Genomic DNA, 57,671 nt, shown 5'->3' on the forward strand with positions numbered 1-57,671 from the left:
CTGGCCGATCAGCAGCCGCACCGGCATTTGCAGCCGCGGCAGTTCGGCGGCGACCGGCTGGGTCTGGATCATGTCGGACAGCCGCGCCTGCGCATCGCGGACGAGATCGCCATCTGCACCGGCATATTGCCCCGCCAGCATCGCGACCCATCGGTCATAGGCCGGGCGCCACTGGCCGTGATAGTAGTTGCGCAGCTGATACGCCTTGATCGAGGCGGCGTCGGTGCGCGCCTCCTCAGCGCGCAGCGTCCCGAGATCGGCATAGGGCACCCCCTCGGCGAGCGTGTCGTTCAGCCCGAGCGGATTGACCAGCACGAGCGTCGAGACGCGTTCGGGATGCAGCAACGCAAAGCGCGCCGCGAGGATGCCGCCGGTGGAATGGCCGACGAGCACGACCTTCCCGGCTCCCGCCTCGTCCAACAGCGCGCCGGTGAGCGCCGCCATCGCGTGGAAGCTGTACTGATAGCCCGGTGGCTTCGACGATTTGCAGAAGCCGATCTGGTCGAGCGCGATCACCCGATACCCGCTCGCCGCCAGCCCGCGCGCGGTCTCGCCCCAGGTCGCGGCGCAGAAATTCTTGCCATGGAGCAGGACGATGGTCGTGCCGTTGGGCGCCGCGGTCGGCGGCCAGTCGAGATAGGCCATGCGAACCGAATGCCCCTGCGACGTCGCGGCGAACCAGCGGACGGGCGCGGGATAGTCGAACCGCTCGAGGTTGGCGCCGAGCGGCACCGACTGCGCAATGCTCGGGACGGGCGACAAGGCGATCCCGCAAAGCGCGGCGGCGAGGGTCCAGCGTGGCATAAGGCGGGAACGGTCGAAGCGGCTTGCCGTATCCCGGCCCGTCCGAATCACCGCGCAGCCGGTCAGCGGAAACGCAGGAATTCAGGCAGTGGTGGAGTTGAGGGGAGTCGAACCCCTTCTTGCCCCCGCATTTCACACTTCGATGCCCTCTCGGGCTTAGCAAAGCTGTCCACTGAACGAGGGACCATCAGACATCGGACACTGGCCGCGTCGATCGGTCCAGCGTCCGATCAGAACGGCAGTTCAGCGCGCTCGATCGCCCGGCTACCCGAGCCCGACGCGCGCGGACGTGGGATCCGAATGATGTCCCCGCGGCTAGGCATCAGCCCCGGCGTGACGCGCCGCGCGACCGAGAAGTTCGGGGTCACTTCCTCGACCTCGAAATCGCCGATCGGAGTCTCGGTTTGGCCAAGATGCTGGTTGGTTGTGGGATCGATCAAGGGCTCGCCCAGCGACATTACCCGGACGCGCTGGCCCGGCGAAAGGAAGCCGCTGCCATAGTTGACGAACATCCGCTCGCCATCGACCTTGATCACGCGCATCGGATAGCCGGCGAACACCAACTCGGCAGCGATCGCGTCGGCCACGCGGCGTTCGATCTGGCCATAGACCTGCCCGGCGTCCATCCCCGAAGCGGACCCGCCGCTTCGAGTCAGCAAGCCACCCGAGGTCTGGAGTTCTTCACGGACGCTGTTCGCCGACACAATCTGTCCGGTGCGGACGTTGACGATCTTCAGGTCGAGCGCCATCGCCGCAGTGTTGACCTCGACTGCGTAGCGTGGGTCGGTGACATTGGACGACGCGGTACCGAACTCGGTGATCTTGCCGTAGATCAGGAAGTCGACGCCCTTCAACTTGGCGCGATGCGCCGTGCCGTCGGTCAGCCCGATCGCCGAAAGCGCGCGTTCGTCAAGCAGCGTCGACAGGCGGCTGCGCTCGAACACCGAGAATTTGTTCGTCTTGACGATCGCGGTCTCGATCATTTCGCGCAGGGCGTGGAAACGATTGCGGCATTCGACCACAAGCAGCTGGCCGCCGAAGCTCGCCCAATAGGAACAGTCCCGCTCGCTATCGATGTCGACGATCGCGACGCTTTGACATCCGACGCACTGCGCCTGGGCCACCGGAACCGCGGCAGCGGAGAACAGCGCGACCGCAGCCGCCAGCACTGAAAAACCAGGAACGCCAAGGCGCATGGGAAAAGTCTCCGGTTTGCCGCGATACAAGGCGATGGGCGGGGGTCAGGACCTGGTCTTGCGGGCCTTGGCCTGGCGCTTGTTCTCGTTCTGGATCCAGGAAAGCGTCTTTTTCCTCTCCGCATCGGGGACAACATAGGCCACGATGCCCTGGGCCACTGCCTCGCCATCCGCCGTGTAGGACATGCGCGCGAGCGACATTTTCGCGAGCACTTCGGAGACGGTTGCGTAGCCGACGTCGCTTTCCTGGGAACCGAGCACCTCGCCGTTATACACGACGGCCTTGCCGCTCCGCTTCAGCTTGAGCAGATCGCCGACCTGGAGCGCGCCCTCGCCATAATTGAGGATCAGCTGACCATCGGGCTGCACCATGGCGACTACGATCGGATAAATCGCGGTGACGAGGCCGCCGGCGATATTGTCTGCCGCCGAGCGAAGCAGGCGCGGCGTGTCGACGCTCGCGGCGCCGCCGTCGCAGCGGGCCGCGGATTTTTGCTGTTCGTCGATCCGCTTCACCAGCTTGATCTCACCGGTCTTCATGTCGGTGATCTGGATGTCCACCGACAGCGTGGCGACCATGTTCGAACAAGGAGGGGCGTCCTTGGAAAGCAGGCCGAGGAGGTTGATCGACTTCTCCTCCTTCACCCCCACCGAGGTGATCGTGCCGTAGATCAGATAGTCGACCTCCTGGAGGCCGCCGATCCGCTTAGGCGCGGTGGTGATGGTGCCGCCGAGCCCCTGCTCCCGCAACACGCGATCGAGGCGCTGGCGCTCCATCACGCGAAACTTCGACGTCGACGCCACCGCGGTGGAGATCATCTGCGAAAAGCTATCGCCCTGACCTGTCTTGGCAATGTCCTCGATCGGCATCACCGCAATGACCGGCTTTATGTTCGCCTGAGTCTGGCCTTGCGCCAAAGCACCCGTCAGCGGAAAAATAGTACAGGCAATAGAAAGGATTACCGCGAGAGCTTTATTCATGGCTTCCCCCCTGGAAACGCGCAAAACCCCGAATCGATGGCCCACTTAACCTTCTCCGACCCGGTTTGGGTAGTCAAAATGTGATGCGTCGCCACATAGCGATCTCTAGCTGTCTTAATCTTGTCATGCTTGGTCAATTGCCGTGCAGACATCGCCGGCTAACGAGCCGCTAATGTGTTGCAGCTGCTCCGAATCTGTTTAGACAGGCTGTAGAACCAGGTGTCGGGTGCCGGGGGGCGCTGATGGTAGAGATTTCCAAGCTTCCGCTTTCGAAGTCTATGGTATTGTTATTCAAGGATAATATTTCATATATTGCAGGAGGATTACTTGTAGTCTTCGGCGGGGGGCTGCTCTATTGGGCGCAGACGATCCTGCCAGATGGTGGCCAGATCCGCTCTGACGCGGATCAGCCAGTGTCCGCGGGAAACAGCGCCGTCGTTGCCGCAACCGACCCTGCGACCCGCTCCGACGGGCATGTCGGCGAGGAGGTTGTGCTCTCCAATGCAACGATCGATGCGCTGCTGAACCAGTCCGACGCCGCCGCCACCGATGCTGCTGCCGATCCCCCACCGCTGCTTCAGGGCACGGACACCAGAGCCGACCCCGCATTTCGCCAAACCGCGCCGCCCGCAAGGATCGCCGACGTCACGGCCACACCGAGTTCCCGGGGGCGTCCCGATCCGGTCGCGCGATCGGCAAAGTCCCCGCCCGATGCCGGCACTAGACTTGCTGCCCCCCAGTTGCGGCTCGCGTCAGACAAGAAGGGGGCCGTGCCGGGGCGATCGCCGGGTCCCGGTGCAGCCACGACACTTCCGCGCAATGGTCTGGTGTCACACGGTCATGGTCTGGCGGTCGCAAGCGGCGCCATCCGAGGCTTGTACCGCGGCGACCTCATCATGCGGCGCTGCGGGAATAGTTCGGCCGAGCGGCGCGAGGCGCTCCTGGTGCTCCTGCAGCAAGCCCGCGACAGCGGCTATCCCGTCTGTGTCGATGTCGTGCGCAACAACGAGATCGTCGAGCGCGTAAGTGTTCGCGTCGATCCCGACGCTCGCCTCTGACCGCCGAGCGAGACAGCCATGCCGGCGACCCCGCCCCGTTCCGGAAACCTCGGCCGCTCGGCACCGCGAGGCCCGTCCTCGGGCCGCGCGCACGGATCGAAGGTCAAGCCAGCCGGGTCGGCCAGCTGGTCGATGCCGGCGCGTTTCGCGTTCGCGCCAAGCATCCCCGGCGGAAGCGCAGGCGCACCACGGCCTCCGAGCGGGGGGCGCCTGCCCGGCAATACCCGCCGCAATCCGGCAGCGCCGACCGACTGGGCATCGCGCATCTTCTTTGCCGCCGGGGCATTCATCCTGCTGACCGTTGCGGCGGCGATGGCGGGGCTTTTTTACCTGGGCCTCCACCCGCTCGATCCCGCTCCAGTGATCGCATTGGAGCGCCAGCCCACGATCGTCTTCCTCGACGCCGACGGCAGGAAGCTCGCAAGCGAACTTGCCCCCGGCCCGCACGTCCGCGACCTGATGCGCCGGGCCGAGAACGGCCAGCCGAATGCCCGCCATGTTCTGGATGCTGTGGTGGCGATCGAGGACCAGGATTTCTGGGAACGCGACGGCGTCGCGCTGCTGCCGCTGGCCAAAGCGATGCTGCTCGAAGGACGGGGCGGATCGACGCTGACGATGCAGCTTATCAAGAACGTCTACTGGCGCCCGGACCGCCAGCTCCGCAACACGGACGATGGCGAAGCGCGCGTGCGGGCAGAACGCTGGCCCGACCGCTTCATCCGCAAGTTCCAGGAGATATTCGGCGCCCCCACGATAGAAAGGCAGCTCGACAAACCGGCCATCCTTGGCGCCTATCTCCGCCGCGCTCCCGACTATGATTCGCAAGGGCGCGGGATCGAGCCGGTCGCGCAGCTCTTCTACGGCAAATATCCGGAGGAGCTGACGGCGGCGGAGGCCGCGACGCTCGCGGCCACGCTGAAGGGGCCGTCCGGCTATGATCCTCGCAACGTGGGAATCCCGGGTCGGCAGCCGCCCCGGACGAAGGGCCGGGACGGCCGGCAGATCTATGCCCCCAACACGCCGCTATCGTCCCCGGACGGCTGCGATTCCGGCGGTCGGCGGCTGCTCAACAATCGCTGCCGCGCCTTGTTGGTGCTGGCCAAGATGCGCACGCGCCACCTTCCCGGTAGCCAGTCGCCGATGCTGTCCGAGGCCGACTATGCGGCGGCCCGGCAAGAGGTGCTGACGCTGGGCACCTGCGACGATTCGCCCCGCATGGCGAAGCAGCGCGCATTGGGGCTGCGGACTCCCGACGAGCAGCGATGTCGACGCACGCCCAACGGGTTTCTGGCGATAGCAATGGAGGAACTCGACGGGCTCGGGATCAAGGCGTCAGAGGGCGAGACGCTGGAGGTCGCGACGAGCTTCGAGCGGGCGTCGCACACGCGCGCGGTCAGCGTGATCGAAGCATTGAAGCAATGTGCGTTTCCCCCGACCGAGATGGGGGTTGCAGACCTGCGCTTCGACGGCGGCGTCCGCAGCATCATCGAATTGCCGCCGCAGGGCGCCGACTTCTCGCGCGATCCGGAGGCAACCAAAAGCTATTTCGGCATCCCGCCGGGATCGACGCTGAAGCCGTTCATCTATGCCGCCTATCTGGCCGCGGACCCGACGCGCACGGAAGCGACGCCGATCGCGGATGACAACGCGCTTCCCGAGCGCGCGCGCGATCGGGCGCAATGGCCAGTCCAGCAAAACATGCCCTGGTGGACCAATCGCGACGCCCCCGCCGCGACGATGTCGCTCGCAGAGGCATTTGCGCGATCGCGCAATCGGCCCGTGCTGCGCATGGCGGCAGAGATGGGGCCGGAGCCGATCCGTGCGATGATGGACCGGGCCGGCATGCGCTTCTACGGCGTGCGCGATTCGCTGGAGGCTGGCCCGGCACACGGCTTCCCCACGACGCTGGCGCAGAAATGGCCGATGGCGCTGCTGGGCGAAGGCGGCGCCGCCCGCGTCCGGCCGGTGGAGCTTGCCGCAGCCTATGCTGCCTTCGCCAACGCGGGACATGTCGTGCGCGCGCATGCCATAATCGAGGTGGTGGCGATCGGCAGCGACGGGCGGCGGCGCGTGCTCTATCGCCGCCCGCCGCCCACCGGTGCGGCGGCGATCGATCCCGGGATTGCGCAGAAAGTCGACACGCTGCTGGCCGGCGTGGTCCGGTCCGGGACTGCCGCCGATACCGCGATGGCCGCGCTCGGCACGCGCGGCAAGACCGGCACGATCAGCGGCAGCCGCTATGGCTGGTTCATCGGTTACGTGCCGGGCACCGACCGGATCGTCGGTGTGTGGATCCATTCGCCGGTGGTACGCACGCGCGACGAATCCTCCCACGAGGGCAATCGCCAGCTCGAGGTGAACGGCGCCGATGCCGCAAAGATCGCCTATGCGGTGCTCGGTGCCGCCACCGGCGACACAGCGGGCGGCCCGATCCCCGAAGTCTGTCCCAAGGCATCACGCGTGCTGGGCGAAGGGCTGAAACGCCTTTCTGCGCGTCGCGCGGAGGCCGAGGGAGCCTAGCCGGTGACACACCGAACCCCCTGTCGGACTTGCGACACCGTGCCCGGGCGGGGCGACCGGTTCTGCGGCCAATGTGGCGCGGCCATGGACTTTCCGGTGCCCTGCGTCCCGGCAATCGGGACCGAGGATGCGGCGCGCTGGCGCAACCCCTTCCCGGCGCCCGAGGGACCGTTCATCCTCAATGTGTCCGCGATACCGCTGGCCTGGGCGTGTACCGCCGCGTCGGTGGTGATCGCGAGCGAGGCCTCTGCGCCGGGTGCCACTGCATATTCCCGGGCAAGCATCGACGACCCGGCCCGGGTCGAGCGGCTCGGCATTGCGAAGGGTGCCTCACCCGACCTCGCGATCGCGCCCCTGATTGGTGGGCCACTCGCCGCCTTTGCCGTATATCCCGGTCACGTCGATGTGCTCGCAGATGGCGCGCCCATGGCGCGCTGGATTCCGCCGGACGGCTTGCGCATCCATGGTGCAACCCTGTCCGCCACCGGCGAGCTATGGCTGGCCGCGAGCGATGGAGCCTCGCTCCGGCTGCTGGCGGGAAGCGGCCGGCCAATAGCCTTCGAGGAGCGAGCCAGCTTTGCCCAGTTCGCCCAGGTGGGGAAGAGTTGGCTGGCGCTGGCCGTCGATGCGCCCGCCGAGGGGCCGGTCACGGTGCTGATATGGGGCGCAGGGCGATTCGCGGCCTGCCGGGATGGCGCCTGGATCGCGCATCGCGCTGCGCCGGAGGCACCGTACCTGCCCCTCGAGCACGAGGCACGCCATGCGCACTGGCGCGAGGACCCGCGGGTGGGGGCCTGTGCGCCGCTATTCCAGCCATGCTGGACGGCGATCGCACCGTTCGTCGTCCATTGCGTGGGAGGACTGGCTTCGCTTTCGGTCGCGTCGGCACCGGAAGAGGCAACGCCACGGATCGAGTGGACGATGCTGGAGCAGGCGCATGACGCGAGGCTCGTCGCGGTATCCGGACGCGGGCATCTCTTCGCGCAAGGACCGCGCCAAGGCTTCTGGCTACCGCTGGCGACGCCAGCAGGCATGCGGCACATCGAGCCTCCGGAGGACGGCCCCAACTGTATCAGCGCGATCGCACTCGCCGACGGCGCAGCCTTCCTCTGGTCCGGCCGGAGCGCCATGATCGAGCTATTCCCGGCCGGAGAGTTCGGCGGCGTGCCCGAGGCCCAGCGCATCGTGCAGCAGCCCGGCGCGGACGACGGCTATTTCCTGTCCTCCCGGTTTCCACCGCAGCTTTGCGACGGACACCTCTGGATCGCGGGGGTGGCGGGCGCGCGGATGAAGCTTTGGCGGTTCCCGGTGCGCGCAGAATGAGCGCCTCGCCCTTCCCTCGTGCGCGGGCATTGCTTGCGATGTGCTTGGCCGCGGGGGCGATCCGGGCGGCGGCGACGCCGCGCGCGGATTGCTCGGTAATGCTCGACGCCTCGGGATCGATGAAAGGCTTTGCGACCGCGCAGGATCCGGCGTTCGTCGCCATGCTGGAAGCGCTGGACCGGAAATGCGCCGAGCGCTTCGCCTTTTCGGGAGCCGATCTGCGCGACCTGCCCTCGCTCGCGCGCTATCAGCGCTTCGCAGGCGACACGGCGATCGCCGCAGCGATGCGCGCGTGGCTGCGCCGATCGAAGGCCGACCGCCTGGTGATCGTCACCGACAATGTCGCGGACGAGCGCACGCGCAGCGATGGCCAGGCGGCCTTCTATCGCCTCCTTGCCGCTTCGCCACGCGCCTTCGATCGGATCGGGCTGATCCTTCGCCGGTTTGACTTCGACGGCAGTGTATATGCGCGCGGGCCCGACGGGCGCGAAATCGGCAATCGCTATTCCGGCGCGCGGGCGCTCGCCCTCTATGTGCTCCAGCGGCACAGCGGCGCTGCCGCGCCGACCGACAATCCCTGGCTCGCCCGAGTGGCGGAGATGACGGGCGCTGCCGGCAGCGGTCAGGCCGCGGTCCTCTCCGTGGTTCCCTTCCTGCCGGAGGGGCTGCTCGTCCACGTGCCCGAGGAAGGCGGCAAGGGCGCCGGCGTGGCGTTCCATGACAATCGCTACGAAATCGATCTGGCGGGCAGCAGTGGGCGGATGATCGAGTTCCGCGAGAGCCTGCGCATCCGTCCGCCACGGGACTGGTCGTTCGGGCGCGGCGGCCTCGCCTCTGCCGTTTCGGTGCAACTCGTCCTCGCCCCGGACGAGATCGTGCGCGCCGGTGAGCGATCGCCCTGCCCGGTCACGCCGACGGACCGGCAGCCCGAGCCGGGGGAATTGCGAGTGGATATCCGTTGCAGCATCCCGGAGCATTGGTCGACGCTGACCGAAGCGCAGCGCGTGGCAATGTCCCGCCAGCAGCGCACGCAGCGCTCGGGCATGTTGGTCGTCACCCTTCGCGCCGAGCGCGATCACCTCGCCACCGCGGGCACCCTGCGGCGCGACTGGGACTGGTCCGGCAGCGACGCCGCGCGCCGGCTCGCCGAGCCGGACCCGAAAATCCAGGGCCGCATCTACGCGCTTGATCAACTGGTCCGAGGCCTCATCGCTCCGGGCGCGGGCGGCGCTGGCATAACGATGGAGCAGCGGTTTCCGGTAACCTTGCGGCTGGATCACTGGGGATTGCCCTATCTCCTCGCCTGGATGCGCGAGCATCAATCCGAGCTCGGCCTGCTGGGCGCGATGCTGGCGATCGGCAGCGTGTTCGGCTGGTGGGCGGTATCTCGGCTGGTCTACCGGGTCCAGGGCGGGGCGGGCGGAACGCGCACGACCGAGTTCAGGTTGTTGCGCCCCGTCCACATCCGGCATGCGGACAATCGGGCCGAGATCGTCGTCACCTCGCTGGGCGCGGTGCTGCGCGTAAGCGGACGGGGCGCAAGGACGAACCGGAGCTTTCTGCCATTGTCGGGCGGCATCGTCTTGCTAGTGTTCGGCGAGGGCGGGCGAACCCCCTCCAGTTTCCGATTCGAGCGGGTCGCGGGCGTAAGGCAGAAGCAGCGACAACCAGGAGGCGCGGCGCCATCGTCGCGCCGCCGCTGAAATGCTGAAGGGGAGCCAAGGACTATGGGGGGCATTCTAAGCCTGCTGGTGCAGAGCCCATCGACGACGGCGAACGGCCTCGTCGTGCTGGGAGCGGCGCTGCTCGCCAGCGTGGGAGCCTATATGATCTACTTCCGCGCTCGGCTGAAGCCGGACATGCGCGAAGGTGCCGACCCATGGGACATTCGCCGCACGGCGCTGGCAGTGGCGATCATGGTCTTCTCGGTGATCTCGGCCTCCCAGGGCGGGCTACAGCCGCTCCTCGCCTTCTTCCTGGCGCTGTTCCTGCTCCTCGTCAGCCATCGTAAGCCCTGGGTGTTCGGGATGATCGTGGCGCTGCTGGCCTTCGGGCTGGTCCTCCAACAAATCATTTCGTGAGGGAATTTCGCCATCATGCCTGATCCCATTCTCTTCATTGGCCTCGGCGGTACCGGCAAGCAGACCCTGCTCTCGCTGCGTCGGCAGATGCTCGATCACTACGGCACGGCCACGCTTCCGCACATGTCGTTCCTGTGTGTCGATACCGACAAGAACATGGTCGATCTCGATGGCGAGGCATTCGACGAATTCATGATGGAGGCACAGTTCAGCAACACCGAGTGGGTGAACGCGCCCGTCGACAATGGCAGGCTCGCGGAATTCTACCGCCAGCCCACGCAATATCCGCACTACACTGCCTGGTTCGACATGGCACTCGAGCGGCACGGTTTCATCGTCGATGGCGCGGCTCAGGTCCGCAGCTTTGGCCGCATGGCCTTCTTTCAGAACTATGAGACCATTCGATCGAGCGTACTCGCGCGGCTTCAGGCGTTCCGCGATCCGCGGCTCGTCGCGCGCGCGCATGAGCTTTATGGCGAGCCGCTTGGCGCGTTGCCGCTCGTCTATGTCATCTTCTCGGTGGCCGGGGGTACCGGATCCGGCATGTTCCTCGACATGGCGTTCCTGCTGAAGGACATTGCCGAGCGCGACCAGCTGCCGAGCCGATCGAGCGGCGTCTGCGTCCTGCCATCGGTCTTCTCGACCGACCTTCGCTCGCGCGCCTATGCCAACGGCTATGCCGCGATGCTCGAGCTGGAATATTATAATTACGAGCGGCGCAAGGAACAGGATCTCAACGCGCCGCCCGCAAGCCGCGACGAAGCGCTGTTCCGAGTGATGTGGACGCGTGAGGATATCGCCGCGAAGCCGATCCGCACGCTTCGCGGACCGGTGTTCAACGAGACTTGGCTGATCGACTCGCGACCGCGACCGCTCAAGGCCGATCCCCCCGCCTTCCAGATCGGCGCGGCGCAGCGCTGGGCACTGACCGAGATGATCGCGGAGTGGCTGTTCGTCCGGCACGGCCGGCGGGCGCCGGCGCTGGCAGGCATGATCAGCCAGGAGGGGTCGAACCTGCTCGCGCCGCTTCAAAACACCGTCGACCTGCCGGTGACCGGGCGCGATAATCGGCGTCTGTCGCAGACGCTGAGCTGCCGCTACGGGTCGTTCGGCCTCTCCAAGATCTATGTCCCGGTCGCGGCTATGGCCAAGGCCGCCTCGCACCAGCTCGCCGCCGACATCGTCGCCCGCTGGCTGCGCAAGCTCGACATGGCGCCCCAGTCGCGCGCCGAATACCGGACGCTCACCTATCCTCGCCTGCTTCTCCAGGACGACGAGCCTGCGTCGGCCGTCGTCCCGCTTTATGAGCGGCTGCAGCGATTCGACGAGACCAGTTCGGTGTTCGACCGCATCTCCTCGATCGTCACGCAACGCTGCCAAGAGGCGCTTGCCTCCGGCGCGACGCACGACTTCATCGCCGCGACCGAAGCCTGGCGCAGCGATGCCGAGCGCAAACAGCTCTCGCCGGAGAATGGCGGCGCCCTGGTTCAGGTCATCCGCTACAACGCCAGCGAGGCACAGGAGGAAATACGCGCGGCGCTGGACATCATCTTGCAGGAATCGCTGGCCGACGAGCGGCGGCGGTTCCCCTTCGCGCGCGCGCTGCTGGAAGACCTGTCGGACACCTTCCGTCAGCTGGCCGCCTATGCCCGCGATCAGATCGAATCTTTCCGCAGCGAGGCGCAGAAGCTCAACCGCGAGAAGGATCGCGTGGCGAGCTATACCAATGCGAGGATGCCTGCAGTGCGCATTGCGGCGACCGAGGTGGCGTTCGAATTCATCGACAGTTCGTTCCGGGCGTCCCTCGACCGAACCATCTATTCGGCCATGGCGGACGTCTATGGGGCGATGGCGGCGCACATCGGCGAAGGCACCACGATCCGCCGGGCCGACGGCAGCGAGGAGCGAGTCACCAGCGGCGAGCTCAAGCGCATCGACGGGCTGCAATACGGGCTGGAGCGAATCCACCGCCGGCTGGGCGAACGCCGCGATTCGATCGTCGCGCGTCGAACCTCGCTGCTCAATTTTCGGGTCGGGCACGAAGCAGTCGGCGACTTCTACAAGACCGCCGACGGGCTTCCCTTTGACGATACCGCCGTCGCTGAGGTGGAGAAGCAGGTCTACGATTCCGGGCTGTTCGACGGACGTAAGCGGTCGCCTTGGGGCCTGGTCGAGGCGCTCGCCTCGTCCGGCGAAGATGATTCGCTCAAAAAGCTGCTGCTCTTTACCGACCACAAAACCGCGCATGTCCGCGATCAGAATGTAAACGCGATCCAGCAGTTCGACCGCACGTTCGGAGGAGGCGAGGGCGAGGTCCGATATCGCGCGCAGGTTTTGCACCAGGCGCAGATGGGCTCGCCCTGGCTCGCGGAGGGCAGCACCGCCTTCAGCCACTTGTGGAGCCGCGAGCAGCGGCTCGCCCGCCGCGTGGCCCGCAACGCCAATCCAGGGGAGGGCAGCGCGCGCGCGACCTTCGACCGGGCAGCGCTCAACCGCTTCGACGACATGCTTTCGAACGAGATCGACCATCTGTCGCGAAGCGACGGGCAGCCGCACGTTGTCTATTTCGAGGCGGAGATGGCCGGGTTCCCGCTCGCCGCGGTGCCCCATATCGAGCAATATCGGAACCTCGCCTATCTGCCCCATCTGCGCGGCGACGACACCACCGAACGCGCCCCGGCGAAACGCGTGCTGCACACCGAGCTCGACATCGAGAAATATACCGATGTGGCTCCCTTCAGCGAGGAGGAAGTCTATCGCCGCCTCACCGCAGTGGAGTTGCTCGCCAAAACGCTGGTGCTTGGCATCGTCACGCCGCGAGCCACCCCGGACGGGCTCGGCTATGAGTTCAGCTACGTGCATGTGGAGCGTTTCGAACAACAGGAACGCCAGCTCGGTCGGTTCAATCGCGCGATCACCACTCTGGCGGGCGGGGGGCCGATCGTCGCTCAGCTTCAGGACCGCACCTCCCAGCGCCTGACCGAGCAGCCCGGCACCGGCGACCTGGCGCGCATAGCGCTACTGCTCGAGTTGATGGCGCGAGAGTCGAGCAGCCCGATTCGCGGCAGCAACTGGCGGGCAACGCTTCGCTCGCTGGTCGCGGGCTGGGAAGACAAGGACCCCGGGCTCGCCGCGGCGATGCAGGACGCCCATGCGACGCTCTCCGAATGGACGGAAGAAATGCCGGCGGGTAGCGGCTTCTTCCGGCTGCGCGGCTAGCGGTAGGAGCCATGGCGCCCTGCCATCATTGCGGGTGGAGCGATAGCCCGGCCGGACTGTACTGCACGGCCTGCGGCACGCCGTTTCGACCGCGCCACGTGACGCTGGAACGAGACGGCGACGGGCGGTTCCTGCTGCGGGTGCCGCCTGGGGACCCGGATGCCGACGTCGTCGGAGCGGTGCTCGCATTGCGGGACGGCGACGACAGCCTGCTCGATGCGCTGCCGCTGGCCGGCCTGCTCGACTGCAACGCGCTTTCCGAGCTCGACATGCGGGACGCGTTAGGTGCGCCGACCGCCGTCGCGGTTACCGTCGAACCGCCTGGGTTGCGGCACGGGTCCGGCGCGGCCGCTCTGGCCCGCCAGCATTTTCATCAGCCGCCCCCGCTACTGTCCGTGCTCGATCCTTTGTTGGCCGACGCGATGGAAATCAGGGGCGACGCGGCATGGGTGCGCCTGCGGCTGCGCAACGACGGCGGCGCATTGTGGATCGATCACGCGCAGCTGGCGCCGCCGCGCGTGACGCGGGAGCGCACCGTGATGTTCGCAGGGGGGCGCCAGAGCGCAGCAGCCACCCAGGCCGCGCAGTTCGTTCCCGCGCGCGCCACCGTCACCGTGGAGGCACGCGCCACTCAGACGCATCATGCCGAATGGTTGCAGCTGAACGGCTTTCATCCGGCAGCGCTCGAACTTGGTGGCAGGAATGGAGCGATCGACAGCGTCCCCTGCCGGGTCGGGCGGGTGAGCCCACCCGATCTCACGCTCGAGTTCGCGCGCCCGTTGAAGGGCATGGCCGGTCGCCGCTCGCGCATCGGCATGGCGCTGCGCAACGCGGGCAGCACGACGCTTCGAATAAAGGCGCTGCGCGCGAGACCGACCCGGCACGCGGAATGGATGGAACTGCCCGTGCCTCGCGGCTGGGCGGACCCGCTGCCCCCCGGCCCGACCGCCATGGCGGGCGAGTTGCGGATATGGCTTACCGACACTGGCGTCGCCACCGGCGTAGCGTTGAGCCCGGGTCCGTTGACGCTCGAGGTTGAAGTGGTCGCATCGGCCGAAGGAACCCCGGTGCGCCGTAGCTTCTCAGCCAACGTGACGGTGGTAGCCGAAGAGCCGTTCCGCGGCCGGATTTGCGTCGATGTCGGGACGACGGAAACCGCTGCGTCGGCAGGTGACTATGGGGTCGAAGTCCGCCGCGAACTGAAGCTGGTGCCGGCCGTGATCGAATTGCGCACGATCGGGCTGGCCAGCGCTGCGAGCGCATCGAGCACCGGCGCTCCCTTTCTGGCGACGGCGCTCGTACTGGATCGTGCGGGCTGCTGGCATGTGGGCGACGACGCCGATGCGGTCCTGGCCGCGGGCGACGCCCTTTGCTTCGATGATTTCAAATGGGTCAGTCGCGACGAGCAGGACTATCCTTTGGCGAGCCGGGAGGCGATTCTGGAGGCTTGGCACCGCACCGGCGCGGTACGTGCGGAAGACGTCGATCCGCGCCTGCTACAGCGCGTCTTCCTGTCGCAGGTCCGCCTGCTGATCGAAGAACACCCGGTCGTCTGCGCAAAGATCGGACCGCGTACCGAGCTGCGCGCAACACGCCCGGTGCATTTTTCCGATTCCTCCGTCCGCGCGCTCACCGCAGCCTTTGAGGCAGCCGGCTTCCCCGAGCCGAAGTCGAGCGTCCGGGCTAGCGGCGGCACGGCGGGATTGCGGCGTGACTTCGTGCGGGAGAGCTGGCCCCCCGTGCTGTTCGTCATCGAGAAATCGAACAGCGTGTTCCGGGGCTTGCCCGGCGCGAGCGCAGACAGGGTGGACGCCGAGCCCTATACGCTCAGCGCGCGCTTCGCGGGGAGCGGCGAGCCGGTGCACGTGCTGATCTATGACGTGGGCGGCGGCAGCGCCGACCTGTCCCTCATCCGCGTTGATTCTGTCGAGTTCGGCAAGGAGATCGTCGAGGTTGCGTCCGACATATCGCGGGATTTCGCGGGCCGGCCCTTTGCCAGGATGATCGCGGACGTGCTGCGCGAGGAGATCCAGCGCGATACCCGCCAGACCCCGCAGGAGGATCATCGCTTCTCCGCCTGGATCCGCGCCTTTCAATATGACGACGGACTGCTCTACCCGATCCTGCCCCAGCTCGTCCGCGAGTTCGAACGCGACGCCCCCACGCGCGCCGCGGTGGAGCAGCGGCTCCGCCAGGCGTTCGGAGAGGCTGAACTGGCTGTGAAAACACGCATTCCGCCGGCGGTTGGGCTCGCCAAGGGCGGGGAGTATCCGCTGGACCTGACAGCGATCGGCGTGATCGCGGCGGCGCTGGTTTGCCGCATGTACGCCGAACACCGCAGCGCCATCCGCGCCAAGACCGAGGAGATGTTGGCCCGCGAGCCTGGTGGCCCGGTGGCGCACCCGGTCGTGATCCTTTCGGGCCGCGGCGCGGCGTTCCCACTCGCCGAAGCGCTGCTGCGCAGCCGCTGGGACGATCTGTCCGAACCTGCCGTCCAGATATTGGCGCCGCCCGACTCGAAGTCGATCACCAGTTGGGGCGGGCTGCGGCTGAGCGACCTCGCCGAAAGCAAAAGTGGCATCCACTTCCGCTCCGCCCCGCCCCGCTATGCCGTGCGAGTGACCGCAGAACATTCGGTCGAGATGCTGGTGCCGGACCTGGCGGGACCAACCTGTGCCTACCTAAAGGCCGATCGACTTCCCGCTGAGGTGTGGGAGGACCCGCTTGAAATCTACACCGGCCCGAGCGCTTGGGAGGATCACGACTATGTCCCTGGTGAGCCAAGGCTGATCGAGGGCGTGGACTGGCGCGAGCAATGGCTGGTCGTTCGTGACGATGGCGAGGGCGGTGTCGTCGCCTCGGTGGTCAGGGCGACGAGCGCCGAAGGCGCGCTGGGGCTCCCTGCGCAGGGAGGGGGGGAGTGACTCGCCCGTCGTTCGGCGCCGCGATCAGCGTCATCTTGGCCGGAGCGACTGCGGCCCAGGCCGAGCCGGCATGCGTCGCGGGCGAGCATTTCGATCGAAACGCCGCATCGACGCGCGTCTCCTGCACGCGGATCCGGTCGCCCGCTGAGCGGCTGGGCACGACGGCGAGGCGTGCCGGGTCGATCGCGCGCACGTGCGTGCGCCGCGGGACAATGGCGCCTGCGTGCCGCACGGCGATCCGGCGGTCAATGCCGGTCTGGAGGGTAAATCGAACATGACACCGACCCAGATTGCAGCCGCAATCGCAGTGATAGGGGCGCTGCTTGGCGCGGCGTTGGCGTGGATTCTGTGGGACAGGCGACGTCGCCGCCGTGCCGCGCCGGCCGTTGCCATGCCAGACGCAGGCCATGCCTCGACCGAGGCAATAGAGCGGCTCGCCATGGAAGTGCGCGGGTTGCGTGCGGAACTCGACGGACTGCGAAACGCGGTTCTTTGCGAGGCGCAGCGCCCGCCCCCGCCCCGCGCCGAGCCAGCCTACACGAAGCCTGAGCCGCCATCGCCCAGCGCAGCATCCGCCCCGCCGCGGCAACCGCCCGAATCGGAAGCCCGATTGCTCGCCGCGTTGAACGTGACGCCAGCACAATCGGCCTTGCTCGACCAGCGTCGCGAAGAGCGGCTTGCGCACGGGTTTCTGGCCGAGGAGACCGAGGCGACTCGCCGTGTCGGCGCGCTATTCGTCGAAATCTCACGGATAGATGCCCACCCCGAGCAGCCCGCCGAAGTAATCCGCGGGTATTTTGATGACGTACTGCGCGCGAGCGCCACGGACGCGACCGTGATCTGGGCCGAGCCGGGCGGTGTCGCCACAGGCGCCCGCTATGCCTATGTGCTGAGCGGCGGGCGAGCGACGGGGGGCGGGCGGCGAATTGCCGGTCTGGTTCATCCGGGGATCGAGGTACAGGGCCGTGTGGTCCTGCCTGCATCGGTGGTGGTGGAAGACTGAGGGGCTCCGGAAAGAGCATGGGAAGTGCCATTCTATATGCGCTCGGCGTGCTCACCATCGTCGCGGGTCTGACACTCATCCTGCGCGGCAGGAACGCGGCGGAACGCAAGCGCGCGGAGCCAGCGCTTCCGATCGAAGCGCTGCGCGCCGGATTCCAGCCAACTGCCGCGCCCGTCGTCGAAGCCCCCCGGTCACGCCGGAGCCGAGCGGGGCCCGCTTGGCGCCGGAGCGCGTTGATCCCATCGTTCCGCCGACCGCCCCTGAGCCCTCGCAAGCCCCCCCGCCAGCGCCGACTATGCCCCCCGTCGTCGCCGAGAACCCGCCACCGCTTCCCACGGTCGAGGCGCGGCTTGCGGCGTTGCTGGCCGACATGGAGGTCCCCGCAGGGCGGGCAGCGGAAGTCGTTCGGCAAAGCCGAGCGCAGCTTGGCAGCAGCAGGCTTGCCCATCTTGCCGACCCTGAGCTGCGCTTGCTGGCCGGCGCGCTCGATCTTGGTTGGCGGGATTGCTTCGGGGGAGAGGCGCCGGCAGCGGCCGCCACCCTGCTTGGGGAAGCGATGGAGCGCCACGGATGGGGTCGCGCGACTCCGGTGTTTCCAGAGCCGAACGCGCCCTTCGACGCACGCCGTCATCGCGCACCTTTCTCTGTTCCCCCCGGGGCACCGATCGAGATTTGGCGACCGGGCTTCGTCTGCGGCGACGCTATTTTCCCGGCGATCGTCCGCCCGCCAGCAAGCAGTCGCGCATCTCGCGGCGGTGATGGTCCCCCGTTTTCGCGGACAGGGGTTTAGGCCATGCCGTTCGGCCTGTTCCGGGGTCCTGTATCCGAGGGCGTGGCGGACGAACGCGCCGCGGCGGCCGATTTCTGGTGTATCCGTGCCTGCCTCACTGCTTTCCCGCCGCGGGAACGGGGCCGCAGCCATGATCGCTTGGGCAGACTTCGGATCCGATCGTCCACTTGAAGTTCAGGCTTTCATCCCTGAGCGTCGAATCATCGCTCTCGGGCGCGGTGTCGGCGGCAAAGCCGTCGCGTGCGACACTGCTGCCGAGACCGGACGGCGGCGCAACCTGCGGGGTGGGCGGCGTACTGCCACCGACGTCGGGCACCGCCGCGGTTAGGGCGAACGTGCCCGGCGTATAGTCGATCGCATAATTGGGCGACGCGGCGAGGGTCCCCTGCACGATCGCATAGAGCCCGGGAGCGCTGGTCGAAGTAGCGCTCGTCGCGAGCGCGCCGGTTAGCGAATCGCCGTTGACCAGCCCGCGCGCGCCGATCCGGTAGGTCAGGGCCGGATCGGTGGCACCGAATGGTCGCGTCTTATCGTCCGCGACGATCGCGAGCGCGCGCGGCGTGATCGTGAGTATCGCGCCGACATAGCGCACGGCATAATTGTCCGATGCGGCGACGCTACCCTGCCCGATCGCATAGCCTCCGATGCCGCTCGCGACCGTCGCGCCGGTGGCGAGCGCTCCGGTGAGCATGTCGCCATTGACCAGGCCGTCGATCGCATAGGTCAGCGCCGGGTTGGCATCGCCATAGAGGCGCGACAGGGCGTCGGCGGTCACCGTCACCGGCCGCTGCCCCACGCTCAGGTCGGCACCGACATAGGTCAGCGCATAATTGGCATTGGCGGCATCGCTCAGCGTGCCGCGGGTGATCGCATAGCTGCCGACATTGCTGGTCGCGACCGCGTTCGTAGCAAGGCTGCCGCTCAGCGCGATGCCAGCGCCGAGCGAAGTGCTGGCGTAGCTCAGCGCCGGGTTGGCGTCGCCATAGAGGCGCGACAGGGCGTCGGCGGTCACCGTCACCGGGCGCTGCGCCACGCTCAGGTCGGCGCCGACATAGGTCAGCGCATAATTGGCATTGGCGGCATCGCTCAGCGTGCCGCGGGTGATCGCATAGCCGCCGACATTGCTGGTCGCGACCGCCACCGTGCCGAGGCTGCCGCTCAGCGCGATGCCGGCGCCGAGCGAAGTGCTGGCGTAGCTCAGCGCCGGGTTGGCGTCGCCATAGAGGCGCGACAGGGCGTCGGCGGTCACCGTCACCGGGCGCTGCCCCACGCTCAGGTCGGCGCCGACATAGGTCAGCGCATAATTGCCATTGGCGGCATCGCTCAGCGTACCGCGGGTGATCGCATAGCCACCGACATTGCTGGTCGCGACTGCCGCCGTGCCGAGGCTGCCGCTCAGCGCGATGCCGGCGCCGAGCGAAGTGCTGGCGTAGCTCAGCGCCGGGTTGGCGTCGCCATAGAGGCGCGACAGGGCGTCGGCGGTCACCGTCACCGGGCGCTGCGCTACGGTCATATCGGCACCGACATAGGTCAGCGCATAATTGCCATTGGCGGCATCGCTCAGCGTACCGCGGGTGATCGCATAGCCGCCGACATTGCTGGTCGCGACCGCGTTCGTAGCAAGGCTGCCGCTCAGCGCGATGCCGGCGCCGAGCGCCGTGCTGGCATAGCTCAGCGCCGGGTTGGCGTCGCCATAGAGGCGCGACAGGGCATCGGCAGTGACCGTCACCGGGCGCTGCGCCACGCTCAGATCAGCACCGACATAGGTCAGCGCATAATTGCCATTGGCGGCATCGCTCAGCGTGCCGCGGGTGATCGCATAGCCGCCGACATTGCTTGTCGCGACCGCGTTCGTAGCAAGGCTGCCGCTCAGCGCGATGCCGGCGCCGAGCGAAGTGCTGGCATAGCTCAGCGCCGGGTTGGCGTCGCCATAGAGGCGCGACAGGGCGTCGGCAGTCACCGTCACCGGGCGCTGCCCCACGCTCAGATCAGCGCCGACATAGGTCAGCGCATAATTGGCATTGGCGGCATCGCTCAGCGTGCCGCGGGTGATCGCATAGCCGCCGACATTGCTGGTCGCGACCGCCGCCGTGCCAAGGCTGCCGCTCAGCGCGATGCCAGCGCCGAGCGCAGTGCTGGCATAGGTCAGCGCCGGGTTGGCGTCGCCATAGAGGCGCGACAGGGCGTCGGCAGTCACCGTCACCGGGCGCTGCGCCACGCTCAGGTCGGCGCCGACATAGGTCAGCGCATAGTTGGTATTGGCGGCATCGCTCAGCGTGCGGCGGGTGATCGCATAGCCGCCGACATTGCTGGTTGCGACTGCCGCCGTGCCAAGGCTGCCGCTCAGCGCGATGCCGGCGCCGAGCGAAGTGCTGGCGTAGGTCAGCGCCGGGTTGGCGTCGCCATAGAGGCGCGACAGGGCATCGGCGGTCACCGTCACCGGGCGCTGCGCCACGCTCAGGTCGGCGCCGACATAGGTCAGCGCATAATTGCCATTGGCGGCATCGCTCAGCGTGCCGCGAGTGATCGCATAGCCGCCGACATTGCTGGTCGCGACCGCGTTCGTAGCAAGGCTGCCGCTCAGCGCGATGCCAGCGCCGAGCGCAGTGCTGGCGTAGCTCAGCGCCGGGTTGGCGTCGCCATAGAGGCGCGACAGGGCGTCGGCAGTCACCGTCACCGGGCGCTGCGCCACGCTCAGGTCGGCGCCGACATAGGTCAGCGCATAGTTGGTATTGGCGGCATCGCTCAGCGTGCGGCGGGTGATCGCATAGCCGCCGACATTGCTGGTTGCGACTGCCGCCGTGCCAAGGCTGCCGCTCAGCGCGATGCCGGCGCCGAGCGAAGTGCTGGCATAGGTCAGCGCCGGGTTGGCGTCGCCATAGAGGCGCGACAGGGCATCGGCGGTCACCGTCACCGGGCGCTGCGCCACGCTCAGGTCGGCGCCGACATAGGTCAGCGCATAATTGCCATTGGCGGCATCGCTCAGCGTGCCGCGGGTGATCGCATAGCCGCCGACATTGCTGGTCGCGACCGCCGCCGTGCCAAGGCTGCCGCTCAGCGCGATGCCGGCGCCGAGCGAAGTGCTGGCGTAGGTCAGCGCCGGGTTGGCGTCGCCATAGAGGCGCGACAGGGCATCGGCGGTCACCGTCACCGGGCGCTGCGCCACGCTCAGGTCGGCGCCGACATAGGTCAGCGCATAATTGGCATTGGCGGCATCGCTCAGCGTGCCGCGGGTGATCGCATAGCCGCCGACATTGCTGGTCGCGACCGCCGCCGTGCCGAGGCTGCCGCTCAGCGCGATGCCGGCGCCGAGCGAAGTGCTGGCATAGGTCAGCGCCGGGTTGGCGTCGCCATAGAGGCGCGACAGGGCATCGGCAGTCACCGTCACCGGGCGCTGCGCCACGCTCAGATCGGCGCCGACATAGGTCAGCGCATAATTGCCATTGGCGGCATCGCTCAGCGTGCCGCGGGTGATCGCATAGCCGCCGACATTGCTGGTCGCGACCGCCGCCGTGCCGAGGCTGCCGCTCAGCGCGATGCCGGCGCCGAGCGCAGTGCTGGCATAGCTCAGCGCCGGGTTGGCGTCGCCATAGAGGCGCGACAGGGCATCGGCAGTGACCGTCACCGGGCGCTGCGCCACGCTCAGATCAGCACCGACATAGGTCAGCGCATAATTGCCATTGGCGGCATCGCTCAGCGTGCCGCGGGTGATCGCATAGCCGCCGACATTGCTGGTCGCGACCGCGTTGGTAGCAAGGCTGCCGCTCAGCGCGATGCCGGCGCCGAGCGCAGTGCTGGCGTAGCTCAGCGCCGGGTTGGCGTCGCCATAGAGGCGCGACAGGGCGTCGGCAGTGACCGTCACCGGGCGCTGCGCCACGCTCAGGTCGGCGCCGACATAGGTCAGCGCATAATTGCCATTGGCGGCATCGCTCAGCGTGCCGCGGGTGATCGCATAGCCGCCGACATTGCTGGTCGCGACTGCCGCCGTGCCAAGGCTGCCGCTCAGCGCGATGCCGGCGCCGAGCGCAGTGCTGGCATAGCTCAGCGCCGGGTTGGCGTCGCCATAGAGGCGCGACAGGGCATCGGCGGTCACCGTCACCGGGCGCTGCGCCACGCTCAGATCAGCACCGACATAGGTCAGCGCATAATTGCCATTGGCGGCATCGCTCAGCGTACCGCGGGTGATCGCATAGCCGCCGACATTGCTGGTCGCGACCGCGTTGGTAGCAAGGCTGCCGCTCAGCGCGATGCCGGCGCCGAGCGCCGTGCTGGCATAGCTCAGCGCCGGGTTGGCGTCGCCATAGAGGCGCGACAGGGCATCGGCAGTGACCGTCACCGGGCGCTGCGCCACGCTCAGATCAGCACCGACATAGGTCAGCGCATAATTGCCATTGGCGGCATCGCTCAGCGTACCGCGGGTGATCGCATAGCCGCCGACATTGCTGGTCGCGACCGCGTTGGTAGCAAGGCTGCCGCTCAGCGCGATGCCGGCGCCGAGCGCCGTGCTGGCATAGCTCAGCGCCGGGTTGGCGTCGCCATAGAGGCGCGACAGGGCATCGGCAGTGACCGTCACCGGGCGCTGCGCCACGCTCAGATCAGCACCGACATAGGTCAGCGCATAATTGCCATTGGCGGCATCGCTCAGCGTACCGCGGGTGATCGCATAGCCGCCGACATTGCTGGTCGCGACCGCGTTGGTAGCAAGGCTGCCGCTCAGCGCGATGCCGGCGCCGAGCGCCGTGCTGGCATAGCTCAGCGCCGGGTTGGCGTCGCCATAGAGGCGCGACAGGGCATCGGCGGTCACCGTCACGGGCCGCTGGTCGATTGTCAGTACGCCGGTGGCCGAAGCATCGACGGTGTAGCCGTTGATCCCGCTCACGCCCGACAGGGTGATGGCATAGCCGCCCGGCTTGACGACCGCAGCTGCCGCGCTGCCGGTCGAGGCCAGCACCGGCGTGCCACTCCACGCGCTGGCGGCGCTGTCGGCGCGATAGGCGCCCGCCACGCCCGGCCGGTAGCCGGCAACGGTGAAATTCGCCCCTTCGACCGTTCCGATCGTCAGGGCATTGCCGTAGGTCTTGTTCGTCGCGCTCGGGGTAAAGGTCAGCGCGCCCGCCGCTTCGGCGAAGACATAGCGGTTGCCCGACGCGCTGAGCGTTGCACCCGCGGCGGTGCCCCAGATCGCAAGGTTGCCGCTGTCGAGCGCGCCGAACATGTTGCCGCCGGAGGTCGCCGAGTAGATCGTCCATTGCGACGCGGCAATCGCGTCCGAGCCGCGCGTGTTCACGAACGCGTCGGTCGTCGCCAGCGTGACCGCACCTTGCGCGGTGATCACGCCGCTGAGCGTCAGCGCGACGCTGTCGGTCAGCGCAAAGCTTCCGGCCGCGGTAAAGCCGTCGAGCGTGGCAATCGCGTTGCCCGCATTGGTCAGCGCGACGCTCCCGGCACTGCCCGTCAGCGTACCGGCGGTGATCGCGGTTCCGGCCGCCTGCGTGATGGCGCCGCTGCCCGTGGTGAGCGACAAGGCATTCGCGCCGAGGTCGATCGATGCATCCAGCGTCAGCGCCCCATTGCTGGCAATCGCCAGGTCCACGAGCGACGCTATCGCCCGATCGATCGCGAACCCGCCGCCAGCGGTGATCGTCGTCGGCGTGGACGCGAGCGTGCTGGCGAGGTTGGCATAGGACGCGCCGAAGGGCGCCGCCGCGCTGGCCGACAGGGCCGTCAGCGTCGTGAGACCGGTGGTGAAGCTCTGGCGGCCCCCGACCACGGAAAGCCCGGAGAGATTGCCGTTGGCGTCGCGCGTCAGCCCGTCGGCATAGGCGATTCCACTCGCGGTCGACGTACCCGCCAGCGTCAGCGTCGTGCCGAGGACGGTGGTGGCGCCGGTGAGGGTGCCGGTGGGCACGATCGTGTAATAATAGCCGTTGGCGCCGGTCGAGATTGTGCCGCTCCCCAGCGCCGCGCCGGCCGCATAGAGCCCAACCTGCGCGGCGGACGCGGCCGCGCCGCTGGCGGTGGTCGCGGTGCCGGAGATCGCCTGCACCCCGTTGGGGAAGAAGCTGCTGAGGTACGGATAGAGCCCAGCCGACCCGCCGGAAAACGCGCCACCCAGCGCGGACGCGTCGCCGTTCTGGAATTGTTGCGTGGTGAGCGACGTGACCGCTTGGCTGTTCGAATCGCGGCCGATTCCGGCGGTTTGTCCGGTCGTCTGGCTGTCCCAATAGCCATTGGCAATCCTGGCCGAATTGGCGCCCAGGATCCCGCCGATCTGGTTGTTCGTGCCGCTGACCGCGCCGGTTGCGTAAACGTTGCTCAAAAGGCCGTACGCCTCGCCCGCGACACCGCCGACGCGGCCGCCGGTGCCGCGCACCGCGCCGGTGGCGTAGACATTGCTCAGCGTGCCATAGACATAGCCCGCCAGGCCGCCGACATGATTGACGCCGCTGGCCGCACCGGTGGCATACGCGTTGCTCACCGTGCCGGCGTTGAATCCGACCAGGCCGCCAACGTAATTCGCCGTGCTGGTGACCGCGCCGACGGCATAGACGTTGGACACGGTGCCAAAGTTGTTGTCGCCCAACAGCCCACCGATCCTGTCACCACCGCCGCTGACCGCGCCCGTTGCATGGGAATTGCTGATCGTTCCGCCGGCATCATTCATTCCGACGAGACCGCCGGTCGCACCGCCCGAGCCGCTGACCGCACCAGTCGCATAGGCGTTGTTGACGCTTCCACGGTAATTGAGTCCGACGAGCCCACCGACATATATCGGGCCGGAGACAGTGCCGGTCGCGTAAGCGTCGCCCACCGTGCCGGAATTGTTATAGCCGACCAGACCACCGGCATAGGTCGCGCCGGAGACGGTGCCGGTTGCGTAGGCGTCGCGCACCGTGCCGGAATTGTTGTAGCCGACCAGGCCACCGAGATATCCAAGTGCGCTGACCGCCCCGGTGGCGTGGACACTGCTTACCGTGCCGCTTGAGTTGAACCCCACCAGCCCGCCGACATAAAAGGTGCCGCCGACCGTTCCGGTGGCATAGGCGTTGCGCACCGTCCCGGAGCGATTGTACCCGACCAGCCCGCCGACCTGGTATCGGCCGCTGACAGTGCCGCCGACCATGCCGATGTCGCGCACCGTGCCGCTGAGCGCCCCGATCAACCCTGCAAAGTCCCCGGTCGATGCAATCGTGAGGTTGGAAAGGGTGTGACCAAGTCCCTCCAGCGTGCCGGTAAACGGGCTCGTGTCCGCGGTTGCGACCAGCGCCTGGGTGTAGCTCGTCCCGCTCGCGTCGAGATCCCGCGCCAGCGCATAGTTGCCGGCCAGACCGGTCGTGTCGATCGCATCGACCTCGGCCATGCTGTAGAGCAACGTATACGCGCTGCCGTTGACGCTCAGGCTCCCCCCGCTGCCGGTAAAGCTCAGGCTCGCGCCCTGCGCGAAGGTGAGATCGCCGCTGGCGGTGTTCCAATTGAGCATGACGCCGCCCGCACCACCTGCCGTGATATCAGCGTTGACCGCGATCGAGTTCGCCGCGCTGAGCGTCAGCGTGCTGCCGCTGCTCCAGCTGATCGGCGCCGCCACGGTGATGGTGCCGTCCTGGGTGCCGCTGCTGCCGGTGGAGACGGTGACGTTTGCGGTGGCGAGCGCGGTCGACAGCGTTGTGGCGTTGAGGATGCTGTCATTGCCATTGGCGGTAAAACCGCCGCCGGTCGTGCTCGTACCGTTCGAGATCGTAAGGTTGTACGGATCGAGCAGCAGCGTGCCGAACGTCGCGCCGGTGAGATCGGTGGTGCCGGTGTAATCGAGCCGGCCCTTCGATGAGACCTCGGCATCGCCGCCGGTGCGGCCGGTCGCCGAGATCGTGCCGGCGAACGCGGTGTGGCTATCGGACCACAGCACGATCGTGCCGCCATCGCCGCCGGCGGTGGCGTCGGCGCGGATCGTGCTGGCGGCATCGACACGCAGCGTATCGGCATGCGCGAGCGTGCCGCCGCCTGTCGCATCGCCGCCGATCCGGACGCTGCCGCCGCCGGCGGTGCCCGAGACGTCGATCGATGCCCCGGCGAGCGTGATATCGCCGCCGGTGAGCACCACCGTGCCGCCGACCGTGCCGACCCCGGTCGCCGCGATGCTGCCGCTGAGGTTGACGATGCTGCGCGCCGCATCCACCGCCTGCGCCGCGCTCAGCACGATCGCGCCGCCATCGGCGACGATCCGACCCGACATGAGGATGCCGCCGTTCGCCGCCGGCAGCGCCACCTGGAGGAAGCCGTTGCCCTCCAGATCGAGCGTAACGCGCGTTCCCGCACCTAGCGCGACCGTGCCGAGCGGCGCCAGGATCAGCCCGCTATTCTCGACGCGACCGCCCAGCAACGCCGCATAGCCGCCCTTGAGGATAGTGATCGTGCCGCGATTCACGACCGAACCGCCGACGCCGGTGACGACGATCTCGCCCTTCATGAACGCATCGTCGGACAGGCCGAGCGTCGACGCGACGAAGCCCGCGGCGTTGACGCTGCCGGTTTCAGTGATGAGGATGCCGTTAGGATTGACGAGATAGACCAGGCCGTTGGCGGTGATCTGGCCGGCGATGGTGGAGGTGGCGCTGCCGGTCACCCGGTTGAGCAGCGCCGCATGCGAGCCCGGCTGGCTGATATCGACGCGTCCGCCCGCGCCGACCGAAAAATCCTGCCAGTTGATCACCGCGCGATCGCTCGTCTGCGTGATCGTCATCGCCCCCGGTGCCGGCGCGTTGATCACAGCGGCGCCAGCCGCGACCTGGCCGCCGGTCGGCAGCGCTTGCGCGCGCAGCTCGGCGGGCATCAGCGCGGTCGAGGCAAGGAGCGCAACAGCGAGTGGGCGGGACATGGGTGCGATCCTTAGAAGTAAACGGCGGTGGTGAAGGCGATACGGCTGGCGTGGCCAGGGCGGCCGTCGACCTGCGCGCGGCCATATTCGATCGAGGCTCTGAGCCCGGGATGGCCGTCGCGCGCCGCCGCATAGAGCCGCAGCCCCGCGCCGAATGCCGACGCTGCAGTGATCGACCGCTCTAACGTGGTCGGTTCGCTGAAGCGGACCTGGCCGTACGCGCCGAAGCCGTAAGGCGCGATCTGGCCGAACCCGCCGCGGAACCGCAGCGCGAACGGCGCCTTGAGTTCGGCGCGGCCGATGAAGCCAGCGTCGCCCTGAAGCGAGCCCGAGCCGAGCGGCGAGAGCCCGTCGAGCGTCGCGATGCCGATCTGCTCGCTGTTGCCCAACACCTCGCCGAACGCGGTCTGGGCGCGCGCGCGCAGCGCGATCACGGCATGCGACGCGATCGGCTGCTCCAACGTGGCGTCCGCCTCGATCTTGTGGAAGGCGGCACGTACGCCGCTGCGCGACAGCGGCAGCAAGGCGGTCGCGTCGGCGGCGTCGCGCGCACCGAGCGCATTCAGCCCGACCGAGCCCTGCGCATGGACGGTGGCGATGCCGCCACCGGGCAAGGCGACGCTCGCCGTGGCGCCGGCACGCACGATCCGCAGCCGATCGAGCGACAGTGGCAGCATCACCGGATCGATGATCCGCACGCGTTCGTCCTGTGCATCGAACGCCAGCTCGCCCATCAGCGTGACGGCGCGAGTAAGCACGAGCGGGTAGCGCACGCGCGCCGACAATCGCTGGAAGCGGCTCCCGAAGCCGGGCTGGCGGCTATCGTGGCGCGGCGCGGTGCGCGCGTCGGTGCCCTCGATGTTGAGCATGAGGCCGTCATGACCGAGCGGCAGGATCACGCCGCCAGCGAGCGCGCGATTGCGCGGGGTCGCGTCGAGCACCGCGGTGCCGCTGCCGCCATTGGGCAGCCCGTTCGCGCGCAGGTAGATCAACTCGCCCGCGCCGAGCACCGAATTGAAGTCGACACCGACCCCGAAGGCATAGCGCCCGAGTGCCGACGGCAGCGTGTTGTCGAGCGTCACGAAGCCCGACACGGGCCGCTGGGTCCCCTCGATCACCAGCACGACTGCGCCGGGCTTGGTGCCCGCCGCGAGCGTCGAGCGCAGCACGACCCCGGGCAGATCGGCGGCGAGCAGCAGACGGCGCTCGAGAGCGGCGAGCGTGAGCCCCGGCACCCCCGCGAGCGGCGCGAGCGTCGCCTCCACCGCATGCCGCACATTGGCGGGCACGTTGCCGACGTCGATCCGCTCGATATAACCGTCGACGATCACCAGCCGCAGCGTCGCACCATCGGCCAGGGTCTGCGGCGGCACGGTGACGCGCGTCAGGACATGGCCGGCGCGCGCATAGCTGACCTCGAGTTCGCGCGCGGCGGCGAAGATTTCCGAGACCTTGATCGTGCGCCCGACGAGCCGGGCCTTGAGCGCGGCAAGGGCATCCGGCCTCGGCACGGCGCCTTCGATCGCGACATCCCCGACCCGGACGTCGATCGCTTCGGACCCGGCCGGTGCCACCGCACCCGCCCCCGAAGGAATGACGACCGACCCTGCTGCGGTTGCGCCCGGCGGAGCGAATGTCGGCGGGGTGATCTGGCTCGCAGTCTGCGCCAGCGCCGGAACGGGCAACAGAATTATGACCTGCAGCATACAGCGCTGCAGCATCCGCGCGTCGCGAGCAGTCACGAAAATTCCCCCGAATTGTGCCGATTATTCACAGCGAATGGCTGCCACCACCTGGTGGCGGTAGCTGGTGGCGTGGGTTAGACGATCATCGCAACCGGGCGGCCGCGCGCTCTGAAAATGGTCGCGTCGATATAAGAGTGCGTCGATATGCAATCGTCAGGTCGGGCCAACCGTGCGGCTGCTCGGCCCCATAGACTTAGCCCCAGCTATGCGAGTTTACCAAAGCGCGAGCCTGTATTTCCTTACAAAAGCGCATCTTCGAGCAATTCCAATCACCTTGCGTGTGCTGAGACACATCGGTAAGCCCCCGCGCACACCATCGGGACGGGATAGAAATTGGCCGGCAGGACATTCCGCTGATCCTCAGCGGCAGCCACACGCCCGGCGTGCAGGCTGCGGACTTTTGCCTGCCCCCCGGAACGGCGCTCCGCTACGAGCTGGCCGCCGATCCGTTGCGGCCGGTGTTGTCTAGCTATAGCGTGCTCGATTCCGATCCGGCCGTTCAATCGGGCGCGGTCAATTGGGTATTGCCTGGGTGGGCAAGGCTGTGGATCATATTGGCGCCCGATCCGCTTCAGATCACGATCCGCAATCGACATTATCCCGCGCTCCGGGCTGCCATGCTGTTCGGCGTGACCAGCAGGGCGATGCCGGTCTCGGCCTATGGCGGGGTCACCGTCGCCATCGATATCGGGCCGCTAGCCTGGGCGCGGCTGTTCCAGCCGTCGGCGGAATTGCTGCGGGATCGCATTACCCCACTCGACGAGCTTCTGCCGCCGGGCTGGAGCGAGGACCTTATCACGGGGATCGAACGATCCGATCGCGGTGCGCAGGTCAAAGGCGTGCTCGACGATTTTTTCCTCAACCGCATGCCGCCACCCCATCCGCAGGAGAAACTGATTGCCGCAATTGCCGCGCTGCTCGGCGACGAACGCACGCATGATCTGGCCGGCGCAGCAGCCCGGGTCGGGATCGGAAAGCGGGCGCTGCTTGGGCTGACGAAACGCTATTTCGGTTTCCCGCCCAAGATCCTCTCGATGCGGACGCGCTTCCTGCGCGCGCTGACGGGCATGCTGCTCCAGCCGGACGTTCCGGATTTCTCGGCGATAGCACCCGGCTATCACGACGCCTCGCATTTCATCCGCGATGCCAATCGCTTCCTTGGGATGACGCCGCGCCGATTTCTGGCAATCGACATGCCTTACACCCGCGCCGCCCTGCGCGCGCGCAGGCTGGTGACGGGCGCGGCCCTGTCCGCGCTGGACATCGTCGACGTCGCGCGTTGAGGAATCGGACGGATTGGATGGGGTCCCCCGAAGGGGTTGGATTTCCGTGCATTTTTTGCTGGCGTGGTGGAGCTGAGGGGAATCGAACCCCTGACCTCTGCAGTGCGATTGCAGCGCTCTCCCATCTGAGCTACAGCCCCGCCGCCGGACCCCAGTTGCGCTGGGAGGCGCACCCCTTAACCCCAGCGGATGCGCGATGCAACCGGCTTAAATCGCCTCGCCGGGCCGGTCCCGCGATGCGCCGAACCGCCGCGTGCCGCGTCCGATCGCGGGAACCGGATCGGCCTCTCGCTCGCTTGAATCGCCGGACGCGCGGTCGCCATGTCGATGGCCGCGACGCCTTGTCCCGAAGACAAGCAGGAGAGCGAAGATGAACGACCGCAACAATCGCTATGGTCCGCGCGACGGCTATGGCAGCCGCGATACGCAGGATTACGGCTCGGGCCGCGACAATTATTATTCGAGCGCGCGCGATTACGCCGCCGCCGGCGAACTGGGCGGTCGCCGCGACCGATCCGATTACGGCGCCGGTGCGCATCGCGATGACTCGCGCTGGCAGGGCGGCGAACCGCGCTATGCCAGCCAGACGCGCGACTGGGGCGGCGGCTCGCCGGCCTATCGCGATCAGGAATCGCGCAATCGCGGCTATGGCTCGCAAAGCCGCCGCGACGGCTATGGCCCCCAGGAGCAGCGCGGGCAGGATCGCTATGGCGACGATCGCGGCTTTTTCGAGCGCGCGGGCGACGAAGTCCGCTCGTGGTTCGGCGACGAGGACGCCGAACGCCGCCGCGAGCGCGACCAGCGCTATGACGACTATACCGCGCGCACCGAAGGCGGGCGCGACAGCTCGGGCCGCGACGACCATTATCATACGTGGCGCCGCCAGCGGATCGCCGAGCTCGACAAGGATTATGACGAGTATCGCCGCGAGAACGCCAAGCGCTTCGAGGATGAATTCTCCGGCTGGCGCACCGATCGCCAGGGCCAGCGCGACAGCCTGCGCCGCGTGACCGAGCATATGGATGTAGTCGGCTCGGACGGCAGCCATGTCGGCACGGTCGACAAGGTGCGCGGCGACCGCGTGATCCTGACCAAGACCGATAGCGAGGCGGGCGGGCATCATCATTCGATCCCGTCGCGCTGGATCCATCATGTCGATGACAAGGTGACGCTCCGCAAGACCGCCGACGAGGCCAAGGCGCATTGGAAGGACGAGGAGCGTTCGGGCGCGATGTTCGACAAGGACGATGCGCAGGACGATTCGAGCTGGAGCACCACGGGCAACCTCAACCGGAGCTTCTCGGGCACCTATTAAGGTCCCGCATCGAAGCGACAATGCGGCCCGGGGAGCGATCCCCGGGCCGCTTCGCGTTCAGCCGAGGAACGCCGCCAGCGCCGCGCGAAACGCCTCGGGCTGGTCGAGCATCACGAAATGCCCGCTGTCGCCGACATCGACGAAGCGCACCTGCGGCGCGCTGGCATATTCGCCATGATACAGCGCGTCGGCGCGCTCTTTGGGCAGCCGCCCGCCCCAGGGATAGACCAGGGTGATCGGCGTCGCGATCCCCGCCAGGTCGGGGCGCAGATCGGTGGTGGCGTCGTCGTAAAAGGCGAGCCCGGTCACGCGCGGATCGGCGGCGGCGATCCACTTCGCCACCTGCGCCCGCGATTCGGGCTTCATCGCCTGCGTCGCGGCGACTCCGGCAGCGGCGGCGGGGTCCTGCGGCTTGCCATATTGGCTCAGGAACTGGTCGCGGATCGCCACTGCGGTCGGCTCGATCATCGCGACGGTCGCGCCGGGGGCGAAGATCACCCCGACATAGGGCAGCGCATCGACCACCATCAGCTTGCCGACATCGCCCGGATGCGCCTTGGCGAGCAGCAGCCCCGCCAGCCCGCCCATCGAATGCCCAACCACCGCCGCCCCGGCCAGCTTCTCGCGCACGATCAGCGCGTGGAGTTCCGCGACGGCGCCCGCGAGCATCCCGGGCTTCAGATTGGCGCGCGGATCGTCGCCGCCAAAGCCGTTGACCTGCACCAGATAGACCTTGTGCGTCCTGGCGAGATCGGGCGCGACGCCGTCCCAAACCGCGCGCGGCGTGGTGAGACCGGGGATCAGGATCACCGGGCTGCCCTTGCCCGTCACTTCGACCGAGATATGCTCCATCTGGATCGGGGCGGCGGCGGCGGTGGCGCTTTGGCACTTCGCCGGCGCGGGATTGAGCATGGCGGGGATCGTCACGGCGGCAAGCGCGGCATAGGTGAGCTGGCGGATCATGGGTTCTGCTCCTTGGCGGGATTGGTGAAAATGGCTTCGATCGGCATGTCGAACAGGTCGGCGATGCGGAAGGCGAGCGGCAGCGAGGGGTCGTAGCGCCCGGTCTCGATCGCGTTGACGCTCTGGCGCGACACCTCCAGCCGCTCGGCCAGGTCCTGCTGGCTCCAGGCACGCTCGGCGCGCAGCACGCGCAGGCGGTTCTTCATTCGCCGCCTCCCGTCATCCGGTCGCGCAGGCCCATCGCGCACTGGACCAGCCCGAAGCTGCCGCACCACAAGGGGAAGGCGAGCATCGTCTCGAAATGCGGGACCACGCCGCCATTCTCCAGAAAGCCCCACACACTAGTGACGGCGAGCAGGATGCCGATCCCACCGATCATCGCAGTGACGAGGCGCGAGCGAATGAACTCGTCGCGCTCCTCGGCCAGGTACATCCCCATCACCACGATCACCGCCAGGATCGGCACCGACGGCAGCACCGAAAGCAGCACCAGCAGCGCGCCCTGCGGCTCGGCATGGCGCATCCACCACACACAGGCGAACAGCGTGACGACATAGAGCGCCATCACCGGCATGAACCGCCGGATATAGCGCTTCTGGGCCGGGTTATGGCGCTGGTTGAGGCTGAACATGACAAGCTCCCTTTCGAATCAGTAAAGGGAGCTTTACGCCGCTGCGCGCCAATGTCAACCACACTTTCCACAAAGCAAAGCACCCTGTCCCATCTGTCAAGCAAGCCAACCGCCCACGCGACAGCGCCCGCAGGCCGCAAGGACCCGCGCTCTGGGCAATGTTCGTCCTGTTCGAAAGGCGCAGCGCAGCCTCAGCCGCGCAGCCGCTCCACCATATCCGCCGCGAGCAGGCTCAGCGTGTCGTCGCGCGCGCCCATCACCACGATGCGGTCGCCGGGCCGCGCCTGCGCGACCAGATGCGCCGCCGCCGCCGCGCGATCGGGGATGTGCAGCGCCGCTGCGCCCGTTACCGCGACGTCGCGCACGATGTCCGCGCTGGTAACCTCGCGCGCGACGGTGCCGCCCTGATAGACCGGATCGGGCAGCACGAGCAGGTCGTCCGCCGCCAGCTTCGCCGCGAACATCGCGACCAGCTCGGCGCGCATCACTTTCAGCGGGCCATAGCCATGCGGCTGGAACAGCAGCAGCAACCGCCCCGGAAAGGTGTGGAGCGTGTCCAAAGTCGCGGCGATCTTGTCGGGGTTGTGCCCGAAATCGTCGATCACGGCGACCCCGCCCGCCTCGCCGACCAGCTCGAACCGCCGCTTGAGCCCCGCAAACCCCGCAATCGCGCGCACCGCATCGGCCAGTTCGACGCCGCTAGCCCGCACCGCGCCGATCGCCGCCAGCGCATTGGCGACATTGTGCCGCCCCGGCACCGCCAGCGTCACCCGCACCGGCACGCCCCCGCGCTCGACCAGCTCAAAGCTGGACCCGAACGGCGCCGCCTCGATCCCGCGCGCGACCAGATCGGCCTCGCCCTCGATCGCGAAGGTCAGCAACCGCCCCGGCGGCAACGCCATCGCCAGCGCCGCGCCTTCTTCATTGTCGAGGTTGACCACCGCCGTCGCCGCCCGCGCGATGAACCCACCGAACAGCGCGCGCAGTTCCTCCAGCGACTTATGGTCGAGGCTGACATTGTTGAGCACCGCGATGTGCGGGCGATACAGCGCGATCGACCCGTCGCTCTCGTCGACTTCGCTGACGAAGGTCCCGCCCTCCCCCACCAGCGCGCTGGCAAAGGGCGCGTCGGGCGTGGCGAAATTCTTCATCACCGCCCCGTTCATCACCGTCGGATCGCGGCCCAGCGCGTGGAGCATCCAGCCGATCATGCCGGTCACGGTCGATTTGCCGCTGGTCCCCGCCACCCCGATCGATTGCGGCGCGGCGTTGAACAGCGCCGAGAGCAGCTCGGGCCGCGTCATCCGCTCCGCCCCCACCACCTCCGCCGCGACCATGTCGGCCACGGTCGCCTCGATCGCCGCCGATGCCACCACGATCTGGTCCGCCGACACGATCCCGCTGCCGTCCTGCGGGAACAGCGCCACGCCCCGGCGGCGCAGGTCGTCGAACTTGGCGGGCAGCCGTGCCTGGTCGAGGCTGCGGTCCGATCCCGCGACGGTGGCCCCCTGCCCCGCCAGGATCATCGCCAGCGGCATCATTCCCGATCCGCCGATCCCGACGAAGAAGTAAGGTTTGCGATGATCCATCGCCTCGCGCTATCGCCAGTTTGACGGCAAGGGGCAAGCTTATGCGTATCGGAGTAGTGGCACCGGCACGGACGGTCAGCAGGGAATCCTCGCTGCGGCTCGCCGCGTTCATGGCGTTGACCTATCCCGATCACGACATCGTGTTCCACCCGCAATGCTATCTGGAGGAAGGCCATTTCGCCGGCCCCGATTCGGTGCGCGCCGCCGCCTTCCTCGAATTTGCCAATGATCCCGCGTTCGACGCGATCTGGTTCGCGCGCGGCGGCTATGGGTCGAACCGCATTCTTGACACGGTGATGCCCCAGCTCGGGCCGGCGGCGCGGCACAAGACCTATATCGGCTTTTCGGACATGGGGTTCCTGCTCGGCGCGCTCTATGCGCGTGGCATCGGGCGCCAGGCGCATGGATCGATGGCGAGCAGCCTGGGGCGCAACGACAAGGGCGAATCGACCGGCTGGGTGCTCGGCTGGCTGATCGACGGCGACAAAAGCGGCCTTGAGCCCAGCCTCGCCACCGATCGCCGCCCCGCCGCCGCCTTCAACCTGTCGATCCTGACGGCGCTGATCGGGACGCAGTGGCTGCCCGACCTCACCGACCATGTCCTGATGATCGAGGAAGTCGACGAGCCGCTGTACCGGATCGACCGCATGCTGTTCCAGATGGCGCACGCCACTCAGCTGAAGGGGATTGCGGGGGTGCGGCTCGGCGCGGTCTCGGCGATCAAGGACAATGGCGAAAAGGAAGGGACGTACAGCTTCGGCGAGACGATCGACCAGATGATCGTCCGCTGGTGCCGCGACATGAACGTGCCCTATCTCGGTCGCGCCGAGATCGGCCATGTCGAGCTGAACCGCGTGGTGCCGTTCGGCCTGTCCTGACCGGACCCGCGCCTATTCGAGTTCGAGTATCCAGCTTCGTGCCGGGGCCGCCGCGCCAAACGCCGATGACTCCGGAATGCCCAGCCGCTGCGCGAAGGATCGCGCCAGCAGGATACGCCGCTCCGCCCCCGCGGGGGTCACCGACCGCTTGGCAGCGGCAAGCTCCTCGGCAAATCGCCGGCGATAATAACGTTCATCGGATTCCATCGGTGCGCCCCCCCCGATTCGCGCGTCGGTTTCCCGATCACGCCCCTTGCTGATAAGACCCTTATCGTTACGCAACTGCAACAGAATTGATGCGTTTTTGTGAAGCGAGCCCCGGTTTTCGCGCAAAATCGACTCGGCTTGCCTATATCGCGCCTGCACAGGCATAAGCCGCGCTCCAAAACCCTCTATCAAGCGAGTATTCCCCGTGTCCGAGATGTTCCGCATAACGCTGCCCGACGGTTCCGTCCGTGAGGTAGCCCCGGGGACTACCCCGGCGGACATCGCCGCCGCGATCGGCCCCGGCCTCGCCAAGGCGGCGCTCGCCGCGCGCGTCGATGGCGAGCTGCGCGACATCGGTCGCCCGTTCGACGGCGACGCCCAGCTCGCGCTCGTCACCGCCCGCGACGAGAAGGACGCGCTCGAACTCGCGCGCCACGATTATGCGCATATCCTGGCCGAGGCGGTGCAGCATCTGTTCCCCGGCACGCAGATCACCTTCGGCCCCTCGACCGATGACGGCTTCTATTACGACTTCGCGCCAAAGGACCGCCCCTTCACCGAGGAGGACCTGCCCGCGATCGAGGAGGAGATGCGCCGCATCATCGCGAAGGACGAGCCGCTGATCCGCGAAGTCTGGTCGCGCGCCGATCTGATCGCGCGCTGGCAGGCAGAGGGTGAGACCTTCAAGGCCGAATGGGCCGCCGAACTGCCCGAGGGCGAGGAACTGACCGTCTATCGCGCGGGCAAGGGCGCGGATGCCTGGCTCGACATGTGCCGCGGCCCCCACCTCGCCTCGACCGGCAAGGTCGCGCCCGATGCCTTCAAGCTCACGCGCGTCTCGGGCGCCTATTGGCGCGGCGACCAGAACAACGCGATGCTCAGCCGCATCTACGGCACCGGCTGGCTCAACAAGAAGCAGCTCCAGGAGCATCTGACTCGGCTGGAGGAAGCCGCCAAGCGCGACCATCGCAAGCTGGGGCAGGAAATGGACCTGTTCCACTTGCAGGCGGAAGCGCATGGCAGCGTGTTCTGGCACCCGCACGGCTTCACGATCTGGCGCGCGCTCGAGGCCTATATGCGCCGCGCGATCGACGGCGCGGGCTATCGCGAGGTCAAGACGCCACAGGTGATGGACGCGCGCCAATGGGAGCAGTCGGGCCATTGGGGCAAATATCGCGAGAATATGTTCGTCATCCCCGACGAGGTGCCCAATACCGAGGATGACGGCCCGATCGTGTCGAACGACGCGCAGTGGATGGCGCTCAAGCCGATGAACTGCCCGGCACACGTCCTGATCTTCCGCCAGGGGATCAAATCCTATCGCGACCTGCCGCTGCGCCTCTACGAAAATGGCTGCTGCCACCGCAACGAGCCGCACGGCGCGCTGCACGGGCTGATGCGCGTCCGCCAGTTCACGCAGGACGACGCGCACATCTTCTGCCGCGAGGACCAGATCGTCGACGAGGTCCGCGCCTTTTGCGCGCTCGCCGACCGCATCTACAAGGATTTCGGCTTCACCTATGCGATCAAGCTCGCGCTGCGCCCCGACAAGCGCTTCGGCACCGAAGAGATGTGGGACAAGGCCGAGACCGAGCTGCGCAACGCCGTGGTCACGGCGGGGCTCGCGACCGAGGAATATGGCTGGGAGGAACTGCCCGGCGAAGGCGCCTTCTACGCGCCCAAGCTCGAATGGCATCTGACCGACGCGATCGGCCGCACCTGGCAGGTCGGCACGATCCAGTCGGACCGCGTGCTGCCCGACCGGCTCGACGCCAGCTATGTCGGCGAGGATGGCGAGCGCCACCGCCCGATCATGCTCCACCGCGCGATCTTCGGGTCGTATGAGCGGTTCATCGGCATCCTGATCGAACATTTCGCCGGGCGCCTGCCCACCTGGCTCGCCCCGGTGCAGGCGGTGGTCGCGACGATCGTGTCGGATGCCGACGACTATGCGCTCGCGGTGGTGGAAAAGCTGAAGGCAGCGGGCATTCGCGTCGAGAGCGACCTGCGCAACGAGAAGATCAACTACAAGGTGCGCGAACATTCGCTGGCCAAGGTCCCGAACCTGCTGGTCGTCGGCAAGCGCGAGGCCGAGGAAGGCACCGTCGCGCTCCGCGTGCTGGGCAGCCAGGGCCAGCAGATGCTGACGCTCGACGAGGCAGTGGCGCGGCTGATCGACGAGGCGACTCCGCCCGATCTGAAATGAGCGGCGCCCCCGCCGGGCGATCGGATGAGGAAACGGGCAAACCTTAACGCCGTCATCCCAGCGAAGGCTGGGATGTGGACTCACGGTTGAAGTGCACCGGTTGAGATTTTGGAGAATGCCTCGGCGGGTGTGAGGAAGCCAAGGCATTTTCTGGGGATGTTGTTGAGCCGGTCGGCACAGGCACGGAGTTGTCTGTGGCTGACGGTGTCGAGGTCGGTTTTGCGAGGCAGGCTTCGGCGCAGTCGGCCGATGGTGTTTTCGACACCGCCCTTTTGCCATGGGGCTCGGACATCGCAGAAGAAGGTCTGGATGCCGAGGCTGTCGTGAAGGCGGTGATGTTCGGCGAACTCGGTGCCGTTGTCGAAGCTGATGGTCCTGCGCAGATCCTGGGGGATATGGCGCAGTCTGCGGGTGATCCGGCGTGCGGTCAGCTCGGCTCTGCGGTGGGGTGGCTTGTCGAGGATGGTGTAGCGTGTGTGGCGCTCGTGCAGGACGAGGACATTGTGCCCATATCGGGCGAACAGCATATAGTCGGCTTCCCAATGGCCCGGCTGTGCGCGATCCCGGGCTTCGAGGGGGCGTTCGCCGATCGGCCTGCGCTGTTTGATGAAGCTGGCCGGGCTTCCGCCCTGGCGGCCATAGCGGCCGCGCCTTGCCTTGCAGCGGGGCAGAAGGCGGTGCCAGTAGTCCTTCTGGGCCGAGCGATGATAGACGTATCGATAGATTGACTCGTGGCTGACCATGGTGCGACCGTGCTCAAGCGCCAGTCGGCCGGCGATCTGTTCGGGAGAGCATCCCATCGCAAGGCCGTTCTTCACGATATCTCGCAGGTCCGGCTGGCGCGCCAGCTTGAAACGGCAGTCCCATCGTCGTCGTCTGATCGCGAGCCTATGGGCACGCCCGGGCGCATAGCCGCCGGGCCAGACCTTGGTCGGCTTGCTATTGCGCCTGAGTTCCCGACCGACCGTCGTGTGATCACGCCCGATCGCGGTGGCAATCTGTCGGCAAGATATACCGCCTTCATGAAGGCGGCATATCTCGATCCGCTCGTCGAGGCTGAGCTGCCTGTAATGTCGTCCCATCGCGCAATCACCTTAGCAGGTGGTGCACTTGTTCCGTGAGTCCGGGGGACCCATTCAGCCACTCCGCTGGACCAAAAGAGACAGACGGAGCCACGAATGGATCCTGACTTTCGTCAGGATAACAATCTTCTCGCATAAGCGACTCCCCACCCCCGCCGGGCAACCGGCGGGGGTGACGCGGCGCGATAAGCCTCCTATCTCGGTTGCCATGTCCTCCCGCTTTGACTCCGTCCCCAACCGCCGCGCCCTGATCGACCGGCGGGGCGTCGCGGACCGGCTGGCTGCGCTCGAGGCGCCCGATGCGACGGCGCTGCGCCGCGCCGCGACGATCGAGCTCAAGGCCGCGCTCGACGCCGGGCAGGCGGAGATTGCGCGGCGGCTGGAGGAGCATCCCTCGCGCGGGCTGGAGATTGCGGCGGCGGGCGCGTTCCTGACCGACCAGATCCTGCGGCTGCTATGGGATTTCACGACCCAGCGGCTCCACCGCAATCCCAATCCCACCACGTCGCAGCGCATGGCTTTGGTCGCGGTCGGCGGCTATGGCCGCGGCGAGATGGCGCCGCATTCGGACATCGACATCGGCTTTCTCACGCCCTGGAAAGTCACCGGCTGGAGCGAGCAGGTGATCGAATCGATGCTCTATTCGCTGTGGGACATGCAATTGAAGGTCGGGCATTCGTCGCGCTCGCTCGACGACATGGTCCGCCAGGCCAAGGCCGATGTCACCGTCCGCACCGCGCTGCTCGAGGCACGCTATGTCTGGGGCGACACCGACCTGTACGACGAGGCCGCCAAGCGCTTCAAGGCCGAGGTCCAGGCCGATACCGCGCGCACCTTCATCGCGCAGAAGCTCGACGAGCGGAATGCGCGGCACAAAAGGATGGGCGACAGCCGCTATGTCGTCGAACCCAATATCAAGGAGGGCAAGGGCGGGCTGCGCGACCTGCACACGCTCTTCTGGATCGGCAAATATGCCTATAATGTCCGCGAAACCGCCGAACTCGTCGAGGCGGGGCTGCTGACGCGGCAGGAATATCGCCAGTTCCGCCGCGCCGAGAATTTCCTCTGGGCAGTCCGCTGCCAGCTCCACCACATCGCTGCGCGCGCCGAGGACCGGCTGACCTTCGACGTCCAGCGCGAGATCGCCGAGCGGATGCGCTTTTCGGACCGGCCGGGCATGTCGAAGGTCGAGCGTTTCATGCGCTTCTACTTCCTCCAGGCGAAGGTCGTGGGCGACCTGACCGGCGTGTTCCTCGCGCATCTGGACGAGAAATTCGCGGCGCGCGGCGGGCGGTTCGGACTGCCCAAGATGTTCCGTAAACCACGGAAACTAAAAGGATTTTCCCTGGATCGCGGACGGCTGGCGCTGCCCCGCGACGATTTCTTTGCCGAAGACCCGGTGCGGCTGGTCGAATTGTTCCAGCTCGCCGACCTCCACGGCCTCGAAATCCACCCGCTCGCGATGCGCGCCGCGACCCGCGATGCAAAGCTTGTGGACGATGTTCGGGAAGTTCCGCGCGCCAACGCCCTGTTCCTCGACGTGCTGACATCGCCCCGCGATCCCGAAACCGTGCTGCGCTGGATGAACGAGGCGGGGGTGTTCGGGCGCTTCGTCCCCGATTTCGGTCGCGTCGTCGCGCAAATGCAGTTCGACATGTACCATCACTACACCGTCGACGAACACTCGATCCGCGCGATCGGGCTGCTCAACCAGATCGAGAAGGGCGAACTGGCCGAGGACCATCCGCTCGCCAGCGGCATCTTCCGCCAGATCGTGTCACGCCGCGCGCTGTACGTCTCGGTGCTGCTCCACGACATCGCCAAGGGGCGCGGCGGCGATCATTCGCTGCTGGGCGCCGAAGTCGCCGAGCGGCTGTGCCCGCGCCTGGGGATGACCGCGGCGGAGACCGAGACGGTGGCATGGCTGGTCCGCTGGCACCTGCTGATGTCGGCGACGGCGTTCAAGCGCGACCTGTCGGACTTCAAGACGATCCTCGACTTTGCCGGCCATGTGCAGAGCGTGGAACGGCTGCGGCTGCTGCTCGCGCTGACGATCGTCGATATCCGCGCAGTCGGCCCCGGCGTGTGGAACAGCTGGAAGCGGCAGTTGCTCACCAATTTGTTCGAGGCGACCGAGGAAGTGCTGCGGCTCGGCCACAAGCAGAAGGGCCGGGGCGAACGCATCGCCGCGAAACAAGAGGCGCTGGCGGCCATTCTGGGCTGGGATGCCGGTCGCATGGCCGCGCTCAATGGGCGGATGACCGAGCCCTATTGGATCGCCGAACCGCTCGACGTGCTGGAACGCAACGCCCGGCTGGTCGATGCGGCAGGCGATTCACAGCTATCGATCGAGGCGCAGGTCTATCCGGATCGCGGCGCGACGCTGGTGACGGTCTATGCGTCCGACCATCCGGGGCTGTTCTATCGCATCGCAGGGGCAATCCATGTCGCGGGCGGCAACATCATCGATGCGCGCATTCACACCACGCGCGACGGCATGGCACTCGACAATTTCCTCGTCCAGGACCCGCTGGGCCGCCCGTTCGACGAAGAGGCGAGGCTGGGCCGGATCAAGACGAGCATCGCCGACGCGCTGGCAAACCGCGCCAAGCTGTCCGAACGGCTGCGCACCCGCCCGCTACCGCGGCTGCGCGCCGACGCCTTTGCGATCGAACCCAATGTGTTCATCGACAACAACGCGTCGAACCGCTTCACCGTGATCGAAGTCAACGCGCGCGACCGCCCCGCGCTGCTCTATGCACTGGCGCACGCGCTGTTCCAGTCGAAGGTGACGATCCATTCGGCGCACGTCGCCACCTATGGCGAGCGCGCCGTGGATACGTTCTACCTCACGGATTTGATCGGTGATAAGATCGAAAGCGCGGCGCGATTGAAAGCCATCGAACGCCGTCTGCTGGAGGCAGCAGGCGGGCAGGAGATCAGCGAACAGGCCGCTTAGCAGGGGGGAGTTGCAATGCCGGTGATCGGATTGGGCGGCTATTTCTTTCGCGCGAAGGATCCGGAGGGGCTGAAGACCTGGTATCGCGAGATGCTGGGCGTCGGCGGCGGATGCGGGCGCGATGCGCAGGGCGAGACCAGCGACTGGTTCTGGCACCCCGAGCCGGGGCCGGTGGTGTTCGAACCGTTCAAGGCCGACAGCGACTATTTCGCCGCCGACAAGCAGGTGATGCTCAACCTGCGCGTGACCGACATCGACAGCCTGCTGGAGCAACTCAACGCGGCGGGTGTCGAGATCACTACCAAGCCCGAATGGGACACCCCCGAAACCGGGCGCTTCGCGCGCATCCACGACCCCGAGGGCAACCCGATCGAATTGTGGGAGCCGCCTGCGCAATGACGCCCGAAGATGCGGCGCTGCTGGCGCGCGTCGAGGCGCTGGCGATCGATCCGGACGGCGCTGCCCTGTCTTTCGTAGGTCGGCTCGCGCGCGAAAACGGCTGGCCGCCAGCCTATGCGCGCCGCGTCGATCGCGAATATCGGCGCTTTCTGTTTCTGGCAGCGACGGCGTCGCATCCGGTAACGCCGTCGGATGCCGTCGACCAGGCCTGGCATCTCCACCTCGCCTATACGCGCAGCTATTGGGACGATCTGTGCGGAGCGGTGCTGGGGCGCGCGCTCCACCACGGCCCTACGGCGGGCGGGCGCGACGAGGACCGGCGCTATCGCACGCAATATGCGGCCACGCTCGATCGCTACCGTCAGGTCTTTGGTACGCCACCCCCCGCCGATGTGTGGCCGCCCGAGGTGGAGCGATTCGGCGGGCGTTTCGTGCGCGTGGATCGCGGGCGCGCCTGGGTCGTCCCGCATAGCCTGGTCGCGCCGCTGCTTGGGGTGCCCGTGCTGGCGGGGTGCGGGCTGCTCGCGGCAAACAGCACCGGGACAAACGGTGGCAGCGCCTGGATATCCTACGCCGTGCTGCTCGTGATCGCCGCAGTGATCCTTGTGGCAATCTGGCGCACGCCGCGCGATCGGCGGCGAGGGAGCGGCTGCGGAACCAGTTGCGGCAGCGATGGCGGCGATTCCAGCCACGGCGGCGGGGATGGCTGCGGAGGCGGCGGCTGCGGGGGCGATTAATGCTATTTCCGCAAGCGCGGTCAGGCGCGCCCGAAAGCGCCGAATTAGGGCAAGGGCACCACGGAGAACCCCATGACGCCCGATGCCCGCCACCACTACCGGTCCCGCATGGAGCGCGTGCTCGATCATATCGACGCGCATCTCGATGAAGCGCTCGACGTCGAACTATTGAGCGGCGTCGCTGCCTTTTCGCGCTTTCATTTCCACCGCCAGTTCACGGCTTTGTGCGGGCTTCCCGTCCAGCGTTATGTGCAACTGGCGCGGATGAAGCGGGCGTCGTGGCGGCTGGCCTTTCGCCCCGATGCGCGCGTGACCGACATTGCGTTCGACGCCGGCTATGCCGCGCCCGAAAGCTTCACGCGCGCCTTTCGCCAGGCGTTCGGCCAGCCGCCCAGCGCGTTTCGGGACGCGCCCGATTGGGCTCCGTGGCAGGCGGCAATGGCGCCGCTGACCCATGCCAGGAGCCTGACCATGCAATCCAATTTCGCGCTCGACGACGTGACCCTGATCCACTTTCCCGAAACCCGCATTGCCGTGATGGAGCATCGCGGCGACCCCGCGCTGATCGGCGACACGCTCCGCCGCTTCATCGACTGGCGCCGTCGTACCGGGCTGGCCCCGAGCCGCAGCGCGACGTTCAACCTGTTTCACACCGACCCCGAACAGGGCGCCGCCGAGGATCACCGGCTCGGGCTGGGTGCGACGGTGAACGCCGGGTTCGTGTCCGATCAGGCGGACGTGACGGTCGAGACGATCCCCGCGGGTCGCTGTGCGGTATTGCGCGTCACCGGGCCCGACGCGGCGCTGCGCCCGGCGGCGGACTGGCTGTATCGCGAATGGTTGCCCGTCAGCGGCGAGGAACTGCGCGACTTTCCGTTCTTCGGCCAGCGCATCCGCTTCTTCCCCGACGTGCCCGAGCAGGAAGCGGTGATCGACCTGTTCCTTCCGCTAAAAGACTGAGCCCAACGGAAAAGGCCCCCGCCATCCGGCAGGGGCCTTTTATCGTCCGGTCCGAAACCCGAATCAGCTTACTTCGGTGCGAGCACCATCAGCATCTGGCGGCCTTCCATGCGCGGATGGCTCTCGACCTTCGCGTCTTCGGCGGTGTCGTCCTGCACGCGCTTGAGCAGCACCATGCCGAGCTGGCCGTGCGAAAGCTCGCGACCGCGGAAGCGGAGCGTCACCTTGACCTTGTCGCCTTCGCCGATGAACTTGTGGATCGCCCGCATCTTCACATCGTAGTCGTGATCGTCGATGTTCGGACGCATTTTGATCTCCTTGATCTCCTGCGTCTTCTGCGATTTCCGGGCGATGTTCGCCTTCTTCTGGGCCTCGTACTTGAACTTGCCCACGTCGAGGAACTTGGCGACGGGCGGATCGGCGTTCGGAGACACCTCTACCAGATCAAGCCCTACCTCGCGCGCCTGCTCCATCGCCTCGCGCGTGTACATGACGCCGAGATTCTCGCCGTCCTGATCGATCACCCGCACCTTTGGCGACTGGATGAATTCGTTGAAGCGCGGGCCGTTCATCGGCGGCGGCGCCAGGGGGCGCCGGGTCATGGGAGGACGGATAGGTATTTCTCCTGTGGTCGTTCAGTACAACGGGCTTAGATACCGCACCAACGCACGATCCGGTAGCCCGGACCGCTGCTTTGGTACGATTCGCGGCGCATTGTGGCGCGCGCGCATCGCTCCATATCGGCGCGCCGCCGCGATTCCACAAGGGGATCGCGACGGCGCCTGCCGAGTCACCTTATTCGGGCGCTTTCGCCACCCCGACCAGCGCCGGGCGCAACAGCCGGTCGCGGATCATATAGCCCGCCTGGATTTCCTGCACGACCGTCCCCGGCGCGACATCGGCGCTGGGCAGTTCCATCATCGCCTGATGGCGATTGGGGTCGAGCGATTCGCCCACCGCCACGATCTTCGAGATGCCATGGCGGGCGAAGATCGAATCCAGCTCGCGCCCGGTCGCGTCCAGCCCCGTTACCAGCCCCTTGAACTTCTCGTCCTCGCGCAGTTCGACCGGAATCGCGGCCAATGCGCGGGTGAGATTGTCGGCGACCGACAGCACGTCGCGCGCGAAATGCGTCGCGGCATAGGTGCGCGCGTCGGCGGCTTCCTTCTCGGCGCGGCGGCGGACATTCTGCGTCTCGGCCTGGGCATAGAGGACCGCCGCCTTCGCCTCGGCAAGCTGCGCCTCCAACTCGGCGGCACGGTCTGCCGTCGCCACTTCGGGCGCCTGCTCAGCGGTCTCCTCGCGCAGCGGGGTATCGGTGTCCTGCATGTCTGCAGTCATTTTCTCGTCTTCCTTGGACATAATTCCCTGTTCGTATTCGCTCACCTGCCGGCGGTCACGCCAGTATTCGCGCCATCGTCGCCGCCGTGAAATCCACCATGGGTACGACGCGCGCATAGTTCAACCGAGTCGGGCCGATCACCCCGACTACGCCGACCACCCGCCCGTCGAGCGCGCGCACCGGCTTGGCAATGACCGACGAGCCCGACAACGCAAAGAGCTTGTTCTCGGACCCAATGAAGATCCGCGTCGCCTCGCCTTCGCGCGCGCTGTCGAGCAGCCGGGCGATCTCCTCCTTGCCCTCCAGCTCGTCGAGCAGCTGGCGGACGCGGTCGAGGTCCTCGGCGGCGGCGGCGTCGATCAGCCGCGCCTGGCCGCGTACGATCAGCACCGGGCGCCGCCCGCCATCCTCGCTCCACACCGCCAACCCGCGCTCGACCAGCGCCGCCGCGACGCTGTCCAGCGCCGCACGCTGCGCCCCCAGGTCGCGCTCGATCCGCGCCCGCGCCTCGGCCAGCGTCAGCCCGGTGAGCATCGCGCTCATATAATTCGCGGCCTGTTGCAACGATCCGGGGTCGATCCCGCCGGGCAGCTCGACGACGCGGTTCTCGACCGACCCGTCCTCGCCCACCAGCACCGCCAGCGCGCGATCATGGCTGAGCGGCACGAACCCGAACTGGCGCAGCACCGGCTCGGCCTTGGGCACCAGCACCAGCCCCGCACAGGCCGATAGCCCGGAGAGCGTGGCAGTGGTGCTGGCCAGCGCCTCCTCGATCGGCCCCACCTGCCCCGCGCGCGCCTCGATCGCGGCGCGCTCCTCGGCGGAGGGCTCGCTGGCCTGCATCATCCCGTCGACGAACAGCCGCAGCCCCGATTGCGTCGGCATCCGCCCCGCGCTGGTATGCGGCGCGGCGAGCAGCCCGGCTTCCTCCAGGTCCTGCATCACGTTGCGGATCGAGGCGGGCGACAGGCTGAGCGCCGAAATCTTGGAAATCGTCCGCGACCCCACCGGTGCGCCGGTATCCAGATAGGATTCGACCACGATACGGAACACGTCGCGCGCGCGATCGGTAAGTTCGTGGATCGGGGGTGTGGTCATACCCCCTGATGTAGGCTGCGGCGGCCCAAGCCTCAACGGTTTAGCGGGGGTTGGCTCAGAAGGCGCGAGCAGGAAAGAAGGGTTTCTCGCGCAAAGGCGCAAAGACGCGAAGAAGCTGGGGCGTAATCGGGCGGCGCAGCCGCTGCCAAATCTCGATGCGCGGTCGATTGCGCGATGGCCTCACGTCCCTGGGCTTTGTGCCTTTGTGGCTTTGTGTGAGAACATCTTCCACCCTGCCGAAAGCAGAATTCCTTCACACAAAGCCACGAAGCCACAAAGGAGTGGCGGCCACCTCACCCAGGCCACACCGGCCTTTGCGCCTTTGCGCCTTTGCGCCTTTGCGCGAGAAAGACCTTCTTCCTACCTGCGCACACCCAGCCTCAGGGCCGCTCCCCGATCAACGCCGCGATCGGCAGCGCATCCGGGGCGTGCCCCAGCGCGTCGGCGATCGGCCGCGTCTCGCCGAGATTGCATCCGAAATAATAATAGAGATGCTGGCTGTCGCCGATCGCGCGCGTCCAACGCACATCGACGCTCGGCATGTCGGTCGCGGCATTGGTGCAGCGCGATTCGCCGGGAGCGTAGCGCACCTCGCCGCTTTCGGGCCGATAGGGCGCGAGCGCGGCGGCGAAAGCTTCATATTGCGCAGGAGTAGCCGTGAAGGCCCGCTCGCCCGAGACGGCAGTGAAGCGCTTGCCGGTGAAGACCCCGCTCCCGTCGGGTCGCACCGTCACCGAATAGACCGGGCACGCCCCGAAGCACATGCCCGTCTCATAGGTGATCGAATCGCCCTCGATCGCCACTGGCCCGCCGGGGCGCGATGGCTGGACGCAGCCCGCCAGTGCCAGCGCCGCCGCTCCGCCAATTGCCCAATTCCGCATCGCATCTCTCCCCTGGATCGTCCGCCAAGACTGGCGCGTTGCTAACGCACGGTCTAGGTGCCCGGGCCAACCTTGCAGGAGACTGAAGCAGATGCGCCCATCCGGCCGCGCCCCCGACGAGATGCGGGCAATCACCATTGAACCCCATTTCACCCGCCACGCCGAAGGATCGGTGCTGATTGGCTTCGGCGATACCCGCGTGCTGGTGACCGCGAGCATCGAAGAGCGGATTCCGCCCTGGCTGCGCGGCAAGGGCGAAGGCTGGGTGACGGCGGAATATGGCATGCTCCCCCGCGCCACCCATACGCGCGGCCAGCGCGAGGCGGCCAAGGGCAAGCAATCGGGGCGGACGCAGGAAATCCAGCGGCTGATCGGGCGCAGCCTTCGCGCAGTGACCGACCTCAAGGCGCTGGGCGAGCGCCAGATCACGCTCGATTGCGACGTGCTCCAGGCCGATGGCGGCACGCGGACGGCGGCGATTTCGGGCGCATGGGTCGCGCTGCGGCTGGCGACGAACAAGCTGCTGGCGGCGGGCCAGCTCGAAAAGGACCCGATCCTGACCCAGGTCGCGGCGGTGAGCTGCGGCATCTATCAGGGCAATCCGGTGCTCGACCTCGACTATATCGAAGATTCGGGCGCCGACGCCGATGCGAACTTCGTCCTGCTGGCAGACGGCAAGATCGCCGAGGCGCAGGCGACGGCAGAAGGTGCGACCTATGACGAGGAAGGGCTGCTCCGCCTCCTCCGCCTCGCGCGGATCGGCTGCACCCGCATCTTCGACGCGCAGTTGAAGGCCGTCGGATGAGCGGCCCCGACGAAGGCGTGGGCGGCGACGCCCCCCAGGCGATCCGCAAGCTGGCCCCCGGCAAGCTGGTGATCGCCAGCCACAATCCCGGCAAGGTGCGCGAAATCCGCGCCTTGCTCGGTCCCTATGGCATCGAGCCGGTCTCCGCCGCCGAGCTGGACCTGCCCGAGCCCGAGGAGACCGGCACGACCTTCGTCGCCAATGCCGAACTGAAGGCGTTGCAGGCCGCCGATCTCTCCGGCCTGCCCGCTTTGTCCGACGATAGCGGGCTGTGCGTCGAGGCGCTGGGGCTCGAACCCGGCATCTTCTCGGCGCGCTGGGCGGGGCCGGAGAAGGATTTCGGCGTCGCGATGCAGCGTATCGAGGACCGGCTGGCCGCGCTGCCCCCCGAAACCGGGCGCGACGCGCATTTCATATGCGCGCTGGCGCTCGCCTGGCCCGACGGGCACGTCGAATGGTTCGAGGGGCGCGTCGACGGCACGCTCGTCTGGCCGCCACGCGGGGATCGCGGCTTTGGCTATGATCCGATGTTCGTGCCGCTCGGCCACGAACAGAGCTTTGCCGAGATGGACCCGGAGGCCAAGCACGCGATGAGCCACCGCGCCGACGCCTTCCGCCAGCTTGTCGCGGCGGTGCTGTAACTCCCCAGCGTTCCCCTGCGCAGGTGTGTGTTTCGGGAGGACCGCAGGCATTGGTGTAGAACGAGGCGTGGCGTGGCTAAGGAGTCGCGAAGGATGCTGCTTACGTTGCGCAGCAATGCCACGGCCCTTGTGTCGCGCGCATCGCATCAAGCACGAGCCCACCTGGCCCTATCACCCCTGGACCAACGGCATGGCCGAGCGCCTCGCCATCCTCACGGGACACAACACGAAAGCAGGAGCCCAGAAACCTACCGCTTCACCCCAGCCCGCGCCCGCTCCGCCAGCCTTTCCACCGCCGCCGCGTGGATGCCCGGTGCGGTCGCGAGCACGCCGAACGCCTCGCCATTGGGGGTGTTGAAGCGCAGCGCGCCGCCGAATGCGTCGGTCACCGCCGCCCCCGCCTCGCGCGCGAGCAGCACGGCGGCGGCGATGTCCCATTCATTGCCCCAGCGGATCGTCGCGAGCAGATCGGCGTCGCCCGCCGCGACCATCGCGATGCGCAGCGCGATCGAGTTGGGCTTTTCCACCGTGACCAGGTCGGCATCGACTTGCGGCAGCGCATCCGCGGGCACGCGCGCGCCCGCCAGCGTGTCGCGCGCCGCGACTCGCAACCGCTCGCCATTGCGCCACGCGCCCTGCCCTGCGCGGGCAAGCCACACTTCGCCGCGCGCGGGGGCGTCGAGGACCCCGATCACCGGCTGGCCATGCTCGACCAGCGCCACCGATACCGCCCAGCCGGGACGCTGGCGCAGATAGTCGCGCGTCCCGTCGATCGGATCGACGACCCAGACGCGATCCCCCGCCAGCCGATCGGCATTGTCGATCGTTTCCTCCGACAACCACCCCGCATCGGGCACCAGCGCCGACAGCCGCTCGCGCAGCATCGCATCGACTTCGAGATCGACCGCGCAGACCGGGTTGCCCGGCGATTTTTCCCAGCGGCGGAAATCGGTGTGCCATTGCCGCATCGCCAGCGCCCCGGCATCGGCGGCGATCGCGGCGACTTCGGCGGCGAGATCAGTCACCGGCAATCGTCATCCCGTCGATGCGAAGCGTCGGCGCGTTGATCCCGTAGCGGAACTCGAGGTCGTTGGCCGGGGTGAGCGCGAGGAACATGTCCTTGAGGTTGCTCGCGATCGTGATTTCGGAAACGGGGCGCATGATCTCGCCCTTCTCGATCAGGAAGCCCGCCGCGCCGCGGCTGTAATCGCCGGTGACGCCGTTCACCCCCTGCCCGATCAGCTCGGTGACGAGGATGCCGTGATCGATCTCGCCGATCAGCGTCTCGGGCGGGATATGTCCTGCGGCCATGAAGAGGTTGCTCGGCGCCACGCCGGGGGCGCCGCCGATCCCGCGCGAGGCGTGGCCGGTCGGCGACAGCCCGAGCTGGCGCGCCGAGGCGCTGTCGAGCAGCCAGGTCTCCAGCATCCCGCCCTCGACCAAAGTGACCGGCAGCACCGGCAGCCCCTCGCCATCGAAGGGCCGCGAGCGCAGTCCGCGCGGGCGGTGCGGATCGTCGCACAGCGTGACCGACTTTGCGAAGACCTGAGTCCCCAGCGCGTCGAGCAGGAAGCTGGTCTTGCGCGTGATCGCCGCACCCGCAATCGCGCCGAGGAAATGGCCGAGCAGGCTGGTCGCGACGCGGCGATCGAACACCACCGGCATCGCGCCGCTGGCGACGCGCACCGGGTTGAGCCGCGCGACGGCACGCTCGCCTGCGCGGCGGCCGATGACTTCGGGCGCCTCCAGCGCGGAGGCGTGGCGCGCGCTGTGATGCGCGTGGTCGCGCTCCATGCCGCCGCCGCTGCCCGCGAGGACGCTGGCCGACAGGCCGTGGCTGGTCTGGGCATAGGCGCCGGTGAAGCCGTGGCTGGTGGCGATCGCGGTCACCGATCGGCTCGCGCCCGCACTCCCGCCTTCGCTGTTGGTGACGCCGGGCACCGCGCGCGCCGCATCCTCGGCAGCCAGCGCGCGTGCCTTGAGCGCCTGGGGGTCGGCATCGCCGCCATCGTCGAGGTCGAGCAGCGGCGGGCTGCCGTGCATCAGCCGCTCTTCGGGGGCGAGCCCGGCCCAGCGATCCTCGGGTGCCTCGCGGGCCATCGCGATCGCGCGTTCGACTAGGGTGTCGAGCGCGGCATCGGACAAGTCTGACGTCGCGACGCTCGCCGATCGCTTGCCGACAAAGACGCGCAGCCCCAGCTCGGCGCTTTCGGAACGCTCGACATCCTCGAGCGCGCCCATTCGCACCGACACTGACAGCGACTGATCGGTCGCGAAGATCGCATCGGAGGCGTCGGCGCCCGCCGCGCGTGCGCGCGCGACGATGTCGTGGACGCGGTCACAAGCCTGTTCGGTACTCAGCATCCCCCCGATCTAGGAAGCCGGGGGCCCCGCGTCAAAGCGTCTGGCCCACGACGAAGCACGCCGCCGCCATCAGCAGCCCCGCATCGCGGTTCGAACGGAAGCGGCGCAGCGCATTGGCGCCGTCCAGCGGGGCGAGCGTCGCGACCTGCCACACGAAGTGCAGCGCGACCGGGAGCAGCGCGGCGAGCGCGAGCGGATCGGGTCGCAGCGTCCAGAAGGCGGCGCTCCACAGCGCAAGCGCTCCGGCGTAGAATATCGCGACGCCCAAGCGGACGCTTCCGCCCAGGCGCCGGGCGGACGATCGTACCCCGACCATCGCATCGTCCTCGACATCCTGGAGCGCGTAGATCGTGTCATAGCCGATCACCCACAGGATCGATCCGGCATAGAGGAGCAGCCCGGCGGTCCAGTCGGCATCGGGCGCGCTCGCCCAGCCGACCAACGCCGCCCAGGAAAAGACAAGGCCGAGCCACGCCTGCGGCCACCAGGTGATCCGCTTCATGAAGGGATAGGCCGCGACCAGCGCGAGGCTGGCCACCGCGACTCCAGCCGCGAAGGGGCGAAGCTGGAGCAGCACGACCAGCCCGATCGCGCAGAGCAGCAGCAGCCAGGCCCATGCCGCCTTGAGCGACACTGCGCCGCTGGCCAGCGGCCGGCTGGCGGTGCGCGCGACCTGTGCGTCGAGGTCGCGATCGACGATATCGTTATAGACGCAGCCCGCGCCGCGCATCGCGATGCTGCCGAGCAGGAACCACAGGATCAAGTCCCAGCGCGCAACCGCCTGCCCCGACAGCGCAATCGCCCAGGCGCCGGGCCAGAACAACAGCCACCAGCCGATCGGCCGGTCGAACCGCGCCAGCAGGGCAAAGGGACGCGCGGCGGCGGGGAGCGCACCCACCAGCCCGCGATGCTCGGTATCGGGAACGATCGTCTGAGGCTCGGCCATGGCCGCGTCCTTCGCCCGGCGGCGACAAAGATCAAGCTGAAACATTTCGGCATATTGGCGCGACAAAAGCCGCGCACGCACCGACCCTGATCAAAGACGACAGACCAAAGGACGCGGGCCGCATGCGCAATCTACTCTTGGCAGCCCTGATCGCGGCAAGCGCGATCGGCAGCGCCGCGGCGCAAACCGAGCAGCCCGAAGGCCCGCCACCCGGCGAAGGGCGACCCGGTGGGCCGGGTGGGCCTCCGGGAGGTCCGGGCGGGCCGCGCGGCGGGCGGCTGTTCATCAGCCCGATGGGCGAACCGTTCCGCGGCACGCCCGGCGAGCCCGCGCCGCAGGACGCCTGGTTCGCGGGCGCCGACGCCAACCATGACGGCGTTCTGGACGAGGCCGAGATGGTTGCCGACGCTGCGCGCTTCTTCATCGCGCTCGACGTGCGCAAGGACGGCGAGATCGATCCCGACGATATCGACCGCTATGAACTGGTGCTCGCCCCCGAAATCCGCGTCGGCGGCGGCATGGCGGGCGGCGGTGGCGGCGATAGTGGCGGGCGGCGTGGCGGTGGCGGCGGCCCTCCCGGCGGTGGCGGTGGGCCCGGCGGCGGCGGCGGTGGTCCCGGCGGCGGCATGGGTGAAAGCAGCGATAGTCGCCCCGTCCGCAACGTGCGCATGAAGCAGGGCGCGGCGCGATTCGGCTATCTCGACTATCCCGAGCCGGTGACGGTGGCGGATCGCAATTTGAACCGCGGCGTCGACACCGTCGAGTTCCGCAAGGCCGCCGAGGCGCGCTTCGTGATGCTCGACACCAATAACGACGGCAAGATCGAAAAGGGCGAGCTGCCCCGGCTGTCCGGCGGCTCCGGCCCCGGCCCGCGCAAGGGCAAAGGCAAAAGCGATCGGCGCGATATCCCGCCCGGCGAATAGCCGGACGTGGAGGGCGGCCGGGCGGGATGACGCGCGCGGCGGGCGCGCTAGGGAGCGCCATGCCCGCTACCCCCGCCTGGCCGCCCGATTCCACCCCGCGCCTGTTCGTGGAGGCACCGATCGTCCCCGGCGAGCGCCGGATCGACGGGCCGCAGGCGCATTATCTGGTCGCGGTGATGCGGCTCAAGCCCGACGCGCCGGTCAAGCTTTTCGACGACGATACCGGCGAATGGCTGGGGATCGCGCGGCATGTCGGCAAGCGCGACCTGATCGTCGACGTGACCGACCGGCTGCGCGAGCGCGAGGCGGTGCCCGATCTGTGGCTGTGCGCGGCGCCGATCAAGAAGGGGCGGATCGACTGGGTCGCCGAAAAGGCGTGCGAACTGGGCGTCGACCGACTGCTGCCGGTGCTGACGCGCCGGACCATTGTCGATCGGCTCAACCTGGAGCGGCTGCGCGCGCACATGATCGAGGCGGCCGAGCAATGCGGGCGTACCGCGCTGCCGAGCCTCGACGAGCCGGTGAAGCTCGCGGCGCTGCTGCGCGACTGGCCGGCGGAGCGCGTGCTGTTCTTCGCCGACGAGACCGGCGGCGCGCCGGCGCTGGAGGCGATGCGCGCGCGGCCCGGGCCCGCCGCGATCCTGGTAGGCCCCGAAGGCGGGTTCGACCCGAGCGAGCGCGAAGCGATTCGCGCGCACCCCCAGGCGGTCGGCATCGCGCTCGGCCCGCGCATCCTGCGCGCCGAGACCGCAGCGGCGGCAGCGGTGGCGCTGTGGATGGCGGCGGCGGGGGATTGGCGCTGACATCTGCATTGCGGTGCAGCAATCGCTTGCTTATCGTCGCGTCGAATCGGTTCGGGGGGGACCAGTGGGAAAGCGCTTTTCGACACGTCCGGAAGATTATGAGATTTTCACCGTCGTCGGCACGGTCGCGGGTTCCGCCGTCTGGTCGGAAACGCGAGTCGGGAGCACGACGACCGGCGGCTATAATGGGCAGCCGGCGGTAACGCAGGTTTCGTCCTCTACGACGCAGAAGAACCGCTTCTTCCTGGTGATGGACGATGGCGAGGAGCGCAAGTTCGACTATTCGGGCAGCTTCGGGGTACGCGACGGGCACAAGGTGATGGTGGTCTATGGCCGCGCGATCGGCGAGCAGACCGGCTATTACTTCGCCTTTTATAACCAGAACACCCGCGAGCAGCGCTATACGACCGAGTTCCTGTCCAACGCCCGCGGGCACGAGTTTCGCGCGGCCGGATGGTGGATGCTGTTGCTGGGGCCGATACTGGGGGTGTGGATGTTCGGCTGGATCCTGGGCCTGTTGCTCGGGTTCGGCGCGCCGATCACCTATTTCATCCTGCGCAGCAAGACGCTGAAGGCGATCGACAACCACCTGTTCGCGCTCGCGGATCGCGCGGTGCAGCAGGCGGGAAAGTAGCGCCGCCCGACACCACTAGCGCCCACCTTCGCGCGGATGTAAGGCGCGGCCATGAGCACCAAGACCGACACGAACACCCACGCGCCGGTCGTCGAGAGTCGCGACCAACTCATCGCCTATTTCGCGGCGGGCGAGAAGCCGGCCGAGCGCTGGCGGATCGGGACCGAGCACGAGAAATTCGTGTACTGGAAGACGCCCGACCACCGCGCCCCCAGCTATGAAGAGCCCGGCGGCATCCATGCGCTGCTGATCGGCCTCACCCAGTTCGGGTGGAAGCCGGTGTACGAGGGCGACAATATCATCGCGCTGTCGGGCCCCGATGGCGCGATCAGCCTGGAGCCGGCGGGGCAGTTCGAGCTGTCGGGCGCGCCGCTCGAGAATCTGCACCAGACCTGCGCCGAGACCGGGCGCCACCTGCAACAGGTGAAAGAGGTCGGCGACAAGCTCGGCATCGGGTTCCTCGGCCTTGGCATGTGGCACGACAAGACTCGCGCCGAGCTGCCGATCATGCCCAAGGGCCGGTACGGCATCATGCTGCGCCACATGCCGCGCGTCGGCAGCATGGGGCTCGACATGATGCTACGCACCTGCACGATCCAGGTGAACCTGGATTATGCCAGCGAAGCCGACATGGTGAAGAAATTCCGCGTCGGGCTGGCGCTGCAACCGCTGGCGACTGCGCTGTTCGCCAATTCGCCCTTTACCGAGGGCAAGCCCAACGGCTTCCTGTCGTATCGCAGCCATATCTGGTCGGATACCGATCCGGCGCGCACCGGCATGCTGCCCTTCGTGTTCGAAGAGGGTTTCGGGTACGAGCGCTACACCGAGTACGCGCTCGATGTGCCGATGTACTTCGTCTATCGCGACGGCAAATATATCGACGCGGCGGGCCTCAGCTTCCGCGATTTCCTGAAGGGCGAATTGTCGGTGCTGCCCGGCGAGTTGCCGACGATCGACGATTGGGCGGACCATCTCTCCACCGCCTTCCCCGAAGTGCGGATGAAGCAGTTTCTGGAGATGCGCGGCGCCGATGGCGGGCGCTGGGGGCGGATCTGTGCGCTGCCCGCGCTTTGGGTCGGGCTGTTGTATGACAGGCAAGCGCTCGATGCGGCGTGGGACCTGGTCAAGGACTGGGACATTGCCGGGCGCCAGACGCTACGCGATTCGGTTCCCCGGCTTGCGCTGGATGCGCCGTTGCCCGGCGGCGGCACGCTGCGCGACATCGCCGGACAGGTTCTCGACATCTCCGCGGCGGGGCTCAACGCCCGCGCCCGCCTGAACGCTTCGGGCGACAATGAAAGCGGCTTCCTCGACCCGCTGCGCGAGATCGTCCGCACGGGCAAGGTGCCCGCGCAGATGCTGCTCGATCGCTTCAACGGCGAATGGGGCGGCGATATTTCGCGGGTGTACGAAGAGGCGAAGTTCTGAGCGCTTTCGATTAGCGCCGGGCGTCGATCGGCGGTATATACCTCGTCAGTACCGGTCGCGAGGATAACATGTCCAAAGCCGCAGTGTTCACGATGAAGCTCGAACCCGATCTTCGGGCCGAATTCCTGGCAGCGGCGGAAGCAGCGCATCGCCCGGCATCCCAGGTGGTCCGCGAATTGATGCGCGAATTCGTCCAGCGCCAGCGGGCGGACGACGCGCACCGGGCGTTCGTCGAGCGCAAGGTCGCGTTGGCGCGCACCTCTGTCGCCGCAGGACGGGGTCGCGAGCATGCGGCGGTCGATGCCGATTTCGCCGCCCGGCACGCCCGGATCGCCGATAAGGCCCGGATCACCGATAAGGAATGAGGATCGTCTGGACGCCCGAGGCCGAACAGGACCGAACGGCGATCTGGGACTATCTCGAAGCCCGCGACCCGCAGGCTGCACTGCGCATCGATCGCCTGTTCGCCGATGCGGTCGCGAAACTGGCCGACTTCCCGATGCTGGGCCCCGCTGGCGATATTCCCGGCACGCGGGAATTGACCCCGCATCGGCGCTATCGCCTCATCTATGAAATCGCGGACGACACGATCTGGATTCTCGTCCTGGTCCACACCGCCCGGCAATGGCCGCCGATCGACTGATATGTAGCGTCGATCACGGCAACGCCTCCGGTTCGAGCAGGATCAGGATGTCGGTGCGCAGGTCCGGCTCGGGCACTTCCTCCGGGTCGTCGAGCGCGTGGTGGAACAGCGGGGCGTCGGCGGGCATCCGTCCGGACGCGAGCAGCCAGCGGACCAGAATCTGGGTGGCGTCCTCCAGCCCGTCATGGCTGCCGATATGGCGCAGCACCGCATGTTCACCGCCGGCAAGCGTCACGATGCGCAGCGGCGGTTCGGGGACGCCCGGATCGGCAAACTCCATTGCGGCATCGTAGCGCAGGCGATCCTCGGGCACGCTGGCGGGGTCGTCGAGCAGGATGCCGTATATCCCCCGGAGATCGCCGGTCTTTCCCGCGCGCTCGGCCCAGTTCCACACCGCCCAATAGAGCGCGTTGAGTTCGCGATACGCCCCGCCCTCGCGCCGCAGCGCGACGAGTTCGCCGGGCGCGCGCAGCTCGATTCGGATCTCGGCGTCCGGCGAGGGCGCGACGTTGATCGGCACCGCCCCGGCGGATAGGAACGCACTGGGCGACATGCCGGTCACCCCCCGGAATGCCCGTGCAAAGCTTTGCGGCGTGCCGAAGCCGCCGTCCATCGCGACGCTGGTGACCGATCCCCCGCCGGCCGCCAGCCGCACCTGCGACGCCGCGATCCGCAGCCGGGCGATGGTCTCGCCCACGGTCTCGCCGGTCAGCGCGCGCCAGATGCGGTGGAAGTGAAAGGCGGAGACGCCCGCCGCCGCCGCCAGTTCGTGGAGGTCGGGCGGTGCGTCGAGCCGCTGTGCGAGTAGCGCCAGCGCGCGCTCCATCCGCGCTTCCCAGGGATCGTTATGCGTCATCGTCACCTCCTGCCGCGATGATAGCAGGCGGACAGGAGGGCGCGGTCCCGATCTTGCGGAAATTATCGCCGGCGCAGGACCCGCGCAAAGGCTCGCGGCACCGCTCCATTGCGCGCCATCCAGCCGCTATAGTCGCGATACGCCGGATCGAGCCCGAGATGGCGCTCCTCGGTCCGCGCGCGCCAGTAATAGACGCCGCTGACGCACGCCATGACGGCGGTGTTGCGCACCGCATCCTGCCAGCCGGTCGTGGCGAGGAAGGGCATGGTCGACAGCCACCAGAACAGGTTCTTCGAAAGATAGGCCGGGTGGCGGCTCCACGCATAGGGGCCGTGGGTCAGGATGCCGCGATGCGTCAGGTTGGAGAAGCGGATGCCGAACGCGATCGTCGCCCAGGCATAGATGCCGGTCAGCGCGACCAGCACTGCGCCCATGCCGGCCAGCAGCCAGGTGTGCCCGCCCAGCCACACCGTCCAGTCGGCGGTGCCGGGATGGTAATCGAGCGGCCCGCCATCGCCCATCAGCAGGAAGGGCGGATAACAGATCAGCGCCGCCGCCCATCCCGCCGCATAGGGATTGGCG

General features: G+C 67.7%; 44 protein-coding genes and 1 tRNA gene (2 of these 45 running past the window's edge). 24 read left to right on the forward strand and 21 right to left on the reverse strand.

Going from position 1 to position 57,671, the window contains the following annotated elements:
• From TS85_RS16070 to TS85_RS16080, 3 genes are all read right to left on the reverse strand, one after another.
• Window positions 1-804: the 5' portion of an alpha/beta fold hydrolase gene (locus TS85_RS16070; RefSeq protein WP_044333612.1), read on the reverse strand. 201 nt of this gene lie to the left of the window's left edge; only the first 804 of its 1,005 coding nucleotides appear in the window; the start codon lies at window positions 802-804; its stop codon lies off the left edge, out of view.
• Between the two features lie 230 nt (window positions 805-1,034).
• Window positions 1,035-2,000 carry a CsgG/HfaB family protein gene (locus tag TS85_RS16075; protein WP_077228657.1) on the reverse strand — a complete coding sequence of 322 codons (966 nt, stop codon included), beginning with the start codon at window positions 1,998-2,000 and terminating at the stop codon, window positions 1,035-1,037.
• Between the two features lie 45 nt (window positions 2,001-2,045).
• Entirely contained in the window at window positions 2,046-2,981 is a 936-nt protein-coding gene (locus tag TS85_RS16080; RefSeq protein WP_077228658.1) for a CsgG/HfaB family protein, read from the reverse strand.
• 242 nt (window positions 2,982-3,223) lie between these two features.
• Between TS85_RS16080 and TS85_RS25505 the strand changes: the two genes are divergently transcribed.
• The 8 genes from TS85_RS25505 (at window position 3,224) to TS85_RS25510 (ending at window position 17,109) form a co-directional block, all read left to right on the forward strand.
• Entirely contained in the window at window positions 3,224-4,039 is an 816-nt protein-coding gene (locus TS85_RS25505; protein WP_155006448.1) for a hypothetical protein, read from the forward strand.
• Between the two features lie 132 nt (window positions 4,040-4,171).
• Entirely contained in the window at window positions 4,172-6,559 is a 2,388-nt protein-coding gene (locus TS85_RS16095; protein ID WP_044333618.1) for a transglycosylase domain-containing protein, read from the forward strand.
• Between the two features lie 84 nt (window positions 6,560-6,643).
• Window positions 6,644-7,882 carry a hypothetical protein gene (locus TS85_RS16100; protein WP_044333620.1) on the forward strand — a complete coding sequence of 413 codons (1,239 nt, stop codon included), beginning with the start codon at window positions 6,644-6,646 and terminating at the stop codon, window positions 7,880-7,882.
• A 38-nt stretch (window positions 7,883-7,920) separates the two neighbouring features.
• Window positions 7,921-9,585: a hypothetical protein gene (locus TS85_RS16105; protein WP_044333622.1), complete on the forward strand. Its 1,665-nt coding sequence runs from the start codon at window positions 7,921-7,923 to the stop codon at window positions 9,583-9,585.
• Window positions 9,586-9,609: 24 nt separating this feature from the next.
• Window positions 9,610-9,963 (forward strand): hypothetical protein, encoded by a 354-nt coding sequence (locus tag TS85_RS16110; protein WP_044333624.1) that lies wholly within the window; start codon window positions 9,610-9,612, stop codon window positions 9,961-9,963.
• 15 nt (window positions 9,964-9,978) lie between these two features.
• Window positions 9,979-13,182, forward strand: coding sequence for a tubulin-like doman-containing protein (locus TS85_RS16115; protein ID WP_044333627.1), 3,204 nt, complete (start codon window positions 9,979-9,981; stop codon window positions 13,180-13,182).
• A gap of 98 nt (window positions 13,183-13,280) precedes the next feature.
• Window positions 13,281-16,106: an Hsp70 family protein gene (locus TS85_RS16120; RefSeq protein WP_044333632.1), complete on the forward strand. Its 2,826-nt coding sequence runs from the start codon at window positions 13,281-13,283 to the stop codon at window positions 16,104-16,106.
• Window positions 16,107-16,329: 223 nt separating this feature from the next.
• Entirely contained in the window at window positions 16,330-17,109 is a 780-nt protein-coding gene (locus TS85_RS25510) for a hypothetical protein (RefSeq protein ID WP_155006450.1), read from the forward strand.
• Window positions 17,110-17,993: 884 nt separating this feature from the next.
• Here the strand turns inward: TS85_RS25510 and TS85_RS16130 are convergent.
• Together TS85_RS16130 and TS85_RS16135 are read right to left on the reverse strand one after the other, a co-directional pair.
• Complete coding sequence (locus TS85_RS16130) at window positions 17,994-26,771, reverse strand: MBG domain-containing protein (RefSeq protein WP_044333636.1); 8,778 nt, start codon at window positions 26,769-26,771, stop codon at window positions 17,994-17,996.
• Window positions 26,772-26,782: 11 nt separating this feature from the next.
• On the reverse strand, window positions 26,783-28,513 hold the full coding sequence (locus tag TS85_RS16135; protein ID WP_155006451.1) for a ShlB/FhaC/HecB family hemolysin secretion/activation protein: 1,731 nt from the start codon (window positions 28,511-28,513) through the stop codon (window positions 26,783-26,785).
• A 386-nt stretch (window positions 28,514-28,899) separates the two neighbouring features.
• Here TS85_RS16135 and TS85_RS24220 point away from each other — a divergent pair, with 386 nt between their 5' ends.
• The gene (locus tag TS85_RS24220) at window positions 28,900-29,799 is read left to right on the forward strand and encodes an AraC family transcriptional regulator (RefSeq protein WP_052507966.1); all 900 of its coding nucleotides are present in this window, start codon (window positions 28,900-28,902) and stop codon (window positions 29,797-29,799) included.
• Between the two features lie 64 nt (window positions 29,800-29,863).
• On the opposite strand, the gene TS85_RS16145 is transcribed toward TS85_RS24220, so the two are convergent.
• Window positions 29,864-29,939 (reverse strand) — tRNA-Ala (locus TS85_RS16145).
• A gap of 230 nt (window positions 29,940-30,169) precedes the next feature.
• Between TS85_RS16145 and TS85_RS16150 the strand changes: the two genes are divergently transcribed.
• A complete protein-coding gene (locus TS85_RS16150) occupies window positions 30,170-31,114 on the forward strand; it encodes a DUF2171 domain-containing protein (protein WP_044333638.1) in 945 nt (314 codons plus the stop codon).
• A 57-nt stretch (window positions 31,115-31,171) separates the two neighbouring features.
• On the opposite strand, the gene TS85_RS16155 is transcribed toward TS85_RS16150, so the two are convergent.
• The 4 genes from TS85_RS16155 to TS85_RS16170 all read right to left on the reverse strand — a co-directional run bounded on the left by TS85_RS16155 (window position 31,172) and on the right by TS85_RS16170 (window position 34,297).
• Window positions 31,172-32,077 (reverse strand): alpha/beta fold hydrolase, encoded by a 906-nt coding sequence (locus TS85_RS16155; protein ID WP_044333640.1) that lies wholly within the window; start codon window positions 32,075-32,077, stop codon window positions 31,172-31,174.
• Window positions 32,074-32,283: a helix-turn-helix transcriptional regulator gene (locus TS85_RS16160; RefSeq protein WP_044333642.1), complete on the reverse strand. Its 210-nt coding sequence runs from the start codon at window positions 32,281-32,283 to the stop codon at window positions 32,074-32,076. Before TS85_RS16160 ends, TS85_RS16155 begins: the two co-directional genes overlap by 4 nt.
• Window positions 32,280-32,708, reverse strand: coding sequence for a hypothetical protein (locus tag TS85_RS16165; RefSeq protein ID WP_044333643.1), 429 nt, complete (start codon window positions 32,706-32,708; stop codon window positions 32,280-32,282). Before TS85_RS16165 ends, TS85_RS16160 begins: the two co-directional genes overlap by 4 nt.
• 191 nt (window positions 32,709-32,899) lie before the next feature.
• Entirely contained in the window at window positions 32,900-34,297 is a 1,398-nt protein-coding gene (locus tag TS85_RS16170; RefSeq protein WP_044333645.1) for a UDP-N-acetylmuramate--L-alanine ligase, read from the reverse strand.
• A gap of 41 nt (window positions 34,298-34,338) precedes the next feature.
• Between TS85_RS16170 and TS85_RS16175 the strand changes: the two genes are divergently transcribed.
• Window positions 34,339-35,175, forward strand: coding sequence for an LD-carboxypeptidase (locus tag TS85_RS16175; protein ID WP_044333647.1), 837 nt, complete (start codon window positions 34,339-34,341; stop codon window positions 35,173-35,175).
• Between the two features lie 12 nt (window positions 35,176-35,187).
• Here the strand turns inward: TS85_RS16175 and TS85_RS16180 are convergent, their stop codons facing one another.
• Window positions 35,188-35,382, reverse strand: coding sequence for a hypothetical protein (locus tag TS85_RS16180; protein ID WP_044333649.1), 195 nt, complete (start codon window positions 35,380-35,382; stop codon window positions 35,188-35,190).
• Window positions 35,383-35,596: 214 nt separating this feature from the next.
• On the opposite strand from TS85_RS16180, the gene thrS reads away from it, so the two are divergent.
• Window positions 35,597-37,588, forward strand: a complete 1,992-nt coding sequence (gene thrS / locus TS85_RS16185; RefSeq protein ID WP_173426282.1) for a threonine--tRNA ligase — start codon at window positions 35,597-35,599, stop codon at window positions 37,586-37,588.
• An 80-nt stretch (window positions 37,589-37,668) separates the two neighbouring features.
• On the opposite strand, the gene TS85_RS24790 is transcribed toward thrS, so the two are convergent.
• Complete coding sequence (locus TS85_RS24790) at window positions 37,669-38,670, reverse strand: IS30 family transposase (protein WP_077228416.1); 1,002 nt, start codon at window positions 38,668-38,670, stop codon at window positions 37,669-37,671.
• A gap of 208 nt (window positions 38,671-38,878) precedes the next feature.
• Between TS85_RS24790 and TS85_RS16195 the strand changes: the two genes are divergently transcribed.
• The 4 genes from TS85_RS16195 (at window position 38,879) to TS85_RS16210 (ending at window position 43,725) form a co-directional block, all read left to right on the forward strand.
• A complete protein-coding gene (locus TS85_RS16195) occupies window positions 38,879-41,629 on the forward strand; it encodes a [protein-PII] uridylyltransferase (RefSeq protein ID WP_044333653.1) in 2,751 nt (916 codons plus the stop codon).
• A 15-nt stretch (window positions 41,630-41,644) separates the two neighbouring features.
• Window positions 41,645-42,028: a VOC family protein gene (locus TS85_RS16200; protein WP_044333654.1), complete on the forward strand. Its 384-nt coding sequence runs from the start codon at window positions 41,645-41,647 to the stop codon at window positions 42,026-42,028.
• Window positions 42,025-42,765, forward strand: a complete 741-nt coding sequence (locus tag TS85_RS16205; protein WP_044333655.1) for a glycine-rich domain-containing protein — start codon at window positions 42,025-42,027, stop codon at window positions 42,763-42,765. Before TS85_RS16200 ends, TS85_RS16205 begins: the two co-directional genes overlap by 4 nt.
• 72 nt (window positions 42,766-42,837) lie before the next feature.
• A complete protein-coding gene (locus tag TS85_RS16210; RefSeq protein ID WP_044333656.1) occupies window positions 42,838-43,725 on the forward strand; it encodes an AraC family transcriptional regulator in 888 nt (295 codons plus the stop codon).
• 68 nt (window positions 43,726-43,793) lie between these two features.
• Here the strand turns inward: TS85_RS16210 and infC are convergent, their stop codons facing one another.
• From infC to TS85_RS16230, 4 genes are all read right to left on the reverse strand, one after another.
• Entirely contained in the window at window positions 43,794-44,327 is a 534-nt protein-coding gene (gene infC / locus TS85_RS16215) for a translation initiation factor IF-3 (protein WP_044333657.1), read from the reverse strand.
• A 193-nt stretch (window positions 44,328-44,520) separates the two neighbouring features.
• A complete protein-coding gene (gene grpE, locus TS85_RS16220) occupies window positions 44,521-45,087 on the reverse strand; it encodes a nucleotide exchange factor GrpE (RefSeq protein ID WP_044333659.1) in 567 nt (188 codons plus the stop codon).
• Between the two features lie 34 nt (window positions 45,088-45,121).
• Window positions 45,122-46,165: a heat-inducible transcriptional repressor HrcA gene (gene hrcA / locus TS85_RS16225; protein WP_044333660.1), complete on the reverse strand. Its 1,044-nt coding sequence runs from the start codon at window positions 46,163-46,165 to the stop codon at window positions 45,122-45,124.
• Window positions 46,166-46,545: 380 nt separating this feature from the next.
• Complete coding sequence (locus TS85_RS16230) at window positions 46,546-47,046, reverse strand: DUF6438 domain-containing protein (RefSeq protein ID WP_044333661.1); 501 nt, start codon at window positions 47,044-47,046, stop codon at window positions 46,546-46,548.
• Window positions 47,047-47,137: 91 nt separating this feature from the next.
• On the opposite strand from TS85_RS16230, the gene rph reads away from it, so the two are divergent.
• Entirely contained in the window at window positions 47,138-47,851 is a 714-nt protein-coding gene (rph, locus tag TS85_RS16235; RefSeq protein WP_044333662.1) for a ribonuclease PH, read from the forward strand.
• Window positions 47,848-48,492 carry an RdgB/HAM1 family non-canonical purine NTP pyrophosphatase gene (gene rdgB / locus TS85_RS16240; RefSeq protein WP_044333663.1) on the forward strand — a complete coding sequence of 215 codons (645 nt, stop codon included), beginning with the start codon at window positions 47,848-47,850 and terminating at the stop codon, window positions 48,490-48,492. The genes rph and rdgB overlap by 4 nt, the downstream gene beginning before the upstream one ends.
• A gap of 248 nt (window positions 48,493-48,740) precedes the next feature.
• Here the strand turns inward: rdgB and TS85_RS16245 are convergent, their stop codons facing one another.
• The 3 genes from TS85_RS16245 to ubiA are packed head-to-tail and all read right to left on the reverse strand — an operon-like array spanning window position 48,741 to window position 51,802.
• Complete coding sequence (locus TS85_RS16245; RefSeq protein ID WP_407082078.1) at window positions 48,741-49,523, reverse strand: 3'(2'),5'-bisphosphate nucleotidase CysQ; 783 nt, start codon at window positions 49,521-49,523, stop codon at window positions 48,741-48,743.
• Entirely contained in the window at window positions 49,510-50,856 is a 1,347-nt protein-coding gene (locus TS85_RS16250; protein WP_044333666.1) for a TldD/PmbA family protein, read from the reverse strand. Before TS85_RS16250 ends, TS85_RS16245 begins: the two co-directional genes overlap by 14 nt.
• A gap of 31 nt (window positions 50,857-50,887) precedes the next feature.
• Entirely contained in the window at window positions 50,888-51,802 is a 915-nt protein-coding gene (gene ubiA / locus TS85_RS16255) for a 4-hydroxybenzoate octaprenyltransferase (RefSeq protein WP_044336441.1), read from the reverse strand.
• 122 nt (window positions 51,803-51,924) lie between these two features.
• Between ubiA and TS85_RS25515 the strand changes: the two genes are divergently transcribed.
• The 6 genes from TS85_RS25515 to TS85_RS16285 all read left to right on the forward strand — a co-directional run bounded on the left by TS85_RS25515 (window position 51,925) and on the right by TS85_RS16285 (window position 56,233).
• On the forward strand, window positions 51,925-52,725 hold the full coding sequence (locus TS85_RS25515; protein WP_155006453.1) for an EF-hand domain-containing protein: 801 nt from the start codon (window positions 51,925-51,927) through the stop codon (window positions 52,723-52,725).
• 59 nt (window positions 52,726-52,784) lie between these two features.
• Window positions 52,785-53,528, forward strand: a complete 744-nt coding sequence (locus tag TS85_RS16265) for a 16S rRNA (uracil(1498)-N(3))-methyltransferase (protein ID WP_044336442.1) — start codon at window positions 52,785-52,787, stop codon at window positions 53,526-53,528.
• Between the two features lie 64 nt (window positions 53,529-53,592).
• Window positions 53,593-54,162, forward strand: coding sequence for a hypothetical protein (locus TS85_RS16270; protein ID WP_044333668.1), 570 nt, complete (start codon window positions 53,593-53,595; stop codon window positions 54,160-54,162).
• 51 nt (window positions 54,163-54,213) lie between these two features.
• Complete coding sequence (locus TS85_RS16275; protein WP_044333669.1) at window positions 54,214-55,590, forward strand: glutamate--cysteine ligase; 1,377 nt, start codon at window positions 54,214-54,216, stop codon at window positions 55,588-55,590.
• Between the two features lie 68 nt (window positions 55,591-55,658).
• On the forward strand, window positions 55,659-55,955 hold the full coding sequence (locus tag TS85_RS16280; protein WP_044333671.1) for a hypothetical protein: 297 nt from the start codon (window positions 55,659-55,661) through the stop codon (window positions 55,953-55,955).
• The gene (locus TS85_RS16285; protein ID WP_044333673.1) at window positions 55,952-56,233 is read left to right on the forward strand and encodes a type II toxin-antitoxin system RelE/ParE family toxin; all 282 of its coding nucleotides are present in this window, start codon (window positions 55,952-55,954) and stop codon (window positions 56,231-56,233) included. Before TS85_RS16280 ends, TS85_RS16285 begins: the two co-directional genes overlap by 4 nt.
• A gap of 13 nt (window positions 56,234-56,246) precedes the next feature.
• Here the strand turns inward: TS85_RS16285 and TS85_RS16290 are convergent, their stop codons facing one another.
• Complete coding sequence (locus tag TS85_RS16290; protein WP_052507968.1) at window positions 56,247-57,089, reverse strand: AraC family transcriptional regulator; 843 nt, start codon at window positions 57,087-57,089, stop codon at window positions 56,247-56,249.
• Window positions 57,090-57,151: 62 nt separating this feature from the next.
• Window positions 57,152-57,671: the final stretch of a methyltransferase family protein gene (locus tag TS85_RS16295; protein ID WP_173426239.1), read on the reverse strand. 770 nt of this gene lie beyond the right edge of the window; the window shows 520 of its 1,290 coding nt (coding positions 771-1,290); its start codon lies beyond the right edge, outside the window — the gene reads right to left on this strand; the stop codon is at window positions 57,152-57,154.

The organism is Sphingomonas hengshuiensis, from assembly GCF_000935025.1.
GTDB classification, from domain to species: Bacteria; Pseudomonadota; Alphaproteobacteria; order Sphingomonadales; family Sphingomonadaceae; genus Sphingomonas; species Sphingomonas hengshuiensis.

Excerpts from the sequence above, each read along its gene's own strand:
- TS85_RS16075 (WP_077228657.1), bottom strand. The coding sequence starts at position 2,000 with ATGCGCCTTGGCGTTCCTGGTTTTTCAGTGCTGGCGGCTGCGGTCGCG.
- TS85_RS16080 (WP_077228658.1), bottom strand. The coding sequence starts at position 2,981 with ATGAATAAAGCTCTCGCGGTAATCCTTTCTATTGCCTGTACTATTTTT.
- TS85_RS25505 (WP_155006448.1), top strand. The coding sequence starts at position 3,224 with ATGGTAGAGATTTCCAAGCTTCCGCTTTCGAAGTCTATGGTATTGTTA.
- TS85_RS16095 (WP_044333618.1), top strand. The coding sequence starts at position 4,172 with ATGCCGGCGCGTTTCGCGTTCGCGCCAAGCATCCCCGGCGGAAGCGCA.
- TS85_RS16100 (WP_044333620.1), top strand. The coding sequence starts at position 6,644 with ATGGACTTTCCGGTGCCCTGCGTCCCGGCAATCGGGACCGAGGATGCG.
- TS85_RS16105 (WP_044333622.1), top strand. The coding sequence starts at position 7,921 with ATGTGCTTGGCCGCGGGGGCGATCCGGGCGGCGGCGACGCCGCGCGCG.
- TS85_RS16110 (WP_044333624.1), top strand. The coding sequence starts at position 9,610 with ATGGGGGGCATTCTAAGCCTGCTGGTGCAGAGCCCATCGACGACGGCG.
- TS85_RS16115 (WP_044333627.1), top strand. The coding sequence starts at position 9,979 with ATGCCTGATCCCATTCTCTTCATTGGCCTCGGCGGTACCGGCAAGCAG.
- TS85_RS16130 (WP_044333636.1), bottom strand. The coding sequence starts at position 26,771 with ATGTCCCGCCCACTCGCTGTTGCGCTCCTTGCCTCGACCGCGCTGATG.
- TS85_RS16150 (WP_044333638.1), top strand. The coding sequence starts at position 30,170 with ATGAACGACCGCAACAATCGCTATGGTCCGCGCGACGGCTATGGCAGC.
- TS85_RS16155 (WP_044333640.1), bottom strand. The coding sequence starts at position 32,077 with ATGATCCGCCAGCTCACCTATGCCGCGCTTGCCGCCGTGACGATCCCC.
- TS85_RS16160 (WP_044333642.1), bottom strand. The coding sequence starts at position 32,283 with ATGAAGAACCGCCTGCGCGTGCTGCGCGCCGAGCGTGCCTGGAGCCAG.
- TS85_RS16165 (WP_044333643.1), bottom strand. The coding sequence starts at position 32,708 with ATGTTCAGCCTCAACCAGCGCCATAACCCGGCCCAGAAGCGCTATATC.
- TS85_RS16170 (WP_044333645.1), bottom strand. The coding sequence starts at position 34,297 with ATGGATCATCGCAAACCTTACTTCTTCGTCGGGATCGGCGGATCGGGA.
- TS85_RS16175 (WP_044333647.1), top strand. The coding sequence starts at position 34,339 with ATGCGTATCGGAGTAGTGGCACCGGCACGGACGGTCAGCAGGGAATCC.
- TS85_RS16180 (WP_044333649.1), bottom strand. The coding sequence starts at position 35,382 with ATGGAATCCGATGAACGTTATTATCGCCGGCGATTTGCCGAGGAGCTT.
- thrS (WP_173426282.1), top strand. The coding sequence starts at position 35,597 with ATGTTCCGCATAACGCTGCCCGACGGTTCCGTCCGTGAGGTAGCCCCG.
- TS85_RS24790 (WP_077228416.1), bottom strand. The coding sequence starts at position 38,670 with ATGGGACGACATTACAGGCAGCTCAGCCTCGACGAGCGGATCGAGATA.
- TS85_RS16195 (WP_044333653.1), top strand. The coding sequence starts at position 38,879 with ATGTCCTCCCGCTTTGACTCCGTCCCCAACCGCCGCGCCCTGATCGAC.
- TS85_RS16200 (WP_044333654.1), top strand. The coding sequence starts at position 41,645 with ATGCCGGTGATCGGATTGGGCGGCTATTTCTTTCGCGCGAAGGATCCG.
- TS85_RS16205 (WP_044333655.1), top strand. The coding sequence starts at position 42,025 with ATGACGCCCGAAGATGCGGCGCTGCTGGCGCGCGTCGAGGCGCTGGCG.
- TS85_RS16210 (WP_044333656.1), top strand. The coding sequence starts at position 42,838 with ATGACGCCCGATGCCCGCCACCACTACCGGTCCCGCATGGAGCGCGTG.
- infC (WP_044333657.1), bottom strand. The coding sequence starts at position 44,327 with ATGACCCGGCGCCCCCTGGCGCCGCCGCCGATGAACGGCCCGCGCTTC.
- grpE (WP_044333659.1), bottom strand. The coding sequence starts at position 45,087 with ATGTCCAAGGAAGACGAGAAAATGACTGCAGACATGCAGGACACCGAT.
- hrcA (WP_044333660.1), bottom strand. The coding sequence starts at position 46,165 with ATGACCACACCCCCGATCCACGAACTTACCGATCGCGCGCGCGACGTG.
- TS85_RS16230 (WP_044333661.1), bottom strand. The coding sequence starts at position 47,046 with ATGCGGAATTGGGCAATTGGCGGAGCGGCGGCGCTGGCACTGGCGGGC.
- rph (WP_044333662.1), top strand. The coding sequence starts at position 47,138 with ATGCGCCCATCCGGCCGCGCCCCCGACGAGATGCGGGCAATCACCATT.
- rdgB (WP_044333663.1), top strand. The coding sequence starts at position 47,848 with ATGAGCGGCCCCGACGAAGGCGTGGGCGGCGACGCCCCCCAGGCGATC.
- TS85_RS16250 (WP_044333666.1), bottom strand. The coding sequence starts at position 50,856 with ATGCTGAGTACCGAACAGGCTTGTGACCGCGTCCACGACATCGTCGCG.
- ubiA (WP_044336441.1), bottom strand. The coding sequence starts at position 51,802 with ATGGCCGAGCCTCAGACGATCGTTCCCGATACCGAGCATCGCGGGCTG.
- TS85_RS25515 (WP_155006453.1), top strand. The coding sequence starts at position 51,925 with ATGCGCAATCTACTCTTGGCAGCCCTGATCGCGGCAAGCGCGATCGGC.
- TS85_RS16265 (WP_044336442.1), top strand. The coding sequence starts at position 52,785 with ATGCCCGCTACCCCCGCCTGGCCGCCCGATTCCACCCCGCGCCTGTTC.
- TS85_RS16275 (WP_044333669.1), top strand. The coding sequence starts at position 54,214 with ATGAGCACCAAGACCGACACGAACACCCACGCGCCGGTCGTCGAGAGT.
- TS85_RS16280 (WP_044333671.1), top strand. The coding sequence starts at position 55,659 with ATGTCCAAAGCCGCAGTGTTCACGATGAAGCTCGAACCCGATCTTCGG.
- TS85_RS16285 (WP_044333673.1), top strand. The coding sequence starts at position 55,952 with ATGAGGATCGTCTGGACGCCCGAGGCCGAACAGGACCGAACGGCGATC.
- TS85_RS16290 (WP_052507968.1), bottom strand. The coding sequence starts at position 57,089 with ATGACGCATAACGATCCCTGGGAAGCGCGGATGGAGCGCGCGCTGGCG.